56 protein-coding genes, 1 tRNA gene and 2 pseudogenes (2 of these 59 cut by a window edge) are annotated in these 55,294 nt (G+C 61.7%); 32 read left to right on the forward strand and 27 right to left on the reverse strand.

Going from position 1 to position 55,294, the window contains the following annotated elements:
* Nucleotides 1-47 carry the 5' portion of a hypothetical protein gene (locus AC0L3D_RS07315; RefSeq protein WP_128169549.1) on the reverse strand. Its footprint begins 265 nt before the window's first position, so the window shows 47 of its 312 coding nt (coding positions 1-47); it begins with the start codon at nucleotides 45-47; the stop codon falls past the left edge of the window.
* 361 nt (nucleotides 48-408) lie between these two features.
* Here AC0L3D_RS07315 and AC0L3D_RS07320 point away from each other — a divergent pair, with 361 nt between their 5' ends.
* The 5 genes from AC0L3D_RS07320 (at nucleotide 409) to AC0L3D_RS07340 (ending at nucleotide 5,691) form a co-directional block, all read left to right on the forward strand.
* Complete coding sequence (locus tag AC0L3D_RS07320; protein WP_473643651.1) at nucleotides 409-2,127, forward strand: hypothetical protein; 1,719 nt, start codon at nucleotides 409-411, stop codon at nucleotides 2,125-2,127.
* Between the two features lie 567 nt (nucleotides 2,128-2,694).
* Entirely contained in the window at nucleotides 2,695-2,919 is a 225-nt protein-coding gene (locus AC0L3D_RS07325) for a hypothetical protein (protein WP_128169547.1), read from the forward strand.
* Nucleotides 2,920-3,559: 640 nt separating this feature from the next.
* Entirely contained in the window at nucleotides 3,560-3,793 is a 234-nt protein-coding gene (locus tag AC0L3D_RS07330; RefSeq protein ID WP_023801823.1) for a hypothetical protein, read from the forward strand.
* 118 nt (nucleotides 3,794-3,911) lie between these two features.
* Nucleotides 3,912-4,121 (forward strand): hypothetical protein, encoded by a 210-nt coding sequence (locus AC0L3D_RS07335; RefSeq protein WP_023801824.1) that lies wholly within the window; start codon nucleotides 3,912-3,914, stop codon nucleotides 4,119-4,121.
* A gap of 418 nt (nucleotides 4,122-4,539) precedes the next feature.
* A complete protein-coding gene (locus AC0L3D_RS07340; RefSeq protein ID WP_287260015.1) occupies nucleotides 4,540-5,691 on the forward strand; it encodes a hypothetical protein in 1,152 nt (383 codons plus the stop codon).
* Here the strand turns inward: AC0L3D_RS07340 and AC0L3D_RS07345 are convergent.
* The 6 genes from AC0L3D_RS07345 to AC0L3D_RS07370 form a co-directional block, all read right to left on the reverse strand.
* On the reverse strand, nucleotides 5,672-6,232 hold the full coding sequence (locus AC0L3D_RS07345; RefSeq protein ID WP_473643652.1) for a hypothetical protein: 561 nt from the start codon (nucleotides 6,230-6,232) through the stop codon (nucleotides 5,672-5,674). The two genes, AC0L3D_RS07340 and AC0L3D_RS07345, sit on opposite strands and share 20 nt — an antisense overlap.
* Entirely contained in the window at nucleotides 6,208-6,801 is a 594-nt protein-coding gene (locus AC0L3D_RS07350) for a hypothetical protein (protein ID WP_287174818.1), read from the reverse strand. The genes AC0L3D_RS07345 and AC0L3D_RS07350 overlap by 25 nt, the downstream gene beginning before the upstream one ends.
* Nucleotides 6,798-7,379, reverse strand: a complete 582-nt coding sequence (locus AC0L3D_RS07355; protein WP_023801828.1) for a hypothetical protein — start codon at nucleotides 7,377-7,379, stop codon at nucleotides 6,798-6,800. The genes AC0L3D_RS07350 and AC0L3D_RS07355 overlap by 4 nt, the downstream gene beginning before the upstream one ends.
* Before the next feature lie 246 nt (nucleotides 7,380-7,625).
* Nucleotides 7,626-7,982, reverse strand: a complete 357-nt coding sequence (locus AC0L3D_RS07360) for a VOC family protein (RefSeq protein WP_473628855.1) — start codon at nucleotides 7,980-7,982, stop codon at nucleotides 7,626-7,628.
* Nucleotides 7,983-8,011: 29 nt separating this feature from the next.
* On the reverse strand, nucleotides 8,012-8,407 hold the full coding sequence (locus AC0L3D_RS07365; protein ID WP_473643655.1) for an SRPBCC family protein: 396 nt from the start codon (nucleotides 8,405-8,407) through the stop codon (nucleotides 8,012-8,014).
* A gap of 68 nt (nucleotides 8,408-8,475) precedes the next feature.
* Entirely contained in the window at nucleotides 8,476-9,270 is a 795-nt protein-coding gene (locus AC0L3D_RS07370; RefSeq protein WP_473628856.1) for a helix-turn-helix domain-containing protein, read from the reverse strand.
* Nucleotides 9,271-9,586: 316 nt separating this feature from the next.
* Between AC0L3D_RS07370 and AC0L3D_RS07375 the strand changes: the two genes are divergently transcribed.
* Entirely contained in the window at nucleotides 9,587-10,273 is a 687-nt protein-coding gene (locus AC0L3D_RS07375) for a TerC family protein (RefSeq protein ID WP_473643656.1), read from the forward strand.
* 192 nt (nucleotides 10,274-10,465) lie between these two features.
* The gene (rimO, locus tag AC0L3D_RS07380) at nucleotides 10,466-11,779 is read left to right on the forward strand and encodes a 30S ribosomal protein S12 methylthiotransferase RimO (protein WP_473643658.1); all 1,314 of its coding nucleotides are present in this window, start codon (nucleotides 10,466-10,468) and stop codon (nucleotides 11,777-11,779) included.
* Between the two features lie 172 nt (nucleotides 11,780-11,951).
* Here the strand turns inward: rimO and AC0L3D_RS07385 are convergent, their stop codons facing one another.
* From AC0L3D_RS07385 to AC0L3D_RS07420, 8 genes are all read right to left on the reverse strand, one after another.
* Nucleotides 11,952-13,019 (reverse strand): BMP family ABC transporter substrate-binding protein, encoded by a 1,068-nt coding sequence (locus tag AC0L3D_RS07385; protein ID WP_023801834.1) that lies wholly within the window; start codon nucleotides 13,017-13,019, stop codon nucleotides 11,952-11,954.
* 52 nt (nucleotides 13,020-13,071) lie between these two features.
* On the reverse strand, nucleotides 13,072-13,992 hold the full coding sequence (locus AC0L3D_RS07390; protein WP_031255985.1) for an ABC transporter permease: 921 nt from the start codon (nucleotides 13,990-13,992) through the stop codon (nucleotides 13,072-13,074).
* Nucleotides 13,992-15,104: an ABC transporter permease gene (locus AC0L3D_RS07395; protein WP_128169542.1), complete on the reverse strand. Its 1,113-nt coding sequence runs from the start codon at nucleotides 15,102-15,104 to the stop codon at nucleotides 13,992-13,994. Before AC0L3D_RS07395 ends, AC0L3D_RS07390 begins: the two co-directional genes overlap by 1 nt.
* On the reverse strand, nucleotides 15,101-16,678 hold the full coding sequence (locus AC0L3D_RS07400) for an ABC transporter ATP-binding protein (protein WP_473643659.1): 1,578 nt from the start codon (nucleotides 16,676-16,678) through the stop codon (nucleotides 15,101-15,103). The genes AC0L3D_RS07395 and AC0L3D_RS07400 overlap by 4 nt, the downstream gene beginning before the upstream one ends.
* A gap of 229 nt (nucleotides 16,679-16,907) precedes the next feature.
* Entirely contained in the window at nucleotides 16,908-17,885 is a 978-nt protein-coding gene (locus AC0L3D_RS07405; protein ID WP_473643661.1) for a quinone oxidoreductase family protein, read from the reverse strand.
* A 34-nt stretch (nucleotides 17,886-17,919) separates the two neighbouring features.
* Complete coding sequence (gene pcsA, locus AC0L3D_RS07410) at nucleotides 17,920-18,756, reverse strand: phosphatidylcholine synthase (protein WP_287174826.1); 837 nt, start codon at nucleotides 18,754-18,756, stop codon at nucleotides 17,920-17,922.
* Complete coding sequence (locus AC0L3D_RS07415; protein WP_473643663.1) at nucleotides 18,753-19,367, reverse strand: DUF1326 domain-containing protein; 615 nt, start codon at nucleotides 19,365-19,367, stop codon at nucleotides 18,753-18,755. The genes pcsA and AC0L3D_RS07415 overlap by 4 nt, the downstream gene beginning before the upstream one ends.
* A gap of 12 nt (nucleotides 19,368-19,379) precedes the next feature.
* Complete coding sequence (locus AC0L3D_RS07420; protein WP_473643665.1) at nucleotides 19,380-20,318, reverse strand: DUF2182 domain-containing protein; 939 nt, start codon at nucleotides 20,316-20,318, stop codon at nucleotides 19,380-19,382.
* 62 nt (nucleotides 20,319-20,380) lie between these two features.
* Between AC0L3D_RS07420 and AC0L3D_RS07425 the strand changes: the two genes are divergently transcribed.
* On the forward strand, nucleotides 20,381-21,592 hold the full coding sequence (locus tag AC0L3D_RS07425; protein ID WP_473643667.1) for a UbiH/UbiF family hydroxylase: 1,212 nt from the start codon (nucleotides 20,381-20,383) through the stop codon (nucleotides 21,590-21,592).
* 199 nt (nucleotides 21,593-21,791) lie between these two features.
* Nucleotides 21,792-22,115, forward strand: a complete 324-nt coding sequence (gene hspQ, locus AC0L3D_RS07430) for a heat shock protein HspQ (protein WP_023801843.1) — start codon at nucleotides 21,792-21,794, stop codon at nucleotides 22,113-22,115.
* A 137-nt stretch (nucleotides 22,116-22,252) separates the two neighbouring features.
* On the opposite strand, the gene AC0L3D_RS07435 is transcribed toward hspQ, so the two are convergent.
* The gene (locus tag AC0L3D_RS07435) at nucleotides 22,253-22,879 is read right to left on the reverse strand and encodes an invasion associated locus B family protein (protein ID WP_473643669.1); all 627 of its coding nucleotides are present in this window, start codon (nucleotides 22,877-22,879) and stop codon (nucleotides 22,253-22,255) included.
* Nucleotides 22,880-23,111: 232 nt separating this feature from the next.
* On the opposite strand from AC0L3D_RS07435, the gene AC0L3D_RS07440 reads away from it, so the two are divergent.
* The 3 genes from AC0L3D_RS07440 to AC0L3D_RS07450 all read left to right on the forward strand — a co-directional run bounded on the left by AC0L3D_RS07440 (nucleotide 23,112) and on the right by AC0L3D_RS07450 (nucleotide 28,034).
* Nucleotides 23,112-24,926, forward strand: a complete 1,815-nt coding sequence (locus AC0L3D_RS07440) for an extracellular solute-binding protein (RefSeq protein WP_473643671.1) — start codon at nucleotides 23,112-23,114, stop codon at nucleotides 24,924-24,926.
* A gap of 23 nt (nucleotides 24,927-24,949) precedes the next feature.
* Nucleotides 24,950-25,630, forward strand: a complete 681-nt coding sequence (locus tag AC0L3D_RS07445) for a DsbA family oxidoreductase (RefSeq protein WP_473643673.1) — start codon at nucleotides 24,950-24,952, stop codon at nucleotides 25,628-25,630.
* A gap of 499 nt (nucleotides 25,631-26,129) precedes the next feature.
* A complete protein-coding gene (locus AC0L3D_RS07450) occupies nucleotides 26,130-28,034 on the forward strand; it encodes an ABC transporter ATP-binding protein/permease (RefSeq protein WP_473643675.1) in 1,905 nt (634 codons plus the stop codon).
* A gap of 116 nt (nucleotides 28,035-28,150) precedes the next feature.
* Here the strand turns inward: AC0L3D_RS07450 and gor are convergent, their stop codons facing one another.
* The 3 genes from gor to rpiA form a co-directional block, all read right to left on the reverse strand.
* Nucleotides 28,151-29,539: a glutathione-disulfide reductase gene (gene gor / locus AC0L3D_RS07455; protein WP_473643677.1), complete on the reverse strand. Its 1,389-nt coding sequence runs from the start codon at nucleotides 29,537-29,539 to the stop codon at nucleotides 28,151-28,153.
* 144 nt (nucleotides 29,540-29,683) lie between these two features.
* Nucleotides 29,684-30,250 carry a DUF2059 domain-containing protein gene (locus tag AC0L3D_RS07460; protein ID WP_473643679.1) on the reverse strand — a complete coding sequence of 189 codons (567 nt, stop codon included), beginning with the start codon at nucleotides 30,248-30,250 and terminating at the stop codon, nucleotides 29,684-29,686.
* Nucleotides 30,237-30,965 (reverse strand): ribose-5-phosphate isomerase RpiA, encoded by a 729-nt coding sequence (rpiA, locus tag AC0L3D_RS07465; protein ID WP_023801850.1) that lies wholly within the window; start codon nucleotides 30,963-30,965, stop codon nucleotides 30,237-30,239. Before rpiA ends, AC0L3D_RS07460 begins: the two co-directional genes overlap by 14 nt.
* Before the next feature lie 166 nt (nucleotides 30,966-31,131).
* Between rpiA and AC0L3D_RS07470 the strand changes: the two genes are divergently transcribed.
* The 8 genes and pseudogenes from AC0L3D_RS07470 (at nucleotide 31,132) to AC0L3D_RS07505 (ending at nucleotide 38,037) form a co-directional block, all read left to right on the forward strand.
* Nucleotides 31,132-31,815: a phosphoglycolate phosphatase gene (locus AC0L3D_RS07470; protein ID WP_023801851.1), complete on the forward strand. Its 684-nt coding sequence runs from the start codon at nucleotides 31,132-31,134 to the stop codon at nucleotides 31,813-31,815.
* Nucleotides 31,816-31,943: 128 nt separating this feature from the next.
* A tRNA-Val gene (locus AC0L3D_RS07475) sits at nucleotides 31,944-32,018 on the forward strand.
* 446 nt (nucleotides 32,019-32,464) lie between these two features.
* Entirely contained in the window at nucleotides 32,465-33,727 is a 1,263-nt protein-coding gene (locus tag AC0L3D_RS07480) for an ABC transporter substrate-binding protein (RefSeq protein WP_473643681.1), read from the forward strand.
* 68 nt (nucleotides 33,728-33,795) lie between these two features.
* Complete coding sequence (locus tag AC0L3D_RS07485; RefSeq protein WP_473531941.1) at nucleotides 33,796-34,863, forward strand: carbohydrate ABC transporter permease; 1,068 nt, start codon at nucleotides 33,796-33,798, stop codon at nucleotides 34,861-34,863.
* Between the two features lies 1 nt (nucleotide 34,864).
* Nucleotides 34,865-35,740 (forward strand): carbohydrate ABC transporter permease, encoded by an 876-nt coding sequence (locus AC0L3D_RS07490; RefSeq protein ID WP_128169529.1) that lies wholly within the window; start codon nucleotides 34,865-34,867, stop codon nucleotides 35,738-35,740.
* 128 nt (nucleotides 35,741-35,868) lie between these two features.
* Nucleotides 35,869-36,954, forward strand: coding sequence for an ABC transporter ATP-binding protein (locus AC0L3D_RS07495; protein WP_473531940.1), 1,086 nt, complete (start codon nucleotides 35,869-35,871; stop codon nucleotides 36,952-36,954).
* A 114-nt stretch (nucleotides 36,955-37,068) separates the two neighbouring features.
* Nucleotides 37,069-37,326 (forward strand): PepSY domain-containing protein, encoded by a 258-nt coding sequence (locus AC0L3D_RS07500; RefSeq protein WP_473531939.1) that lies wholly within the window; start codon nucleotides 37,069-37,071, stop codon nucleotides 37,324-37,326.
* Nucleotides 37,327-37,561: 235 nt separating this feature from the next.
* Nucleotides 37,562-38,037: pseudogene (locus tag AC0L3D_RS07505) on the forward strand (hypothetical protein).
* Nucleotides 38,038-38,042: 5 nt separating this feature from the next.
* Here AC0L3D_RS07505 and AC0L3D_RS07510 read toward each other — a convergent pair.
* Both AC0L3D_RS07510 and AC0L3D_RS07515 read right to left on the reverse strand, forming a co-directional pair.
* A complete protein-coding gene (locus AC0L3D_RS07510; RefSeq protein WP_473643683.1) occupies nucleotides 38,043-39,935 on the reverse strand; it encodes a L,D-transpeptidase family protein in 1,893 nt (630 codons plus the stop codon).
* 332 nt (nucleotides 39,936-40,267) lie between these two features.
* Complete coding sequence (locus AC0L3D_RS07515; protein ID WP_473643685.1) at nucleotides 40,268-41,179, reverse strand: alpha/beta hydrolase; 912 nt, start codon at nucleotides 41,177-41,179, stop codon at nucleotides 40,268-40,270.
* Between the two features lie 47 nt (nucleotides 41,180-41,226).
* Here AC0L3D_RS07515 and AC0L3D_RS07520 point away from each other — a divergent pair, with 47 nt between their 5' ends.
* The gene (locus AC0L3D_RS07520) at nucleotides 41,227-41,679 is read left to right on the forward strand and encodes a MarR family winged helix-turn-helix transcriptional regulator (RefSeq protein WP_473643687.1); all 453 of its coding nucleotides are present in this window, start codon (nucleotides 41,227-41,229) and stop codon (nucleotides 41,677-41,679) included.
* A gap of 5 nt (nucleotides 41,680-41,684) precedes the next feature.
* On the opposite strand, the gene AC0L3D_RS07525 is transcribed toward AC0L3D_RS07520, so the two are convergent.
* Nucleotides 41,685-42,296 carry a pyridoxamine 5'-phosphate oxidase family protein gene (locus AC0L3D_RS07525; protein ID WP_473643689.1) on the reverse strand — a complete coding sequence of 204 codons (612 nt, stop codon included), beginning with the start codon at nucleotides 42,294-42,296 and terminating at the stop codon, nucleotides 41,685-41,687.
* Nucleotides 42,297-42,360: 64 nt separating this feature from the next.
* Complete coding sequence (locus AC0L3D_RS07530; protein WP_128169523.1) at nucleotides 42,361-42,714, reverse strand: gamma-butyrobetaine hydroxylase family protein; 354 nt, start codon at nucleotides 42,712-42,714, stop codon at nucleotides 42,361-42,363.
* Between the two features lie 304 nt (nucleotides 42,715-43,018).
* Between AC0L3D_RS07530 and moaA the strand changes: the two genes are divergently transcribed.
* From moaA to AC0L3D_RS07580, 10 genes and pseudogenes are all read left to right on the forward strand, one after another.
* Nucleotides 43,019-44,014 (forward strand): GTP 3',8-cyclase MoaA, encoded by a 996-nt coding sequence (moaA, locus tag AC0L3D_RS07535; RefSeq protein WP_473643690.1) that lies wholly within the window; start codon nucleotides 43,019-43,021, stop codon nucleotides 44,012-44,014.
* 147 nt (nucleotides 44,015-44,161) lie between these two features.
* Complete coding sequence (locus AC0L3D_RS07540) at nucleotides 44,162-45,082, forward strand: DMT family transporter (protein ID WP_287241942.1); 921 nt, start codon at nucleotides 44,162-44,164, stop codon at nucleotides 45,080-45,082.
* Nucleotides 45,083-45,143: 61 nt separating this feature from the next.
* Nucleotides 45,144-45,653 carry a molybdopterin-guanine dinucleotide biosynthesis protein B gene (gene mobB / locus AC0L3D_RS07545; RefSeq protein WP_473643692.1) on the forward strand — a complete coding sequence of 170 codons (510 nt, stop codon included), beginning with the start codon at nucleotides 45,144-45,146 and terminating at the stop codon, nucleotides 45,651-45,653.
* A 212-nt stretch (nucleotides 45,654-45,865) separates the two neighbouring features.
* Nucleotides 45,866-46,648, forward strand: a complete 783-nt coding sequence (locus AC0L3D_RS07550) for an ABC transporter substrate-binding protein (RefSeq protein WP_473643694.1) — start codon at nucleotides 45,866-45,868, stop codon at nucleotides 46,646-46,648.
* Between the two features lie 114 nt (nucleotides 46,649-46,762).
* Nucleotides 46,763-47,476, forward strand: coding sequence for an ABC transporter permease (locus tag AC0L3D_RS07555; RefSeq protein WP_473643696.1), 714 nt, complete (start codon nucleotides 46,763-46,765; stop codon nucleotides 47,474-47,476).
* A complete protein-coding gene (locus AC0L3D_RS07560) occupies nucleotides 47,473-48,306 on the forward strand; it encodes an ABC transporter permease (RefSeq protein WP_473643698.1) in 834 nt (277 codons plus the stop codon). Before AC0L3D_RS07555 ends, AC0L3D_RS07560 begins: the two co-directional genes overlap by 4 nt.
* 62 nt (nucleotides 48,307-48,368) lie before the next feature.
* Complete coding sequence (locus tag AC0L3D_RS07565; protein WP_473643743.1) at nucleotides 48,369-49,238, forward strand: NAD(P)-dependent oxidoreductase; 870 nt, start codon at nucleotides 48,369-48,371, stop codon at nucleotides 49,236-49,238.
* Between the two features lie 8 nt (nucleotides 49,239-49,246).
* Nucleotides 49,247-49,946 (forward strand): annotated as a pseudogene (locus AC0L3D_RS07570) (DNA alkylation repair protein).
* On the forward strand, nucleotides 49,909-50,487 hold the full coding sequence (locus AC0L3D_RS07575; RefSeq protein WP_473643700.1) for a GNAT family N-acetyltransferase: 579 nt from the start codon (nucleotides 49,909-49,911) through the stop codon (nucleotides 50,485-50,487). The pseudogene AC0L3D_RS07570 and the gene AC0L3D_RS07575 overlap by 38 nt, the downstream one beginning before the upstream one ends.
* 47 nt (nucleotides 50,488-50,534) lie before the next feature.
* A complete protein-coding gene (locus tag AC0L3D_RS07580) occupies nucleotides 50,535-51,104 on the forward strand; it encodes a DUF3299 domain-containing protein (RefSeq protein WP_473643701.1) in 570 nt (189 codons plus the stop codon).
* Nucleotides 51,105-51,115: 11 nt separating this feature from the next.
* Here AC0L3D_RS07580 and AC0L3D_RS07585 read toward each other — a convergent pair whose 3' ends face one another.
* The 4 genes from AC0L3D_RS07585 to AC0L3D_RS07600 form a co-directional block, all read right to left on the reverse strand.
* Nucleotides 51,116-51,607 carry an Lrp/AsnC family transcriptional regulator gene (locus AC0L3D_RS07585; protein ID WP_006333679.1) on the reverse strand — a complete coding sequence of 164 codons (492 nt, stop codon included), beginning with the start codon at nucleotides 51,605-51,607 and terminating at the stop codon, nucleotides 51,116-51,118.
* A gap of 120 nt (nucleotides 51,608-51,727) precedes the next feature.
* Nucleotides 51,728-52,420, reverse strand: coding sequence for a uracil-DNA glycosylase family protein (locus AC0L3D_RS07590; protein WP_473643745.1), 693 nt, complete (start codon nucleotides 52,418-52,420; stop codon nucleotides 51,728-51,730).
* Nucleotides 52,360-52,971: a glutathione S-transferase gene (locus tag AC0L3D_RS07595; RefSeq protein ID WP_473643703.1), complete on the reverse strand. Its 612-nt coding sequence runs from the start codon at nucleotides 52,969-52,971 to the stop codon at nucleotides 52,360-52,362. Before AC0L3D_RS07595 ends, AC0L3D_RS07590 begins: the two co-directional genes overlap by 61 nt.
* Nucleotides 52,972-53,110: 139 nt before the next feature.
* Nucleotides 53,111-53,734: a thermonuclease family protein gene (locus AC0L3D_RS07600; protein WP_473643705.1), complete on the reverse strand. Its 624-nt coding sequence runs from the start codon at nucleotides 53,732-53,734 to the stop codon at nucleotides 53,111-53,113.
* A 75-nt stretch (nucleotides 53,735-53,809) separates the two neighbouring features.
* On the opposite strand from AC0L3D_RS07600, the gene AC0L3D_RS07605 reads away from it, so the two are divergent.
* Nucleotides 53,810-55,294 carry the 5' portion of a sensor histidine kinase gene (locus AC0L3D_RS07605; RefSeq protein ID WP_473643707.1) on the forward strand. The gene runs 36 nt beyond the window's last position, so the window shows 1,485 of its 1,521 coding nt (coding positions 1-1,485); its start codon is at nucleotides 53,810-53,812; its stop codon lies beyond the right edge, outside the window.

Genomic DNA, 55,294 nt, shown 5'->3' on the forward strand with positions numbered 1-55,294 from the left:
GCCGAGACCGCTCTTTTTTTATCAGCTGGTTCGTCGTCCATCCTCATGGCGCAGATTCGTGTTTTCCCTGGACCACCGTAACCTATCGCATGGAGGCGGCTGTGGAATGTAAGTTACGTGGGCGACAGGGTAATTTCTCAACATCCATAGCGAGCTTGGTCGGCACCAAGCCTGTAAAATCGCAAATTCAAACTGCGCTGCCGGCGAGGCCGCCTAACTCTTTGATCCGTTGTCATCCGCCGGCGCATTGCGCGAACCGTCGCCGTCGTCCCAGCGTTATCCGTTCAGACTACTGGGAGTATTGCAAGAACAGGCTCGCGGATATAAATTGCGCAGCGAGGGTAACCGCCGAAAAATGAAATATAACTGGGAGTGGTCACCCCCAGAACGTCAGGTGAGGGAACCAACGTGATCCGGGCGGAACCAGCCGTAGGGAGGGAGCATAGGCTCGCCCCAGAGGATTGTCGTGCCCAGCTTGCCCGGATCCTCAACAGCGCGGACTTCGATGCAACCGGTCGCGAGCGCCGCTTCCTCAGCCATGTGGTGGAGGAGACGCTGGCGGGTCGCGGTGATCGTATCAAGGCCTATTCGATCGCAGTCGAAGTGTTCGGACGCGATATGTCTTTCGACCCGCAGACGGATCCGATCGTCCGCATCGAGGCTGGCCACCTCCGGCGCGGGCTCGAGCGTTACTACCTGACTGCCGGACAGGACGATCCTATTCTCATCACGATCGCGAAAGGCGGTTACGTTCCAACGTTCTCGGTGCGATCGCCCCTCGAGACCATTGAGCCGGCCTTGCCGCTCAATCGGGCAGAGAAAGTCCCGCCCCCTGCTCGATGGATGAAGGCATCATGGCTGACGGTGGCTCTTGCGGCAATCGTCGCGGCATTGGCTGTTCTGGCATTGGGATTGGCGAGGAGCGACGTTCGCCCGACTTCGCCTGAGATCCCGCGACTGCTGGTCGAGACGTTTGACGACCTTTCAGGAACGGAAGCCTCCAAGGCCATCGCCAGTGGATTGAGGCAGGAAGTCGTCAGCCAGCTTTCCAAGTTCAAGGATATCGTGGTCGTGGAGTCGGCCGCAAAGGGGGAGGATCCATCGATCTCGCCGGCACGATTTGTCCTGGCCGGAAGCGTGAACCTGTCGACCGATGCCTTCCGGCTTCGGGTCCGGCTGCTCAACCGGGCGGACAACTCGGTTCTGTGGGCAGAAAGCTATGATGGCGGGCTGAAAGTGGCGCAGCTTGTGGAGGTCCAGACGGACATCGCGCGTAATGTGTCATCGAGCCTGGCCCAGGCATATGGCGTCATCTTCCAGGCAGACGCCAATCTCCACGTCGTCAATCCGCCCGACGATTGGGCCGCCTACTCTTGCACGCTTTCTTTTTACGCATATCGGGTCGGTGTCGATGCAGAAAGCCGGTCATCGGTACGCGCGTGCCTTGAGACGGCGGTGGACCGCTTTCCGACCTACGCCACCGCTTGGGGTCTTCTCTCGCTGATCTACATAGATGACTACCGATTCGAGTTTTCAGCCGACCCCGCTGAGTCCGCCGCTGCGCTCGATCGCGCCTTGGCGGCGGCAAGGCGATCTGTGGGGCTTGATCCTGTCAACATCCGGGGACGCCAGGCGGAAATGGTTGCGCTCTATTTCCACAAGGAGATCGATGCCGCATTGAAAGTGGGCAAGCAGACTTTGACCATCAACCCGAACGACACCGAGTTTATGGGCGAATATGGAGAGCGCCTGGCGGTTTCTGGAAATTGGCATGACGGATGCCAGTTGATCGCGGAGGCGCGTCAGAAGAACCCGGGGCCAGGCTACTATGACGTGGATCTGGCCCTTTGCTCGTATTTCAGCGGGGATTATCCTCAGGCAGCTATGTGGATCAACAAATCGCCATTTCCGTCGAATCCGATCTATCATTTGCTTGCCGCTGCCGTTTTCGGTGAGGGAGGCTACAAAATCGCGGCTGATCGCGAGGTCGCATGGCTGAACCAAAATCAACCTGATTTGGTGAAGAACATGCGCCAGGTGGTTTCGGCGCGGTTGGCCCGTCCGCAAGATGTCGAGTTGTTCCTCGGCTCGCTAAGAAAAGCGGGCCTTGGCGTCGCAGACGACTAAGAGGTCAGCGGCGCCCGCCCCTCACCTGCCCTGCGTCGAAGCCGGCATCAAAAACAACGAGATCTGGATGGACGGAAGTGTTCGTTCGAATGATGCTATTGCGTTGTCTTGAGCGCAGATTTTGCTCAGCCAGCACAGCGCCTCCTCTTAAGCCCGCTGGTCTTGGCCCGGCGGCCTGCTGACAGTCCCCCAGTAGAGCTGCCGGGCCACTCGAACTTGCTCAATGGAAGGCGCGGACTTCCAGGATTAGAACCAACAAGCACACCAGAGGCATCATCTTTGGTGAGTTGCTGCATCATTGTGCACTTGCCAATGAAGAACGCAAAAAAGCCCCGCCGCTCCATTTGCGAAGCGGCGGGGCCCCCACTCGCCCCCCATCAATGCCCATGCAATTGCGGTGCCAGACATGTTGACCCATTGCGGCGCACCTTATGCCACGACGGCCTGTCGCAGTTGCGAGGGCTGTATCGAGCCGGTCGATGGAGTATCGACTTTTTTGCCGCAAAAGCCTTCCCGCCGGAACGCTTGCTCGTCTGGATGGTTGGTTGGGATGCAGGAGATGCAGGCGTGGCCAAGAAGCTGTCAATCGCGCAAACGTTGCGACGAACCTCCGACCAACTGAAGAGGATCCGCAAACATGTCGCCAATGGCGGTCATGTGGACCAGATGCAAGAGGTCGACGCCCTGGTGGGCCTCGCCAAAGAAGTGGCCGACCGGCAGTTGGCCGGGTTTGAAAGCCCGGCAGATGAAAACGATGGCCCTGTGCAAGACGATGACGATGCAAAGGACTGAGCGTTGTCGACCGGCTCGTGACATTCCGCGATAACGGAATTACTTGATTTGCCAAAATCGATACTATCCAACGGCGGCGGACCCCCAATCCGCCTGGCCGGCGCCGTCGAGCGTTCTTACCCCACGCCCCCCAAGCGGCGCCGGCCGCTCGGCTGCGCACCCTCGTGTCCGGCCCCGAGGGCATGCTTTTGGGCAACATGCATTGGACCAGGAGACGCGCGGGTTTGACGGGTTTTTTCTGCAACTTGCGGCGATCTGTACACGCGCCACGCAATCGGCAGATTTCCATCGCTCTCGGCGGCCTTTAATACCCGATCTGCGATATCGCAGCGGATAATGGGATCGTCTGTTAGATGATCCATTGAATTCTGTGGATTCTGTTTGAAAAACATCTCCGCCCCCGCGCTTGGCGCTGAGAATGCTCAACGGATACCGCTTTGAACAGTCGTCAAATGACGACCACAGACGGATTTATACGCCATCCCACGACGCACGTTGGCGTAATTGCGTGGAGGCGAGATGCGGATCCTGCCGGTGGTCGGTGCAACAGAAGCTTGCAGCCGGGAACAACCACTCGACCGTTCGCGTTTGTGCAAAGGCCCGCTTCTTTTGCACGGGCAGCGAGCCTCGAAGGTTCGCAATGCCGCACCGGCGTTTCAATCGCACCCGCCTCAGCCCTCACGATCTGGCTATTTGTGAACGCGTGTACGATCAGGTTTGCGCAGATGAACACATCGACCCTTTGAGCCGGGATGCCGAAGCCTTGGCGGTGATGATTGTCGCAATCTTCCGAAACATTACGACCAGTGAGCGCGAACTGCTGGAGGAGGTCAGGTCGCTTCGTCGTTCAAAGGGCGCAGAACAGGCGCGCTAGCTTGGCGGCTTTCCCTGACGAATCTTTCCAGTCCCGCTTTGGCACAGCCGGATTGGCATCGTAATTGCCTTTTGAGTCTCGCCACAGCGTAGCCACAGCGCTTGCGAAGGAGATGGAAATGGGTTTGGCCGAAGACCTGTCTGATGTTGCCCTCACATTCGCTTGTCCGGATTGCTCGCATCCGGCGGTAAGGAAGGGCTCTGCGCTGAAAACCATCGCCCACTTCAGATGCGACGGGTGCAACGCCAAGGTGCGGATCACTTATCCGCAGAAACTGGCGATCTTCGAAAAGCACAAGCTATTGACTGCGCACGGGGCATGGCAATAACTCAACGCAGTTAAGAGCCAGGTTCGATTTCCACGTGATTCCAAAGGGTTTTGGCGAATTGATGAATTGATTTGGACGATGACGGGATCCCCGATCGCCCGGAAACAACTTGGCCGAGCATGGCTGCGCCATGAACGGATTTGACGGACGCCAAATGCCATGATTGAACCGCAGCTGCAATCGCCTGCAAGGCGGATGAGGTGAACTTGCGATACCTCCGATCGTATTCAACCCCAGGTGGTTTGAATTTGATCGCAACGGTCTGAAGGCGGACCGTTTGGTGAAACAAAATCCAGGATCGGACTACGAAACCGACGCGATGACCACGGCAATTGAGGACATATATCGGCCGCTTGCTTTAACCGCGAGATTGCTTGTCCAGTGCTGGCCGCAGCTATTGCTTGTCGGCTGCCTGGGTATGATCGCTCGTGGTCTGCTGCTTCAGGGCGCCGTGACGATCGGCCTCCAATTCCCGCTAGGCGGAATGGTCATGCTGTCGCTGGTGGTCCTCGCCAAGCTTACGGTGCTGGTCATGATGTTCGTGGTGCTCCGGCCGCATATGCCGGCGGTGGCGGCACTGAGGCAAAAAGCCAAAAAGGCAGTGGACGAAACAAAGCGCGAGCCGGTCCTGGCGATTACCGCCGCTGCGATCCTGCCGTTCTTCGCCTATTACGCCGCCTGGGGTTTTCTTGGCGATACGGTTCGCGAATATTCGCGCATGGCGCTCGCCCAGGCCGATTTCGGCAAGAGCGTCGACATCTTCGCCATTCTTCAGTCAAGCGGCGTGGCACTGTCGATCGTCATCTGCTGGCTGGTGCGTTTTGCCGCCAAGCGACTGGATGCGCGGGCGTCTCATCCCTACTGGCGGCTGCTGATCGTAGCGACGGACGCAACCTGGGTCTTCATCGGCCTCTACGCGCTCGGCGTATGGAAGGACCAGTTGATCCGCTGGCTTGGCGCAGGCGCCGCGCTGCAACAGCTCAGCCTCGATTTGCTTGCGCCGGTAAGTCAGGCGGTCGCAGCCGGCCAGTTCGTTCCCGTTGAATTCCGGCCGCTTCCCTTCGGCGAGCAGCTTCAGAATCTATTCTTTTTCGCGTTGCTGCCGATTGTCTGGCTGGTGATGGCGGCGATCATCAACGGCTATGAGCTTTCCGCGCCGGCCGCTCCCGGTCCTGCGCCATCCCGAGCGAGCTCCTGGCAGAAGTGGCTGAAGGATTTCGCGTCTCACTTCGTTGGCGGTTACCGCAGCCGCTATTCGCCGGTCTGGACTTGCGTCAAACTGACGCTCAGTGCCGGCCTGGCCACGCTTGTCGCCTTCGTCATCGCCTATCAGGCCATCTCGTGGGCCGGCGCCTGGACATGGTATGGCCTGACCAGGCTGATCGGAGCGCACGATCTCGGGACCTGGCAGATCTTCGCCGATGCCATCAGCCTGTTCATCGGCAGCCCTAGCGACCTCGACGGAGGAATCCTGCTCGATCCGGTCCGGGTCGCGCTGCTTGCAGCCGTGCTCGAGACCGCGGTCGCCATGGCTGGCGAAGCGAATGGCGTCAGGTCCGCGGCTCGCTGACGCTGAGATAACTCGGCAGCCCCGAGTAGAGGGCGATCGACAGCCTGAGGCCGCTCGCCGCAGGTGGGATCGAAAAACTGGCAGCCATCCGTGCCGGTTTGCCGGGCTCCGTCGCGGCGAATGCCATGCCGCCGCACAGGGACCGTTGCTCGTGCTCCGGATACTGTTTCCTGACCACCGGATCGGCAAACAGGGTTGGCCGCCATTCGCGACTGCTGCCATCGGAAAGCCGCACCTCGCAAGGTACCGAGCCGAGCGCTTTCGGGTCAGCAGCGAGAGCTTCGAATTCGGCAAGCACGACGGCGCTGCCCGCGCTGCCTGCCAGTCTGGTGAAGCGTGTCACGGTCCAGCTGGCGCCGGCATAATCGACCGGCTGCCCCAGGCTCGCAGATAGCGGCTGGCGCAGATGTTGGGAGCGCCAGTCCTTGATGCTTCCCCACGTCTGCACGGCCAGCGCGGCAGGCAGTGCGACCACCAGCGCCATCATGCTCAGCCAGCAGCCTCGGCGCGTTGACGTCACCTTTGCGGGAGAACTGTCCATGGCGGCCTTTCTTCGTTGCGGCGGATGGTGATCGCCGGCTCGATGTCTTTGCCCGAAATGTTCGTGGCGATGCGGATCTCGTCGTCGAGCGGCAGCAATTTTGTGGGTGCGACCACGACGGTGCCGTCGGCGACGGCATCCTCCGGCACTTCGAACACCAGAAGGACCCGGCGTGGCAGCCCGGGCTGGTAGACATCGCCCGGCATCATTTCGATCGTCGCCCACAAGCGGTCGGTCAGGACATAACGGATGCCGCTGCGGCTCAGCCACTCGCCCGATGTGAGTCCCAGGGTCTCGAATTTCGCCTCGGCCTCGCCTTCGACCACAACCCATACGCCGGAACTCGTGTAGGTCTTTGACTTGCCGAAGGTCTCGACGTTGAGAACACGCGCCACCCTGGCGCTGTCCAGCGAAAGCGCGAAGGCGCGGGCCTCCACACGCTTGTTCATCCCGCCCGAAGCGACTATCGGCGATGTAATGTCGCTGTACAGCGGGCGCGTGTGCTGCATGCCGTAGAGCACGGCGGCAGCCAACAGCAGCGCCAGCGCCGAACGCAGCATGCGCATCATGGCGCCTTCTCCACCGGCAGGTCGACCGTCGCAACCGGATCACGGTCGAACCACCCGCTTGCGCCGTAGACATTGTCGCGCAGCTTGTAGATCTGGCCGGTGACGGTGATCGTCACCTTGTCGGGCACGGGCACACCGGCCGGCCACTCCCAGGCCATGGTCAGGCGTTCCGGCATGTTGGGATTGAAATATCCCGCCAAATACTTGTCACGATCGAGATAACCCGTTGGCATCGGCAGCTTTTGCGCCGGCGCGCTGAGCGTGACGACGCGATGGAGCACGTTGTTGGGGGTGGCGGAACGGTTCACCACATCCATGTCCACCATCACAAGCTGCACGGGCCGCGATGGGGGAACGCCTGTCGGCGGCACGGTTCCGACACGTGCCGTTCGCAAGGTCACAAACCAGCGACCGGCATCGATTTGCTGGCCTGCCTGCACAACCGGCACCTTTGGCGGATGGGCAGCTTCGTAGAGCGTCATTGAAAACGAGATTGCCGATGCGGCCAGCCCGCCCAGGCCTGCAATCAAAAAAGCATACAGCCTTTGCCGTATTGTCGTTCGTGTCGGTTCCGTCATGCGCCGTGCGGTATGCGATGGTCCTCAGGCCAGCCTTATACGATGCGAGATCAATTTGTTACAACAGCAGCGGCAGGCATCTCCAAGGGGTTCAGCGCAGGGACACCAGCCGCGCAATCGGATCGTTGGTGGCTCGCCCGGTCAGTGTTCAATCCCCGCTCCTGGCGCCGAGCGCGGCCCGCCTAAACCATTCGCCCCCAAACCATTCGAGAGGCACCGGACTCGGCTCGGCGCCCCTCACCTTCTTCACTTGTCCGACCACACGGCCAGCTCGTAGCCGTCCGGATCGGAGAAATGGAAGCGGCGGCCGCCCGGGAAGAAATAGGCGGGCTTGACGATCTTTCCGCCGGCCTCCTCGACATGGCGCTGGGTCTCGTCGAGCTTGTCGGCATAAAGGATCACCAGCGGTCCGCCTGCCGCCTTGCCCTGGCCACCCAGAGCGAAGCCGCCGGTCAGGCGGCCGTCGTTGAACTCGCAATAGCTCGGCCCGTAGTCCTTGAAGGACCAGCCGAACGCCTTTCCATAGAAGTCGCGCGAGCGCGCGATGTCGCCGACGGAAAACTCGACATAATCGATGCGCTTGTCGTTGCTGGATTTGGCCATGATCTTCTCCTTTCGCGGTTTTTGGATGCTCAGCGCTCGAGCATTGCCTTCAGGCTGTTGAGGTCGCGCTGCACGGCCTCGGCGTCGGCAGCGAATATCTCCTCCGTCATGTCCGGCGTCCTCAACAGCACGAACATGACCTCCGCGCCGGTCCCGAGGAACCACGCGCACCGCATTGCGGGTTTCCTTGTCATCGGCAAAGACGATGTGATCGAGGACGCCGTATTCGTTCGGCCGGGAGAAGCGGATGCGGATGGCCCGGCCGTCGGGGTCCTCCGCGGTCCATTCCTCGCCCGATCTTTCGAAGCGCCTGCCGAGGCCTGCCGCCCAGCGCTGGAATTCTCAGGGATGAAGGCGAAGTCATAGACTTCGCGCCAGTCCCGGTCGATGGACACGGTGATGATGCGGGATTTGTAGATCGTCATATCTGCCTCCTTTCAACGAAGGCAGACTAGGCCGCGTTGGCGGTGGCGTATTGAACGAAACGGCCAGCTCAGGCGCCGAGCTGCCGCAGAACCGTCGCCGGCGAGAAGCCCGACAGGCGCCGCACCTCGCGCGTCAGATGCGCCTGGTCGGAATAGCCCGCCTCGAACGCCAGACCGGCCAAACGCGGCTCGGTGGACTGCCGCGCCAGGTTCAGGAACCGCTGGAAGCGGAGGATGCGGTCGAGCGTCTTCGGGCCATAGCCGAAAGCCTCCTGGCAGCGGCGGCGAAGCGTTCGCGGGCTGACGCCGAGCCGGTCGAGGATCACCGCCATGCCCGGACCGGCGGATTCGGTTTTCAGCGCGTTGAACGCAAATCCCGTGTCCGCAGGCGGCGGCTCGACATCCGGCGCAAGCCTGCAGAGTGCCGCTTGCATCGCCCGCATCCGCTCTATCGTCGAGGACGCCTCGCCAATTTTTTCGGCGATTTCGCGCGCAAGCGCTCCCCAGAAGTGGCTGAGCGCCACCCGGCCGCCGACGATTTCCGACATCGGCAGGCCGAGCCATCGGCTTGCCGCACCCGGTCGGAAGCGGGCGCCGATCACCGTAGAGCCAGGTGTCAGAATAGAGAGGGCAACGGCCACGTCGGGGCCCGCCACGACCAGATGGCCGTCGATCCAGGTGATGTCGACGCAGCCGTCGGGGACCACGGCCGACAGGCTCGCCGCGTCCGGGCGCAATGTATTGGACCAGGCACACTGGAAATGCCCTTCGAGTGCGGCCGCAGGATCGAACTCGCGGTACTCCCCGATTGCCCCGGAAAGGATTGGTGCCCGGGAAGGGACGGGTGTGTTGTCGGACGTCACGAGCCTCTCCTGTGAGGAACTTTAGGCATCGTACCCTTCGGTCCCCGAAATCTATTGCGCTGGCGGCGGGCTTCAACCCTGTCCTCTGTGCTCCAACCCTCGTTTGGGGCCTGCACTGTGAGCGGGCGTCTGCGGTGCAATGCGTCTTGACGACCGGGGCGCTGTTCGATTGGCAGCTTTCACCGGCTGCTGGAGATGTCGCCCTCGGTAGGCAGTTTGCCGTCTTTATCGCCATGGAGCCTTGACGCACGGGAACCATACACGTTAGGGCGTCCGGGCACGAACGATTGGCGACCAAGCAAGGAAATTCCAGCTGATGGAAATTTTTACCGCCGCCGGCCTCGCGGCCCTGCTCCAGGTCATTGCCATCGACCTTGTGCTTGCCGGCGACAATGCCATCGTCATCGGCCTTGCTGCGGCGGGCCTGCCGTCGGATCAGCGCAAGAAGGCGATTCTCGTCGGCATTGCGGCGGCCACCGTGCTTCGCATCTTCTTCGCTCTGATCACCCAGTGGCTTCTCACCATCGGCCCCATTCTCCTCATAGCCGGCGGCCTGCTGCTGCTTTGGGTGTGCTGGAAGATGTGGCGCGAGTTGCGTGTCAGCTACGAGCAGGAACATGACGCGACGGAAGCGTTGTCGAATGTCGATTATGACAAAAGCGGGTCGATTGGCGGCAAGGGGCCGCGCAAGACCTTCGCTCAGGCAGCCTGGCAGATCGTCATTGCCGACGTTTCGATGTCTCTCGACAACGTCCTTGCAGTCGCCGGCGCGGCGATGGACCATCCGACGGTCCTGATCATCGGCTTGGCGCTGTCGATTGCGCTGATGGGCTTCGCCGCTTCGTTTGTCGCTCGCCTCCTGCATAAGTACCGCTGGATCGCCTATATCGGCCTGGTGATCATTTTCTATGTCGCCGTGAAGATGCTTCTGGATGGTGCTGTGCAGCAGTGGCCCGAACAGTTTGCGTTCCTGGCGCCCTGGTTCGGGCCGGGCGGTCATTGAAACCTGAGCAGTGCCGGTCTTAGCGTGCAGGCCCGCCCGAGGCGCCAAGCCATTCCTCGGTTTGCCTGATTGCGGAACTATGCTATTGCGCCGTGCGAATTGAGCTTCTGCGAAAGTTCAAAAGATCAACATGCATCGAGACTTCCGGGCCGGGCCTAAGGGTTTCCGGCCCGCGTCCATTGGAAACCGCAAATGTCTGCCCCTCGCGTCAGTTTCGTCAGCCTTGGATGCCCCAAAGCCCTCGTGGACTCGGAGCGCATCATCACGCGCCTGCGCGCCGAGGGCTATGAGATCGCGCGCAAGCATGACGGCGCCGATCTGGTCGTCGTCAACACCTGCGGCTTTCTCGATTCGGCTCGCGATGAATCGCTCAATGCCATCGGCTCCGCCCTTTCGGAGAACGGCAGGGTCATCGTCACCGGCTGTCTCGGCGCCGAACCGGACGTCATCCGCGAAAAACATCCCAACGTTCTCGCCATCACCGGTCCGCAGGCCTACGAGAGCGTGATGGCTGCGGTGCATGAGGCCGCGCCCCCGAGCCACGATCCCTATGTCGACCTTTTGCCGCCGCAAGGCGTCAAGCTCACGCCGCGCCACTATGCCTATCTCAAGATTTCGGAGGGCTGCAACAACCGCTGCACGTTCTGCATCATCCCGGCGTTGCGCGGCGATCTCGTTTCGCGGCCGGCGGCCGACGTGCTGAGCGAGGCCGAGAAACTGGCCAAGGCCGGCGTCAAGGAAATCCTGGTGATCTCGCAGGACACCAGCGCCTACGGCATCGACATCAAATACCAGACCAGCATGTTCGGCGATCGCGAAGTGCGGGCCAAATTCCTCGATCTGTCGGAGGAACTCGGCAAGCTCGGCGTCTGGGTACGCATGCACTACGTCTATCCCTACCCGCATGTCGCCGATGTCATCCCGCTGATGGCCGAAGGAACGATCCTTCCCTACCTCGACATTCCTTTCCAGCACGCCTCGCCGCGAGTGCTGAAGAACATGAGTCGGCCCGCCCATGGCGAAAAGACGCTCGACCGCATTCGCGGCTGGCGCGAAATCTGTCCGGATCTGGCGATCCGCTCCACCTTCATCGTCGGCTTCCCCGGCGAGACGGACGACGATTTCGAGATGCTGCTCGACTGGCTGGACGAAGCCAGGATCGACCGCGCCGGCTGCTTCAAATACGAGCCGGTCAGGGGCGCCCGCTCCAACGACCTCGGCCTCGAACAGGTACCGCAGGAGATCAAGGACGCGCGCTGGCACCGTTTCATGCAGCGCCAGCAGAAGATCTCGGCAACGCAACTCGCCAGGAAGGTCGGCAAGCGTCTGCCAGTGCTGATCGACGAGGCGCATGGCACCTCGGCGAAGGGCCGCACCAGATACGACGCACCCGAAATCGACGGCTCGGTGCATATCCAGTCGCGGCGTCCGTTGCGCGCCGGCGATGTCGTCACCGTCAAGATCGACCGTGCCGACGCCTACGATCTTTACGGCTCAGCGGTCTGACCGCATCTCGCCCTACGGCGCCGCGTCCTTTCGGGCGACAAAGGACGCCGCATAACATAGCACCTGATTTTGCGCATGTCCCTTCCCGAAATCGATCCCTATTTCGGGCTCTTGCTAAACGAAAGGGCGCCGCGCGGCGCCCTTCCTGTCAAGACTTTGGCCCATCTTGCGCTTACTGCGGCAGCTTGTCGTCGACGCCCTTGACGTAGAAGTTCATGCCGAGCAGCGTCGGGTCGTCGGCGACTTCGCCTTCCTTCAGCCACGGCGTGCCGTCCTGCTTGGCGATCGGGCCGGTGAACGGGTTCCATCCTTCGACGATCTTCTTCTCGGTGGCTTCCGCCATCGCCTTCACGTCGTCGGGCATGTTGGTGTAAGGGGCCATTTTAACGGCGCCGTCCTTGATGCCCAGCCAGACATTGCCGGGTTTCCATGTGCCGTCGAGCGCGGCCTTCACCCGGCCGATATAGTACGGGCCCCAATCGTCGACGATCGAGGTCAACTGCGCCTTGGGGGCGAACTTGATCATGTCCGAAGACTGGCCGAAACCCTGCAGTCCGCGCTCTTCGGCGACTTGCAGGGCAGCGGTCGAGTCGGTGTGCTGGACGATGATGTCGGCGCCCTGGTCGAACAGAGCCTTGGCGGCATCGGCTTCCTTGCCCGGATCGAACCATGAATTGATCCAGACGATCTTCGCCTTGAAATCCGGCTTGATCGACTGGGCGCCGAGCATGAAGGAATTGATACCCATCACCACTTCGGGAATCGGGAACGAAACGATGTAGCCGGCGACGCCCGACTTCGATTGCTTGGCGGCAATCTGGCCGAGGATGTAGCGGCCTTCGTAGAAGCGTGCGTTGTAGATGCCGAGATTTTCTGATGTCTTATAGCCGGTCGCGTGTTCGAACATCACGTCGGGGAATTTCTTGGCGACCTTCACTTCGGGGTCCATGAAGCCGAAGGACGTACCGAAAATGATCTTGCATCCTTCGCGCGCCAGGCGCTCGAAGGCACGATCGGCATCGGGACCCTCGGAGACGTTCTCCAGATAAGCGGTCTCGACCTTGTCGCCGAGCGCCTTCTCCACGTCCAGGCGGCCCTGGTCATGCTGGTACGAATAGCCGAAATCACCGATCGGGCCGGTATAGACCCAACAGGCTTTCAGCTTTTCCTGCGCTTCGGCGGTCGCCGCCAGCGACAATGCCGCCGCCGCGGTCATCAGCGCAATAAGCAGTTTTTTCATCGTGTTACCTCTCTGAGTTAAGCCTTGGAGCTTCCCGTTTGTCTTTTTATCGTCAGCGATCCGGAACGAATGGCTGCCCCAAGGAAGCCGGTGTGTTCATCATCGTCAACCGCTTGTTGCGCGAGATTAGAACGAGAACCACGATGGTTGCCAGATAAGGCAACGAAGAAAGCAGTTGCGAGGGAACCGGAATGCCGAAAGCCTGTGCATGAAGCTGGCCGATCCAGACCGCGCCGAAGATATAGGCGCCCGCCAGCACCCGCCATGGCCGCCATGATGCGAACACGACCAGCGCCAGCGCAATCCAGCCGCGCCCGGCGGTCATGTTCTCCACCCATTGCGGCGTATAGACCAGCGACAGGTGGCCCCCGGCAAGGCCCGCACAGGCGCCGCCGAAGATCACTGCCAGATAGCGGTAGCGGATGACCTTGATGCCAAGTGCATGGGCCGATGTGTGGCTGTCGCCGATCGAGCGCAGCGTCAGTCCGGTGCGGGTCTTGAACAGGAACCACATGACGGCGGCGGTCAATGCAATCGAGATGTAGAAGATCGGGTCCTGGCCGAACAGCAACCTGCCGACGACGGGCATCGCTGTCAGGCCGGGAATGTCGAGGTTTGGCAGCCTCGCGCCGGGCTGGCCGACAAAGCTGGTGCCCATCATGCCGGAAAGCCCCAGGCCGAGCAGTGTCAGCGACAGGCCGGTCGCAACCTGGTTGGTGGCCAGCGACAAGGTCATGACGGCGAACAGCAGTGAAAACACCGCCCCCAGGGCGATCGCCGCCAACAACCCGATCCATGGCGATCCGGTGAGATAGCCGGCGCCGAAACCGCCGACCGCCCCCATGATCATCATGCCTTCGACGCCGAGATTGAGCACGCCGGAACGTTCGACCACCAGCTCGCCGATCGCCGCGATCAGCAAAGGCGTCGCCGCGGTTGCGATGGTCAAAAGAATGTTGACGGTGATGTCCATCAGCGGGCCTCCTCCAGCTTCGGCGCGGCTTCAAGCGTCGGCGCAGCCAGGCCGATCAGACGAATGCGGTAGTGAATGAGCGTGTCGCAGCCGAGCACGAAGAACAGGAGCATGCCCTGGAACACGCGCGCCACCTTGTCGGAGATGCCGAGCGCGCTTTGCACCGCCTCGCCGCCAAGATAGGTCAGCGCCAGCACCAGGCCCGCCGCGACAATGCCTAATGGATTGAGCCGGCCGAGGAACGCCACGATGATGGCGGCAAAGCCGTAGCCGGGCGAAATCACCGGCTGCAGCTGGCCGATGGCGCCGGAGACTTCCGAGATGCCGGCAAGTCCGGCCAGTGCCCCCGACAGCATGAAGGCGAAGAACACCATCCGGTGGATGCCGAAGCCGGCGAAGCGCCCTGCCCTGGGGCTTGAGCCGAGCACGCGGACCTCAAAGCCTTTCAGCATGCGGCTCATCAGGATCCAGACCAGCACCGCCGCGACCAGCGCGAACACGAAACCCCAATTGGCGCGGCCGGAGGCCGGCATCAGTTCCGGCAATATCGCCGAGTCGTTGAACTGTATCGTCTGCGGGAAATTGAAACCCTTCGGATCGCGCCACGGCCCGCGCACCAGCCAGTCGAGGAACAGCTGCGCGACATAGACCAGCATCAGGCTGGTCAGGATCTCGTTGGTGTTGAAGCGCGCCTTGAGCAGGGCGGGAATGGCGGCGTAGGCGGCACCGCCGACCATGCCGAACAGCAGCATCAGCGGCAGCACCAGCGGCCCTTCAAACTGCGGAAACAGCACCGGAATGCTCGATCCGACGATGCCGCCCAGGATGAACTGGCCTTCCGCGCCGATGTTCCAGATGTTGGCTCTGTAGCAAACCGACAGGCCGACCCCGATCAGGATGAGCGGTGCCGCCTTGATCGCCAGCTCATGCAGCTGCCAGACCTGACTGACAGGCTCGAGGAAGTAGATTTGGAACGCCTTCAAGGGATTGACGCCAAGCAGCGCGAACAGGATGGCGCCGGCAATGATCGTCAGCACGAATGCAATGAAGGGCGACAGCGCCGAGAACAGCATCGAGCGCTGCGGCCGTTTGACGAGTTCGAGGCGCATCATGACGTCTCCAGAGCGTGTTCGGCGTGGCCCGGCTCGGCCCCGCCCATCAGCAGTCCGATCTTTTCGAACGTCGCCTCGGCGATCGGCAAAGGCTTCGACAACTCGCCATTGTGCATCACCGCGATCGCGTCGGATATCTCGAACAATTCGTCGAGATCCTGGCTGATGACCAGCACTGCCGAGCCGCTGCGCGCCAATTCGATAAGCGTCTGCCTGATATGGGCGGCCGCACCGGCGTCGACGCCCCAGGTCGGCTGATTGACGACCATGACGCTTGGCCTGCGGTCGAGTTCGCGGCCGACGATGAATTTCTGCAGGTTGCCGCCTGAAAGCGCTGCCGCCTCCGGGTCCGCAGCGCTCTTGCGCACATCCATCGCCTTGATGATGCGTTGGGCAGCTGCATAGATCGCATCGCTTTTGACCATTCCGCCGGCGCCGACAAAAACCTTGCCGTCGCTGGCATGGCGCGACAGCAGCAGGTTTTCCGAAAGCTTCATGCGCGGTGCTGCACCGTGGCCGAGCCGCTCTTCCGGCACGAAGGCAGCGCCCATCAGCCGTCTGCCGGTGATGCTGAGGCGGCCGGCGTCCTTGCCGCGGATACGCACCGAGGCGGCATCCTGCTGCGGCACCTCACCGGAAACGGATTCGAAGAACTCGCCCTGGCCGTTGCCGGCGACGCCTGCAATGCCGATCACTTCGCCGGCGCGTACGGCCAGGTTGATGTTTCTGAGCGGGATCGAGAACGGCGTTGCGGGCTTGCGGCTGAGCGCGCGGATTTCAAGCAGCGGCTGCGCAGTCTCGATACCCTGGGCCGGCGCGCGCACCACGGCCTGCACGTCGTTGCCGACCATCATGCGCGCCAGCGATGCCGCGGTTTCCTTGCGCGGATTGCAATGGCCAACGACCTTGCCGTGGCGCAGCACGGTAGCGCGGTCGCAGATACGCTTGACCTCTTCCAGCCGGTGCGAAATGTAGAGGATGGACTTTCCTTCCGAGCGCAGCCGTTCGAGCGTCTCGAACAGCTTGTCGGCTTCCTGCGGCGTCAGCACCGAGGTCGGCTCGTCGAGGATGATGAGTTGTGGCGTCTGCAGCAGACAGCGGATGATCTCGATACGCTGGCGCTCACCGACCGAGAGGTCGCCGACCAGCGATTGCGGATCGAGCGGCAGGCCGTAGCTATAGGAAAGCGCCCTCGCCTTCGCGGCAATCGTGCTGATCGGCGAACCGTCGTCCAGCGACAGCGCGATGTTCTCGGCCGCCGTCAGTGCCTCGAACAGCGAAAAATGCTGGAACACCATGCCGATGCCAAGCTTCTTCGCAAAGCCGGGATTGGTGATCGTGACCGCCTTGCCGTTCCAGAAAATCTCGCCCGAATTGGGCTCCAGCGTTCCGAACAGCATTTTGACGAGCGTCGACTTGCCGGCGCCGTTCTCGCCGAGCAACGCATGGATTTCGCCCTTTGCGACGATGAGATCGATATGGTCGCACGCTGTCAGTGTGCCGAACGTCTTGGTAAGGCCACGAACCTCAAGCAGGTTGGCGTCGTCCTGATTTGCACTCACAGTGCCTCCCATCTGGTTTGCCAGATATGTTCTGTGTTCCCGCAGGCATGGTATGCGTGGCCTGCTGTCGTCGCAAAGCGGCACCCGTCTTGAAAGAGCTTCAAGAATTTCAGCGGAAACCTAACGCATCGGCCCGAAAATCGAAATCGATTTTCGGAAAGCACGATGCGCAGATTCAAAATGTCAGAGCGTGCTTTTGTGCGTCCAAGTGGACGCAGGTCGCTCCAAGCGATGGCAAGGCTCAGGGGACAAAAATGGTTGTCCCGGTCGTCCTGCGGCCTTCGAGGTCGGAATGCGCCCTGCCGGCGTCCTGGAGCGCGTAGCGCTGATTGATCTTGATCTTGACCGCGCCGCTGAGCACGATTTCGAACAACGCGGCGGCGGACGCCTCCAGGTCTTCGCGCCTGGCGGTGTAGACGAACAATGTTGGACGGGTTGCAAACAGCGAACCTTTCTGCGCCAGCAAGGACATGCTGAACGGCGGGACCGGTCCCGACGATTGGCCGAAGCTGGCGAACATGCCGAGCGGCTTCAGGCAGTCGAGCGAAGCCGGAAAGGTGTCGTTGCCGACCGAATCATAGACGACGTCGCACTTCTTGCCGCCGGTGATGGCGAGGACGCCGGCGACGAAGTCCTGCTCGCGGTAGTTGATGACGTGGTCGAAGCCATGCGCCTTGGCGAGCTCGATCTTGTCGGCGGAGCTGGCGGTGCCGATCACGGTTGCGCCGAGATGCTTGGCCCATTGGCCGAGGATCAGCCCGACGCCGCCGGCCGCCGCGTGAAACAGGATCGTGTCGCCCGCCTTCACCTCGAAGGTACGGCGCAGCAGATATTCCGCCGTCATCCCTTTCAGCATCATGGCGGCCGCCTGTTCGTCGCTGATGCCGTCCGGCACCTTGACGACGCGATTGGCGGCGATCACGCGTTGTTCGGCGTAGGCGCCAGTCGTCACGGCGTAGGCGATGCGATCGCCCGGCTTCAGCCAGTCGACGTCCGCGCCCACTTCCACCACCACCCCGGCCGCCTCGCCGCCGGGTATCAGCGGGAAACCGCCTGGCGGCGGGTAAAGGCCGGAGCGATGATAGACGTCGATGAAATTGAGGCCGATCGCCGTGTGCCTGACCAGGATTTGCCCCGAGCCGGGTTGGCCCGGATCGGCGTCCTCATAGGTCAGGACCTCCGGACCGCCATGGGCGTGGATGCGTATTGCTTTGGACATTGATGAGGCTCTCTTGGGACCAGACTCTATGGGATCAGGTTTTCTTGGCGCCGAGCGTTGGAAAGAGCTGCATGATACCGCCGATGCATGCGAGGTAAAGTCCGGTGACCGTGATGCCGATCTTGGTGAAGACACTCACCTGCTCGCCCAGGACGCCGATCTGGTCGTAGAAGGCGGCAAGAGCTGCCTGCGCCAGCGCCAGCGCTCCGAAAGCGCACCATAGCAGCGTCATGCCAAGGTTGATCGGCCGCAGCCGCGCCACCCGCACCGGGTGGATGAAATTGATCGGCACAAAGGTCAGGATGCCGGCCACCACGACCACGGCGAAGGAAACCCATTGTCCCGGCTCGATGACGAACAGCGTGAACACCACCATGTTCCAGACCACGGGAAACCCCTTGAAGAAGTTCTCCTTGGTCTTCATCCCGGTGTCGGCATAGTAGATCGCGCTCGACACGACGATGATCGCCGCCGACAGGAACGACAGGCCCTCGCCCATGAAGCCGCGCTGGTAAAGCGCGAAGGCCGGTATCAGCACATAGGTGACGTAATCGATGATGTTGTCGAGGAGTTCGCCCGACCACGTCGGCAGGATTTCCTTGACCTCGAGCTTCCTTGCGATAGGCCCGTCGATGCCGTCGACGAACAGCGCCAGCCCCAGCCACCAGAACATCGCCGTCCAGCGCTGCTCGCTCGCCGCCACCAGCGACAGGAACGCCAGGAACGAGCCTGATGCGGTCAGCAGATGCACCGAAAACGCGCGCGCCTGCGGCCATGTGACTTTCTTCTTCGGCCTCGGAATCTTGTCGGCGATTTTCCTGGCCGTGATTTTTCCGGCCGTGATTTTTCTGGCCGTTGCTTTTTTGCTCACGGGCCCCGCCAGTCCAGCTTGCAGATTTCGGCCGAGCGGCCGGCAAAATTCCAGTTGCGGCCGAAGGCCCGCATCTTGCTCTTGTCGGACCTGGCGACGATGATTTCCGGTGCGATCCAGTACTCCGAATTGCTGATCACCGTATCCTTGTCGCGGTCCTTGCCGGAAATCGGCGTTACGGCTCCATCGATGATCTTCGGGATCTGGAAGATTCGGGTCCTGTCGCGCGTCTCATAGGTGATCGGCGCCTGCTCGACGCCGAGGAACTTTCCGACCAGGATGGAGAGCAGCGAGGTGGTCCCGCCAGCCTTGCCGGTGAAAATCCTGGTCAGCGCCTTTACCGCGTAGACGGAGGCGCGCTTGTCGATGAACAGTCCGGCGGTCCAGTTGCCGCGGCTCATATAGCCGGGGATTTCCATGACCAGCCCAAGATTGAGGCCGGAAAGCTCGACCTCGCCGAAATGGCCGGCATCGATGCGGAACCCCGCCCAGGTCTGACAACAGCCCTCGGTCGGCGGATGACTGCCGAGAGAGAGCACGCAAGGACAAAAAACCGTGCAATTGCAGGAGAGCACCAACTCTCCTTTCATTGCCCAGCCTTGATCCGCCATAGAATTCTCTCCCTATGCCGAGACTACTAGCAGGGCGGTTGCCCAGACAAGCAGTATCGCACCGGCGACCCGGGTTGGCAGCCTGCCCGCCGTCTGTTTTTCGATCAAGGTGAACAGGCCGATCAACGCCAACCAGAATACGTTCATCACACCGACGGCGAACATCACCAGCATCAGCGCCCAGCAGCAGCCGAGGCACCAGACGCCCTGCTCCATGCCGAGCCGGAAAATGCGGCCGGGCCTCGCGCTCCAGTTCGAAAACAGGATCGAGAACGGGCTTTTGCATTTTGTCAGGCAGGCTTCCTTCAGGCCGCTGAACTGATAGAGGCCAGCAACCAGAAGCGCAGCCGCTCCTGTCGCTCCGACCACCGGATCGAGCATCTGCACAGATGAGGCGAAGGCGTGAACGATGAGCGTCAGCGCCGCAAACACTGCCGACGCAGCCAACCACACGCTGAGGTAACCGGCGACCAGGATCAGCGGATGGACGACCGCTTCGCCCTTGATCCGAGCGGTATCGGCAATCTCGCAATAGGTGCGGATCATCGGCGCCGCCGAAGGCAGCATGGTGGCGACCGCCATCAGGAACCACATGACGATGAGCGCTCCGGCCTGCGCGCCGACGCCGCCGTCGAGCGGCGCAGGTGCAAGACAAAGGCTGAAGAAGCGCTCGAGAAAATCCGGCAGCGGCAGCCCCGGCAGATACCTGAGCATCGTGTCGCCGGGTGCATCGATGCCCGGAACCCGGCTTTCGGCGCCACGTATGGCCATGGCGCCAAGCAGCAGCCATGCCAGGACGACGGCTGCGCCCAAAACGATGTTCACCGCCAGTCGAGGATTGCGCGAGACGCTCGCCGCTGCGCGGCCGAAACGGTCGAGATGACTGAAATCATGGTCTTCGGCGGTCATGGCAGTCGAATGGGCCGAATCGCCGCGTTGATCAAGCCGCATGATCTGATCTATATGCTCCTCAGGTCGGACCGACCGCCTCGCATCGCAACCGGGAAGCCGAATTGGACCGTCGGGAAACAGCACGGATACTGGTGGCCGGCAGTGGCCCGGCAGGGCTGATTGCAGCGCTTGGTTTCGCAGACGCCGGCTTTCCCGTGACGCTCGTCGGACCCGAGGCAAATGGCCAGGACGGCCGCACGACGGCCCTGATGAACCCGGCCCTGAAGATCCTCGAGTGGTTGGGCGTCCTCGATGCGGTGAGGTCCCAGGCCGCACCGCTGAGGGTGATGCGCATAGTCGATGCAACCAGCCGGCTGATCCGCAGCCCGGTGGTCATTTTCCGCGCCAGCGAAATCGGCGAGCAGCAGTTCGGGCTGAATTTACCCAATAGTGCGCTCAACCCCGCACTTGCCCGTGTTGTTGCCGCCCATTCCGGCATCGAATGGCGAAAAGCGATGGTGGAGACCTGGCGCCTGGACGGCGACCATGCGCATGCGATCCTGCCTGACGGCAGCGAGATCACGGCATCGCTGGCCGTCGCTGCCGATGGCCGTTTGTCGCCGGCCCGCGAGGCTGCCGGCATCTCGACGTCGGCGCGGTCCTATCCGCAGGCGGCATTGGTTCTCAATTTCGGCCACCGCAGCGACCACTCTTTCACGTCGACCGAGTTCCACACCGAGACCGGCCCGTTCACCCAGGTTCCCCTGCCCGGCAACCGGTCCAGCCTTGTCTGGGTGGTAGAGCCGGAAACGGCGAAGGAACTCGCCGCACTGGACGACGCGGCGCTTTCGATGCGCGTCGAACAGCGGATGCAATCGATGCTGGGCCGGGTTTCCGTCGAACCCGGCCGGCAGATCTACCAGCTTTCCGGCGTGACGCCGCGGTGCTTCGCGCGCAACCGGGTCGCACTTGTCGGCGAAGCCGCCCATGTGTTTCCGCCGATCGGCGCACAAGGTCTCAACCTTGGTATCAGGGATATCGATGATCTGATTGGAATTGCTTGCAAAAACAGGGATGACCCGGGCGCCGTCAAGGCCCTCGCAGCCTATGATTTCAAGCGCCGGCTCGACATCCTGGCGCGCAGCAATGCGGTCAACCTGCTCAACAAATCGCTGCTCTCGCAGATGCTGCCGGCACAGATGGCGCGCAGTGCTGGCCTTGGCGTGCTCGGCGGATTCGCGCCGCTCCGCGCCTTTTTCATGCGCGAGGGGCTGCGGCCCGGCAGTGGTTTTGCAGCGCTCGCCGGCGGCTTAAGGAAACAGATCCGGCGCTAGCACAGGGCGGGCTGGCCCGTAGCTTGGCGGGGCGTCAAGCGTTCGGCATTGAAATCATGCGGCGTCTGCGTCAAATAGGTCAGGTATCAGCCATAAGTCGGGCTCGATTTTTTGAAGCGTAACGCGTAAATTCAAGGTCTTAGGGAGTCTTTGCGCATTCCAAGGCGCGGCACTCTAGGACTTAGTGGTGAGTTCCATGATGAAAACAGCCAAATTCTCGATCGGACAGGTGGTCCGCCACCGGCTGTTTCCGTTCCGCGGCATCATTTTCGATGTCGACCCGCAATTCGCCAACACCGACGAATGGTACGAGGCGATCCCGGCGGATGTGCGGCCGCGCAAGGACCAGCCCTTCTACCACTTGCTCGCCGAGAATTCGGAAACGGAATACATCGCCTACGTGTCTGAGCAGAACCTGCTCGAGGATCGGTCTGGCGAACCGGTGCGGCATCCAGAGATCGGCGAGATGTTCGACAAGAGGCCGGACGGACGCTACGAGCCTAGACGCCAGTCAAGACATTGAGCTGACGAAAAGCGCGGGGACCTGACGCGATTGCGGGCCTCGTGGGATCGGATCAAGAAATGGCCGGACGGAACAAAAAAGCGGGGCATGACCCCGCTTTTTGTTGGCTTGAGAAATTGTCTTGTTTGCCTCAGGAATCAGTTGGCGGTCTTCGCCTTGTCCTGTTCTTCCTTGAGCTTCTTGGCGAAGTCCTGGTTGTTCTTGGCAACGAAATCCTGAAGCTTCTTCTGCCGATCCTCGATGTCCGACTGCTGCAGCGGCGGCCCGTCGAAGGCGCCGCTGAAGCCGGTCAGAGCGACCTTGATCGGGTTCGGCTGGTTCTGGAAATTGACTGAGGTCAGCGTCAGGTTCGAACCCTTCTTGAAGGAACTGATGAGCTGATCGGTCAGCGGCACTTCCGCCACGCAGCGGTCGGGGAAGCAGATCACATAGTCGAGCTTCTGCGCCTTCGCGGTGTCGATCTGGAGGCCAATGCCGGGAGGAATCAGGCGACCGCTCGGAACCGTCACCTGGAACACCTTGCGGTTTACCTTGCCCTTCAATTCGATCAGGCTGACGCCGGTGACGAGCTGGCCGTTGCCGGCGGTGGTGATGTTCTGGACATTGCAGATGTCGACGTCTTCCTGCTTGGTGCAGGCTTTGAACCAGCCCTGCGGAATCTGCTGTTGCTGCGCAAGAGCAGCGGGAAGCTGTGCGCCCAAAAAGCCGACCACTCCAGCGGCCATGACCGACAGGCGGTACGCGTTGCTGTTCAGGCTCGTCATATCGTGCACTTCCTCTCAAATGATCCCGGGACCGGCTTCTTCGCGCCGTGTGGTCCAGCTAACTGTTGCCGAAATGAGGCAACAGAATGACTTCGAACGGCGTGTTACACTGCAAGCGGTGCCAAATCCAGCCCGATACCCGCAATTCTTGAGCTCGCGATTAGCCGGGAGGCGGTCGGCTCATGTTAGGGTGCGCTCCGAATCATCAAGCCGACCCGGTAAGGAGACGGTCATGGGCCGCGTTCTTGTTTGGCTGATCGCCGCGATTATCACCCTTTCGCCCCAGCCGGCCTTGTCGGAGCCGAAACACGCGATCGCCATGCAGGGCGAGCCGGCGCTGCCGGCCGACTATGCGCATTTCAACTACGTCAATCCCGATGCGCCGAAGGGCGGCAGCATCACCTATTGCGTCGTTGGCAGCTTCGACAATCTCAACCCGTTCATCCTGAAGAGCCTGCGCACGACGGCACGCGGCATGATCGACAGGATTTTCGGCAATCTCGTCTTCGAGCCGTTGATGCAGCGCAACGACGATGAGGCCTTCAGTCTTTACGGCCTGCTTGCCGACACTGCCGACATGAATCCGGAGCGCAAGAGCATCGAATTCCACCTCGATCCGAGGGCCAAATGGTCTGATGGTCAACCGGTGACTGCGGAAGACGTGCTGTTCACCTACGACGTTTTTACCGAGAAAGGCCGGCCACCCTACAGCGCCCGCATGAGCATGGTCGCCAAACTGGAAAAGACCGGCGACCGCAGCGTGCGCTTTACATTCAACGACAAGGCTAATCGCGAGACTCCGTTGGTTATCGCGATGACGCCGATCGTGCCGAAGCACGCTTTCGACAAGGCGACCTTCGACAGGACCACGCTGAAACCGGTGATCGGCAGCGGCCCCTACACCGTGGCGCATGTGGCGCCTGGCCAGCGCATCGTGTTCAAGCGCAACCCGAATTATTGGGGCAAGGACATCCCCGCCAAGCGCGGTTTCGACAATTACGACCAGATCACCATCGAATATTTCCTCAACGCCAACGCCAAGCTGGAAGCTTTCAAGAAAGGCATCTGCGCCATCGCTGACGACAGCGATCCGGTCAAGCGCGAGCGCGATCTCGACTTCCCGGCCTTCCACAAGGGCGACGTGATCGCCGAAACGTTCGACACCGGCATCCCGCCAGTGGTGACGGGGTTCCTGTTCAACACGCGGCTGCAGAAGTTTTCCAATCCGGTGGTTCGACGCGCGCTCGGCATGCTCTACGACTTCGAATGGGCCAACAAGAACTTGTTTGGCGGCAAGTACATGCGCACCATGAGCTATTGGCAGAATTCCGAGTTGTCGGCACTCGGCCATCCGGCCGACGACAGGGAAAAGGCGCTCCTGGCGCCCTACCCGGGTCGTGTGCCAGCCGATGTCATGGACGGCACCTGGCGGCCACCTGTCACCGACGGCTCGGGCCAGGACCGCAAGGTGCTGAAAGCCGCCTTCGACATATTCAAAGGCGCGGGCTATGCCTTGCAGGATGGAGTGATGCTCGATCCCGAGGAGAAACCCTTCGGCTTCGAGATCCTGACCGCCTCCCAGAACGAGGAGCGCCTTGCCGCCATCTACCAGCGCACGCTTGCGAAGATCGGCATCGATGTCACCATCCGCAGCCTTGACGGCGACCAGATCCAGTCACGTAAGCAACGTTTCAATTTCGAGGTGCTGATCGGCGCCAGCGGCTTCGAGAACTCGCTGTCGCCGGGCATCGAGCAGTTCGGGCGCTGGGGATCGGCTGCCGCCAATGCCGAAGGGTCGTTCAACCTTGCTGGCGTCGCCGATCCGGCGATTGATGCAGCACTTGAGGCGATTGTCGACGCCCGCAGCCGCGAAGATTATGTTGCCGCCGTCCGGGTCCTCGACAGGTTGTTGATCTCCGGCCACTACATGGTTCCGATGCAGCACAACACGCAGCAATGGCTCGCCTACTGGAGCTATCTGGAACATCCGCGAAAGACCCCCATATCCGGTTATCGACTGCCGACATGGTGGCGCAAGCCGAAGTGACCTCTTCGGAACAGGAGATCAAGATGAGCGACGCGAAGTCGATTACCGTCGATGTGGTCTCCGACGTCGTCTGCCCCTGGTGCTTCATCGGCCAGAAGCGGCTCGACAAGGCGATCGCCGCGGCAAACGAGGTCGAGGTGCATATTCGCTGGCGGCCGTTCCAGCTCGACCCAACCATCCCGCCCGAAGGCAAGGATCGCCGCGAATACATGATGGCCAAATTCGGCAGTGACGAACGCGTCAGCGAGATCCACGCCCGCATCGAGCCATTGGGCGAAGCCGAGGGCATCAATTTCGCCTTGGCCGCCATAAAGGTTGCGCCCAACACGCTGGACGCGCACCGCCTCATCCGTTGGGCTGGTGCCGCCGGCGAGGTCATGCAGAACCGGCTGGTTCGACGTCTGTTCCAGTTGAATTTCGAGGAAGGCGCCAATCTCGGCGACCATGTCGTGCTGATCAACGCCGCCCGCGAGGCCGGTATGGATGCGTCCGTCGTCGAGACGCTTTTGCCGACGGACGCAGATGTCGAGGCGGTGCGCACCGAAATCGCCACCGCATCGAGCATGGGCATCACGGGCGTGCCGTGCTTTCTGCTTGAGGGCAAGTATGCGGTGATGGGCGCGCAAGACGTTGACACGCTCACCGACGCCATTCGCCAGGTAGCGGCGGCGAAGGCGCGGGGCGAGTTGAAGAAAGCGAACTGATAGACGTCCTTCCATAGACGCGTTTGGCGACATCGCCACAGCAGCCAACGCCCTCCGGTCACTTTCCGGCTGCCGCCAGGTCGATATGGCAACAAAGATGACGGCGCGCTTTGCGTCGATTCGTCTTCCGCAGCATAAAAATCGGCCGATCGATCACGCTCTTCCCATAACAAAACTGTGCAAAAGCTTTCCCTTGGGGAAGATGCTGACGCATGCACACGTGAATCAGCAACTCATTGATATTAGACGGATAATCTGCGTCGAGGGCGACCTCGCAAGGCGTTGCCGCTGTTGCTTAATGGCAACGGCCAGGGGTTCAATCCTCGACAGCCCGAGAAAAGATAATGGAAAATGATCAATTGGTGTTACTGTCTGTAACAAAACTAAAAGAGGGTTGGGCGGGATTGTGATTCGGGTCGGTAGACCAGGGCGACATTCAATATCGGAAAAATGGCTCCGCGGTGCCGCAAGGTCGCCGCTCCTGACACCGGTTTCCTCGATGCGCAGCTTCTGGGGACTGATGCGGGCCTACTGGTTCTCGGATCGCTGGGTGGAGGCCTGGACGCTGACGCTGGTCATCGCCCTGTTTACCGCGCTCTCCAGCAAGGCTGGCGTCTGGTTCGCCGAAGCATCCGGGGAACTGGTCAACTCGATCGCCTTCTACCACGACGCCGCGAACACCACGCCGCTCGCGTCGCTGCTCACCAATGCCGGCGTGCTCATCCTTCTGGTCGTGCTCAAAGACGCGGGCTTTACCGGCATCCGCACTTTTGTTTCCGCGACGCTGCATCGCAAATGGCGCGCTTGGCTGGACAGCCGCTTCAACGCAGCGCTTCTCGACACCAATCACACGCATTTCCATGCTCAGCACGGTTCCTCCGGCGCTGCTGCCCCCGACAACATCGACCAGCGTGTCCAGGAATCGATCAAGGACATGACCGGCGGAGCCATCGGCCTCGCCATCGGGGTGATGGCTGTCGCCACATCGCTTTATTTCGTCGGCCGGAAACTGCTTGAAACCTCGGCAGAGGTGAAAGGGCTGGAGTTCCTCGGCAGCTATGGCAGCGCGGTCCTGGCTTTCCTGGCGGTCGCCATTTACGTGCCGCTGAACACCTGGATCGCGGTGAAGCTCGGCAGGTTGCTGGAACGGATCAACATCCGGATGCAGCAATCCGAAGGCAGTTATCGCGGCGAGCTGACCACGTTCCTGCGCCGCAGTTTCCATGTCGCCGCCTCCCAGGGCGAGAATGTGCAAAAGACGATGCACGAACGGCTTTATGTCGACATCGACCGCACCTGGGCAAGGCTGAACATCGTCAACACCAGCTATCGTTCTTTCGAGCTGGTCTACACTTTCATCGGCGCCCGCATTGTCGCCTACGCGCCGGGCCTGGTGCCCTATATCCACAACCGTTTCGACCTCAAGGGCTACATAACGGGCTCCGAGATGGTCAACTCACTCATCAATCAATGTTCGTGGTTCATCCATGTCATGCCTTCCATTGCGGCGCTGCGCGCCAACAGCCTACGCGTGACCGAACTCGCCAACGCGATCGAAAACGTCCAACACCCGCAGGAATTCTATAGTCTCACCGGCTGTTCCGATTTCCGCTACGACCGTCAGAACCCGGTTTTCGGCCTGACCATCCAGAAACTCGAGCTGACCCATCAGGGCGAGGACGCCACGCCCTTCCTGAGTGCCGCGAATTTGCGCTTCCGGCGTGGCGAGTGGACGTTCCTGAAGGGCGAATCCGGCTGCGGCAAGACATCGCTGATCAAGGCGATCAACGGCCTGTGGCCCTATGGCCGCGGCTCCATCGTCTTCCCGGAAGGGGTCGAAAGTTTCTATGCCGCCCAGGAGGTCAAGCTGCAGCAGGTCTCGCTGAAGCAACTGGTCTGCCTGCCCGGTTCAGAGCGCGATCACACCGACACGCAGGTTGCATCGGCTCTGCACAAAGCCGGCCTTGGCGATATCATCGAACACATGGCCGATGAAAGCCGTGACGGAATGAGCTGGGACCAGGTGCTTTCGGGCGGCCAGAAACAGAAGCTGGTTGTCGCTCGTATCGTGCTGCAGCAGCCGGGGCTGCTGTTCCTCGACGAAGCGACCGGGGCGCTCGATCCGGAAGGGAAGATTGCCTTCCATCAAGCGATCAAGGACAATTGTCCAGATGTCATGGTGATCTCGATCATGCACGAGGCCGTGCCGCCAAGGTCGCTTTCAGGCGCCGAATTCTACCACAGCATCGTTGCCATCGCGGACGGCGTCGCGACCAAAAAGCCGCTGGCGCCGAGCCTGCCGGTCGAGCTCACCACCATCCTCGCGCACCCCAGGCCAGTCGAGGAAACAAGGCCGGTCGAGGAAAGATGGCTGCGCTTCCCTCGCCGCATCAGGCAGAAATAGCGGCGAACAGAATATCGTTGCACAGTGTCGCATCGGATTGGTGATCTGCGGTCGAGTGGCGCTGCACCATTGCCTTGGTGCATAGATGCACCATTGGTGACGATACGGGCAAAACGTCAGGCGCGCTCGCCGTCCCTCACCCGGTAGGTCGGCTTGTACATGGTGACGAGTTCTTCCGCCGCGGTTGGGTGCACGGCCATCGTGCGATCGAAGTTATCCTTGGTCAGCCCGGCCTTCAGCGGAATGCCGAGAAGCTGCGCCATCTCGCCGGCATCAGGCCCGAGGATATGGGCGCCGAGCACCTTTTTCGAGGCGCCGTCGACCACCAGCTTCATCAGCATCTTTTCGTCGCGGCCCGACAGAGTGTTGCGCATCGGCCGGAAGGTGGCGCGGTAGACCTCGACGTCGGAAAAACGCTTTATGGCCTCGTCTTCCGACAGGCCGACCGTGCCGATCTCGGGCTGCGAGAACACCGCTGTGGCGATCGTTTCATGGTCGGGCGCGGTCAGGTTGCCCTTGAAGGCGGTCTCGACGAAACACATCGCCTCATGGATCGCCACCGGCGTCAGTTGCACGCGGTTGGTGACGTCGCCGATCGCCCAGATGTTGTCGATGCTGGTGCGCGAATATTGGTCCACATGGATAGCGCCGGTCCTGGTCATCTCGATGCCGACCCCCTCAAGCCCCATGTTTTCGGTGTTGGGCAGACGCCCGATGGCGAGCATGACCTGATCCACCGTCAGCACCTTGCCGCCGGTGACGACAGCGTCGAGGCGCCCGTCGGGACGCTTCCTGACCCATTCGGACACGGCATGGCAGAGGATTTTTATCCCCTTCTTTTCCATCGTCTCGTGCAGCATGCGCCTGAGATCCATGTCGAAGCGGGAGAGAATCTCCTTGCCGCGATAGACCAGCGTTGTGTCGACGCCGAGGCCGTGAAAGATGTTGGCGAACTCGACGGCAATATAGCCGCCGCCCTCGATCATGATCGCGTCAGGCAATTCCTTGAGATCGAAGGCTTCGTTGGAAAAGATACAATGCTCATGGCCGGGCAGAGCCGGGTGCGGTGCCGGGCGGCCGCCGGTGGCGATGAGAATCTGGTCGGCGGTGACGGTGCGGTCCTCGCCGAGAAGATGCACCGCATGCGGATCGACCAGCATGGCGCGTGACTGAAACGTCTCGCCGCCGGCGCCTTGGACATTTTTCCTGTAGATAGCTTCCAGCCGGCTGATCTCGCGATCCTTGTTGGCAACCAGTGTCTGCCAGTCGAAGCTCGCCTGCGGCACGGTCCAGCCGTAACCGGCGGCGTCGGCAAAGTGCTCGGGAAATTGCGAGGCATAGACATAGAGCTTTTTCGGCACGCAGCCGCGGATGACGCAGGTGCCGCCATAGCGGTATTCCTCGGCGATGCCGACGCGCTTGCCGAGCGCCGCCGCCACGCGCGCCGCCCTCACCCCGCCGGAGCCGCCGCCGATGACGAAAAGATCGTAGTCATAGACGGCCATGGCGCGGCTCCTTGCCCTTCAAAATGTCTGAGACAGGTAGGCTGCAAACCGCCAAAAGAAAAGCCCGGACGCCGCGCATCCTGTCGGACGCGCAACGGAGGCGGGCTTTCCGGTCCAGCAGCGATGACGCCGCCGGAAACAGGCTCAGTTCTTCGGTGCTTCCGGCTGCGTGCCATCAGCAGGAGCCGCGGCATTTGACGGTGCTGAGGCCTTTGCCGCCGCGGCCAGCGTTTCGCCGACCTGCTGGGCGAGGTCGCGAGCGAGGCCGTTCTGCCATATCTCGGCGGCCTTGAGCAGCTCACGCGTCACGGCCTGGCCGCTGTCGAGCAGTTTCTTGCCGGTATCGGAATTGTAGAAAGCGGCGATTTCGGTAAGCTCTTTTTCGGAAAATACCTTGGCATAGGCCAGGGCCGCTTCCTTCTCGAGATCGGCGCGCCGCGAGGCCAGCGCCAGAGCCTTTTCGCTAACCGTTCTGCCGATCAGCTCCTGCATGTCCGGGTTCTTTTGGATAAGCTGCTGCTGAAGCGCGGCGGCGGCCTGCGGCAGGATGTTGTCGAACGGGTCCGTCGCGTTGATCGCCGCGACTGCGGCGCGGGCTGCCTTAAGATGCCCTTCGCTGACGTCCTGCGAGAACGCCGGCGATGAAAACGCAAAGACGGCTGAAGCTGCCAGAATTGCAGAAAAACGGCGAACCCGGTTATGCGACATCATGATCGATAGAACTCCCTGGTTTTCGGGCGGCATGGACGGTTTGGACGCCGTCGCCGGCTATGATGGCCGCTGATGCCAGCCCGATGAAAAGACCATGCTCGACCACCCCCGGAATGGCATGGAGAGCATTCGAAAGCGCTCTTGTATCCGGAATGCGGCCAAAAGATGCATCGAGGATAAAATGGCCGCCGTCTGTAACAAAAGGCTGGCTTCCCGTCATCCTCAATGTGACGGGGCCGGAAAGGCCGAGCCTTCCGGCTGCCGCGGCGACGGCGATTTCCGTGGCACGCAGGCCGAACGGGTTGACCTCGATCGGCAGTGGAAAACGGCCGAGCGTCTCGACCATCTTCGAACGGTCGGCGATGACGATCATGCGGGCGGAAGCCGCCGCCACGATCTTTTCGCGAAGCAGCGCACCGCCGCCGCCCTTGATCAATGTCAGCTCCGGATCGATCTCGTCGGCGCCGTCGATGGTAAGGTCGAGCTCGGGCGTTTCTTCCAGCGTCGACAGTGGCACGCCAAGCTCGCCGCAGAGGATAGCGGTGCGCTCCGAGGTCGGCACGCCGATAATGGTAAGGCCGGTGGCGACCTTTTCGGCGAGCAGCCGCACGAACTCGTCGGCCGTCGAGCCGGTGCCGATGCCAAGCCGCATGCCATCGCTGACATGGGCAAGTGCCGCCCGCGCGGCCTCGACCTTCAGTTGCCTCGCATCCATGCTTTGCCCCGGATTTCGCTTGTTTCGGCGCTCCTAGCATCTTTGCCCGTCCGGTCAAAGACTTTGCCCTGTGGATTGACGCCCTGTGGATTGAGTTGGCACGGCTTGCCTGGATGGGCTGCAGCGGCTATCGCCTGCCGGCAGCGCAATCGTCACAGGACATGTCATGACCCGACCGATCATCGTGTTCGACCTCGACGGGACGCTGGTCGACACAGCGCCGGACCTGCTCGACAGCCTCAACCACAGCCTTGCCGCCAGCGAACTCGCAGCCGTCGACGAGGCCGGCTTCAAGCGCTTCGTCGGCCATGGCGGCCGGGTGATGATCGAGCGCGCGCACGCCGCGCAGCAGAGATCGCTAGTGGTAGAGGAACACGACCGATTGCTAAAGCTGTTCCTCGATCACTACACCGACAACATCCCGGGCAAATCGCTCCCCTACCCCGGCGTCGTCGAGACGATCGCGCGATTCGAGGCGGCTGGCTATCTCCTGGCCGTCTGCACGAACAAATACGAAGCCAACTCGGTGGCGCTGATCGAGGCGCTCGGCCTGGCGAAGCATTTCGCGGCGATTTGCGGTCAGGACACGTTTGCGTTCCGCAAGCCCGACCCGCGCCATCTGACCGAAACCATCGTGCTCGCCGGCGGCGATCCGCACCGCGCGCTGATGGTCGGTGATTCGCAGACCGACATCGATACGGCGAAGGCGGCCGGCATTCCCGTGGTGGCGGTGGATTTCGGCTACACCGACCGCCATGTGCGCGAATTCGAACCGTCGGCGGTGATCTCGCATTTCGATGCGCTGACGCTTGGTCTGGCCGAACGCCTGATTGCCGCTGCCGGGCACTGAGCGCGACGGCGACCGGACCGCTCCCGGCGTGGTTGCATTCGGTCTTCGTCGGAACGCCAGCACATCGCCTTGACTTCCCCGGCCGGCCTCCCTTATATCGCGGCGCGCTTGGCCTTCGGGCAACGAGCGGGCGATTAGCTCAGCGGGAGAGCACACCCTTCACACGGGTGGGGTCGCAGGTTCAATCCCTGCATCGCCCACCAATACCCGCTTCCGGTACAAAGCTACCATCCGCTTCGGAGCCGCCTACGCTTCGAACTTCCGCCTCATCGCCAGGTTTGCCATGACTTGGTCATACGACTCGCCAGGCAGCCGGGGACACATCACAAGGCGCTCGTTACCCTTGGAATCGCTCAAGCTGCACATTGAACGCGGCCGGGAGAAAGTTGACGGACGATAAAATCGTCCTAGGTGAACTGCTATCTCAGTGGCCCGGAACTGACGAGGGGAAATCGCCGTCGACCTGCTGCTCCGACCAGGTGAAACTGCGCAATTGCAAATGCGTCCGGCTTCCGCGAACATTGCTGGACCCCATCAAGGGCCCGTAGCGGCCGACCCGAAACTGAGCGCTGGCTTCCCGGCCCGCTGTCCTGGCGGCCTCGCCTTGGATCCAGCCAGCGTCCTTAAAGTCAAAAGGGAGGAATATCAGATGAAACTGACAAAACACCTTGCCGGTGTGGTGATCGCGTCGACCTGTCTGTGTGCGCCCGCGCTGGCGCAGACCAAGTTGACCATGTGGTATCACGGCGCCGGCAATGAGGTGGAGTCGCGAATCCTCAACCAGATTATTTCCGACTTCAACACCAGCCAGTCCGACTGGACGGTGACCATCGAGAGCTTCCCCGAGAAGAGCTACAATGATTCCGTCGCGGCGGCGGCCCTGGCGGGCAACCTGCCCGACATTCTGGATGTGGACGGGCCCGTCATGCCCAATTGGGCCTGGGCCGGCTATCTGCAGCCGCTGCCGATCGACGAGAGCGAGTTCGCCGACTTCCTGCCCGGCACCAAAGGCGTGTGGGATGGCAAGCTCTATTCGGTCGGTCTGTGGGACGCGGCGGTGGCGCTTTTTGCACGCCAATCGACGCTGGGCGAGCTGGGCTTGCGCACCCCGACCCTCGACAAGCCGTGGTCGAGAGAGGAATTCATGGCCGCGCTCGATGCCGCCAAGGCCTCCGGCAAGTTTGAATTCGCCCTTGATCTCGGCATGAACGACCAGGCCGAGTGGTATTCCTACGCCTTCTCGCCGTTCCTGCAGAGCTTCGGCGGCGACATTGTCGACCGTTCGACCTACAAGACGGCGGAAGGCGCGCTGAACGGCGAGGCTGCGCAGGCGTTTGGCAAGTGGTGGCAAGCGCTGTTTACCGGAGGCTATGCGCCTGGCACCAGCGAGGACCCGGCCGATCAGCAGACCGGTTTCATCGGCGGCAAGTTCGCCTTCCAGTGGAACGGCAACTGGCGCGCGGTGGCAACGATGGAAGCCGTGGATGACGTTGTCTTCCTTCCAGCCCCCGATTTCGGCGCCGGCAACAAGATCGGCGCGGGATCTTGGCAATTCGGCGTGTCGGCCAAGTCAAAACATCCGGAAGGCGCTGCCGAGTTCATCAAGTTCGCCGCGCAGGACAAATACCTGGCCGCCTTCTCCGACGGCATCGGCCTGATCCCGCCGACGCCCTCGGCGGCGCAGATGACGAAGTACTACAAGGATGGCGGCCCGCTCGCGGTGTTCTTCGACCTCTCCAAGGCACAAGCCCTGGTGCGCCCGGTCACCCCGGGCTACGTGGTCCAGGCCAAGGTCTTCACCAAGGCACTGGCCGATATCGCCAATGGCGCCGACGTGGCCGACACGCTTGACGCGGCGGTCGACGAGATCGACGCCGACATCGAAAGCAATGGTGGCTACGGTCACCGCTAGTCTGTCGCGCCGGGGTCCTCGCCAGCCGCGGACTCCACCCTCTCTGGCTTGCTGGGCGGATACCGCAAATGGCGTCGAAGCTAACCCTGTCGAACCGGGCGGGCTGGACATTCGTCCTGCCGGGCTTCGCACTTATCTTCACATTCATCGTGCTGCCGTTTTTCTTCGCGATCGGTCTGTCATTGACAAATCAGCGGCTGCTGTCACCGAACCCGACCCAGTTCGTCGGGTTGGAAAACTATCAGCAGCTCCTGGGCCTTGCTGTGGTGACCCTCAAGCCAGAGCGCGACGATGCTGGCGAAGTGGTCCGAAACGAGGCCGGCGAAATCCAGTATCCCCGCCTGCGTGAGATCACCCGTAGCGACGACTATCCTCAGTATCGCGGCATGCGCGAGTGGTTTCGCTGGCAGTCCGGCGAAAACGTCATGATCGTCATCGCCAGCGACGTTGTGTTCATGAAGGCGCTGGTAAACACCTTCCTGTTCGTCCTGGTCGTGGCGCCGGTACAGGGCAGCCTCGCGCTGATGCTTGCTTTGCTGATCAACCACAAGGTCAGGGGCATCAACCTGTTCCGGACCATCTACTTCATGCCGGTGGTGGTCTCCATCGTCGTGGTCTCGCTCCTCTGGCGGTTCATCTATGACGGCCAGAACGGGCTGTTGAACAGCATCCTCCAGGCCCTCACCTTCGGCCTCTTTCAGCCCGTCGACTGGCTCGGCAATCCCTCGACGGCGCTGCCCGCAGTCATGGCCATGTCGATCTGGCAGGCCGTCGGCTTCCACATGGTCATCTGGCTGGCGGGGTTGCAGACGATCAGCCCCACGCTCTACGAGGCCGCCGCCATCGAGGGGGCTTCGAGATGGCAGACCTTCCGCTATGTCACCTGGCCGGGCCTGCGCAACACCGCCGTGCTTGTCCTTGTCGTGATCACCATGCAGGGCTTCGCGCTTTTCGCCCAGATCGACGTGATGACCAATGGCGGTCCGCTCGACAGCACCCAGACCCTCGTCTTCCAGGCGGTCGAGCGCGGCTACGGCAAGCAGGACATCTCCGGCGGCTCGACCATCTCGGTCATCCTGTTCGCGATCGTGCTGGCGATTTCACTCATCCAGCGCTGGCTGACACGGGAGCGTTAGGATGGCCTTCGATCCCGACAATTACGGCCTCAGGCTGTTCGTCCGCTATCTGGTGCTGTGCCTGATCGCGCTGATCTTCGTCTTTCCGCTCGTGTTCATGATCAACTCGAGCTTCAAGCCGGACAGTCAGCTTCTCGCGGACACTTCCAGCCTGCGTGCATTCCTGCCCGTCGGGGACATCAGCCTCAACAACTATTTCGGTGCGTTCCGGCGGGCGCCTGTCGGCCTGTTCGTCCTAAACTCGGTTCTGGTCACCGGGGTGACCGTCCTTCTCTCGCTGCTGATCTGTTCGCTGGCCGCGTTCTCCTTTGCTTTCCTGCGGTGGAAGGGGCGCGATGTCCTGCTCACGATCGTGATCGCGACGCTGATCATCCCTTTCGAGACCATCGCTATCCCGCTCCTGCTCCTGGTCTCGAAACTGCCCTGGATCGGGCTTGATGGGCTGCATTGGGGCTGGCTCAATACCTACCGGGTGCAGATCATTCCGTGGATCGCCGACGGACTGACGATCTTCCTGTTCGTGCAGTATTTCAAAGGGCTGCCGGGCGAACTGATCGAGGCAAGCCGGGTGGAGGGCGCGAATTGGTGGCAGGTCTACTATCGCGTCGTCATGCCGCTTTCAGGGCCGGTACTGGCGACTGCCGCCATCCTGAAATTCCTCGTCATGTACAACCAATATCTCTGGCCGCTCATCGTCGTGCAGCAGGAAGGCTATCGCCCGGTCATGGTCGGCCTCGGCTACTTCTTTCAACTCAACGTCGCCTGGGGCGAAGTCATGGCTTATCTCACCCTTATCACCGTCCCGGTGCTGGTCTTCTACCTGTTGCTGCAGCGCGCCTTCATCGCGTCGATCGCCTCGACCGGCGTGAAGGGCTGACTGCATGGCTCTCGCGCTCAAACGCCAGTGGATCTGGGACGGCCGGTCAGCCCCATTCCTCAAGGCCGACCAATCGATCGGAGGCCCCGAATTGCCGCACATGAATCAGGAAACGGGAGCCATCGCTCATGGCTGAGGTCTCACTCAAGGGCGTCAAGAAATCCTTCGGTCGCGTCGAAATCATCAAAGGCGTCGATATCCACATCAACGACGGCGAGTTCGTCGTCTTTGTTGGACCGTCGGGCTGCGGGAAGTCCACGTTGCTGCGCATGATCGCCGGACTCGAGGACATAACCGAAGGCACCCTCGAGATCGGAGGCCGGGTGGTCAACCAGCTGCAGCCCAAGCAACGCGGTGTTGCGATGGTGTTCCAGAGCTATGCCATCTTTCCGCACATGACCGTGCGCGAGAACATCGCGTTCGGCCTTACGATCGCGGGCGCTTCCAGGCAGGAAAAGCAGCAGAAGGTGGCCGAGGCCGCACGCATCCTGCAAATGGAACATTTGCTCGACCGCCGGCCAAGTCAGCTTTCGGGCGGCCAGCGCCAGCGCGTCGCCATCGGGCGCGCAATCACCCGGAAACCGGCCGTATTCCTGTTTGACGAGCCGCTCTCCAACCTCGACGCCGCACTGCGCATGGACATGCGCATGGAAATCGGTCGGCTGCGCAGGCAACTGGGCACAACGATGATCTATGTAACCCACGACCAGGTCGAGGCGATGACGCTGGCTGACAGGATCGTCGTCCTCAAGGACGGTCAAGTCATGCAGATCGGAGCGCCGATGGAGCTCTATCACGAGCCGGCCAACAGGTTCGTTGCCGGCTTTCTGGGAGCCCCGTCGATGAATTTCCTGGACGTCGACGTCCTCGACCTCGATGGCGAAGCGGCAATGGTTGGCAACCAATCCCTGGAGCCGATCAGGGTAGCGACCAGAGGGCGCCCCTTCCGGAAAGACGGCAAGGCCATCCTGGGTGTCCGTCCGCAGTACCTGCGGCCGGTGCAATCTGGAAAAGGCTTGCTGCATGGCATCGTGGCACATGCCGAGCGCTTGGGCAGCGAGACGGTCGTCGACCTGACACTTCGCGATAACAGCGAACTCATTGCGGCCTTCAATGAAGACAAGGTCTTTCAACCGGGTGACGCTCTGGAGCTCACGTTCGACACGGCCTTGGCCCACCTCTTCCCCGACGAAGGTGAGTTGCAGACGCATTAGCACGAGCAACGAGAACAAGGTGCGTCGGCGCAAATTCGCGGGTGTCCATTCCGGAACCCGGAACAAACCTGCATGGCCACGAGTTTCTACTTTTGCGAGAAGTGAGGGAAAGCCATGTTCAGACTTGTTTTGGCGACAGGCGTCGCAGTTCTCTTTTTCGGTGAACCGGCCCTTGCCGCAGACGGAAGTCCGTTGCCGCCGCAGAATGCCAGGAAACTGTCGGAGATAATCGCCAAGGTCGAGCAGCGCGACGACTTTCGCTATGTCGACGAGGTCGCCTGGGACAGCGGCGCCTACACCGTTACGTATTACACAACCGACAAGGCGAAGGTCGAAATCACCTACGATCCGGTGACAGCCGAGCCCAAATAGATCGCGGCCATCTTCCCCCAGCCGATACGTGCGGCCGGCTTATCTCAAAGGAACCGGGAATAATTCCGGCAACCAGGTTACAGCGCAGCCTGGGGACGATCCCTCGGAAGCGGGCGGCGGCGTAGCTTCACCATGACTGGGGCGACGGTTCCCGCGCGCTTTTCGGCATCCCCTTGCGCCGATGCGCCTTTGATGGCTGACTGCGGCGTGATCATTGAGCCGCACGGGGGTGGGCATGGCGACGGCAAAGCATGTGGCGAAACGCGTTCTGATGATGCTCGCCGGCTATTTCGTTGCGGTGCTGGTCGGACTGATTGCCGTGGCCACGATCTATGGTGCATTGAGTTCGCTGCCTGATGCACCGGCGTATTTCGATCTCATGGGGGTCTCCCCCATCGCGGCGCTGGTCGTGCCGCCCCTCGGCATGTTGATCTATTTCCTGACGATCATGCTGACGGGTCTGCAGACGCTGATCTTCGCGCTGATCGCCGAATTGTTTTCGCTGCGCAGTTTTTGGCTGCATAGGTCTTCGGCGCCGCAGCAGCGGCTGCCGGCTTCGTCTTGATCTGGCCGAGCGCGCCGGAGGACCTGAGCCCCGAGCGCTGGGCCGATATCGGCATCATCGCCGCCGCTGGCCTGGTCGCCGGTCTGGTCTACTGGCTGATTGCCGGGCGCGAGGCCGGCTTCCGGCGCCCGCTCTCCCTACGTTAGAATCCTCAGCTTGCCGGCGAGCGCACCGCTTCCGTGCTGTCGAGTGCCTGCTGCAGCCGCGTGTCGCGGTCATAGACGTCGCTGAAATATTCGACTTTGCCGGACATGTCCGGCCAGGCGGTGAAATAGGCGACATAGACCGGGATCGTGCGCGCCACCTTTTCGGTCGAATGTCCGTGCTTCAGCTTCTCCGCAATGTAGTCGACCGAGGTGCCGAGCACGGCCGCCGCCATGCCGCGCGGATCCTGCAGACGAACGCAGCCATGGCTGAGCGCGCGCGTGTCACGCTGGAAAAACGTCTTTTGCGGCGTGTCGTGCATGTAGATGGCGTGCTTGTTGGGGAACAGGATCTTCAGTTCGCCCAGCGCATTGGCCTCGCTCGGCAGCTGGCGCACGCCATAAGGTATCTTCGCGCCATAGGCGCCCCAATTGACCGAGGAGGAGGGAATGCGTTTGCCGCGCGCGTTGACCACTTCGTAGCCGGCGCGGTCGAGATAGCCGGGATCCCTGCGCAGCCGCGGCAGCATCTCGTTGACGAGGATCGACTGCGGCACGCCCCAATAGGGATGGAAATCGACCTGCTCAAGCTGGTCGTAAAAGAAGGAAGTCTGGTTGGTGGTCTTGCCGATGACGACTCGGGTCTTCAGCTTCTCCTCGCCATTCTCGATGTAGCTCGCGGTAAAGGCCGGCTGGTTGATGAAGACACGCGGGCTGCCGAGATCGGATGGCAGCCAGCGCAACTCTTCCAGCGCGACATGCACCTTTTGAATCTTGTCGGCCGTGGACGTCCCGACCAGCGCCGCGACGGTGCGCGGACCGATGACGCCGTCGCCCTTCATGCCAGCCTTTTTCTGCACCGCCTTGATGACCGGCACCAGTTCCGGGGCATAGACCTCGCTGGTGGCGAGCTGGGCCAATATCTCGCCATAGGCGCCGCCCATCTCGTCGTCGAGATTGCGGGCTATCTTCGTCAGAAGCTTCGGCAGTTCGGGGCTGGTCTCCCCCGGCTTCAGCAACAGCTTGGGATCGACGACGATCTCGTCGTCGACGCTGGCCTGAAGTGATTCCAGTTCGACGCGCAGCGCCTGATATTCGGCGTTCTGCGGATGCCGCGATTCGAGATAGGTGCGCACTTGCTGGGTGCGTGTCAGCGTTTTCAGCACGCCTTCCATGTCGAGCGGCTTGACCGGGAAATCATAGTAGCCGGTGATGCGATTGGGATCGACGCGGCCGCTTTGCGCGTCGTGGACATAGCGCAAGACGCGCGCTGACAGCGCCATCTCGAAGCGGACGAGTTCCTTCAGCCGCGCATCGGCGCTGCCGGTCGATGCGCCGGCGGCAGGCACTTCAACCGTATAGTCGGCCGGCGTGAGGCCATAGCTCGTCGCCTCGCCAAGCACCCGCACCGCATCTTGCGCGCGGCTGTTGGCATTGGCTCCCGTCACCCAGATGAAATCCGGATTGGCCGCGTAATAGGCGACGAGCGCCTTGGCGATGTCTTTCTCGGCGTAGAGCTCGTAATCGTTCAGTCCGGCAATCGCTTCGCGGAAGGCCGCGCCGGTGGCGAAAGAAGGCTGGAATGCGGCGTCTTGTGGCATTGCCGGCTCCGGCGCTGCCGTCAGCGTCGAGAAGTCGACGCGCACGAGCGGATCGCTCTTGTAGGTGTAATAGGACGGGCCGCGGATCCGAGAGGCAGCGGGCGCTGCTGCATATGGCTTGTATTTCGGCCTCTGCCTTGATGGCGGCAGGGGGAAATCAGCTCGCGGCGAATGCCTGACACCACCGCCGAAGAGCCTCTCGAAAAACCCTTGCGCGTCTGCCTGCGGCACGCCGAAGGCCAGCATTGCCGCGACCGCCGCAAGCGGCATCACGGTTGCTTTGTTTCCGAGGAATTTCATGGGATCACCCGCTCCGGCTGCAACCGGCTCCGTTCCGCATCGCTTGACGGTCTCGCCCACCGCATCATGGATGTAGGGCGCGACTACACCGATTCATACTGATTTCGTTAAGCTTTCATAAATTTCAGGAGGTCTGTTGCAGAACAGTTTCACAACGGTGGCAACCGAAGCGAATTGGGTCCGCTCCGGTTCCAGCAAATAGCGCTCAGGTCGGGCGATGGCGCCGCGGCGATGGGAGCCAGCTCAACCAGCCTCTAAGCAGCATTCGGCTGCAAGGAAGCGCTCTTCCTCGAAGCGGTCGATCTCTACACGCAGGTCGAAGCCGTCGCTGTTTAATGCAGCGATACCGGCTCCCGGTGTTCGGCAACGAAGCCGACCGCACGCTCGACCACGCCCTTGTCGGCGAGGATGCGGCGGTGGCCGAGCCCGTCGGCCCAGTAAAGCCGCACATGGTCGCCGGCGCCGGCATAGAGCCTTGCATGGTCGGCGGACACTTCGCGGTCGTTCGGCGCATGGACGACCAGCGTTGGCACCGGCGTGCCGGCAAGCTGGCGGTCGCCGGTGAATTCGTGCAGCGGCCGGCCGGCGATGCGTTCGACCCGGTCGGCCATGGCGGCCTGGGAGCGTGGGCCGACACTGAGCATGCGGCTGAAATCGTTGAAGATCGCCGGCAGCGAGCTCGGTGCCGCGATCAGCACCAGCCGCTCGGCCGCCAGCGGCGGAACGTCCTTGACCGAACCGACGACGGCATTGGCGGCCACGGCACCGCCGAAGGAATGGCCGACGACCGCCACGAACGGGCCGAACCATTCGCCAGCGAGTCGGGCGGCCTCTACAGCGCTGACCAATGTGAGCCGGCGGCCCTCCGACTGGCCGTGGCCCGGCAGGTCGAGCGAGACAACCTTGTAGCCGGCGTCTCGATAGGCTTCGATCAGCGTGCGCATATATTCGGTGCGCGAACGCCAGCCATGGATGACGAGCACCGTGCCGGCGGCCCGCCTGCCCGGCTCTGGCCTGAATTCATGCACCATGACGCAGCCGTTTTTGGTCTTCAGCCGATGATGGCGCGCCTCGGCCATGAAGCCGGCGGCGCGGTCGACGGCGCGCCGCTCGCCGTCGCTGAGGATTTTGGCGTTCGGCGTGCGGCAGAACAGTTCGAATGCCGCGCGACCGGTCAGGCGGGGAGCCACATGTTCGGCGGCGGCAAACACGCCCCGGATGACCTTCAATCCAAATGATGCCATAGTGGCAATCCATCCATTCGTTCAAGCATGAACATAATAGTTCAAACATGAACATTAAACAAGAGCTGCCCTGGGACAACCCGCGTTTTCGCAACTGGGTCGCGGTGGCGCGCGCCTGCCATGCGCTGGAACGCACGCTGGCAGTGAAGCTAGCGCCGCTGGACCTGAAGCCGGCGCAGCTCGACGTGCTGATGAACCTTTACCGCCATCCCGGCATGTCGCAGCACGATCTCGCCCGCCGGCTGCTGGTCGGCCGCTCCAACATCACCATGCTGCTGCCGCAACTCGAGACACGCGGCCTGCTGCGCCGCGAAGGCGATCAGAAGGACAAGCGCGTGCTGCGCCTGACCCTGACCGAAGCCGGCACGGAACTGCTGATGCAGGCCCTGAAGGTCCATATGGCGCTGATCGAGAAAGCGATGAGCCAGTCGACGCCGGAGCAATGCGACATGATCGGCGAGCAGATGCGCAAGATTGCCGACGTGCTTAGGGAAGCGTGACCCGCTCACCACATCGACTTTTTCGCGCGCTCCGGCCATTCCCTGTCGTAAGCCTCGCCGTCGATGCCTTTCCGGCTGGTGATTTCCAGGATCTTTCCGGGTGTCGGCAGCGACTTCGGGTCGACATGCCTCGCCGGGTTCCACAGTTCCGACCGATGGACGGCGCGAGCGCACTGGAAATAGACCGAATTGACATCGATGCCCATGACCGAACGCGCCGGTCGGCCGTCGACGCTGAACGAGGCACACAGCGCGGCATCCGTGGTGATGTGGGCGCGGCCGTTGACGCGCAGCGTGGTGCCGCAGCCTGGGACCAGGAACAACAGGCCGACGCGCGGATCGCGAATGATGTTTTTTAGCGAATCGGCACGGTTGTTGCCGCGCCGGTCCGGCATCATCAGGGTTTTCGGATCATGGATGCGGACGAAGCCGGCGAGATCGCCGCGCGGCGAGCAATCCAGCCCTTCCGGCCCGCTGGTCGCGAGCGCGGCAAAAGGCGAGGCCTCGATGAAGGCGGCGTATTCGGGAATGACATGGTCGAGTTCCTTGACCAGCGATGTCTCGCCGGGCAGCCCATAGAGCGCTTCGAGCTGTTCGACCGTGGTGATGACGGACATTTTTTCGCCTCCGAGCATCCGCAGCCGCTACTCCAATCGGTGACGCTTTGACGACGGGCCGGAGCTACCGATCGCGGCTTAGCCCCTTCTCTTCCAGCTCGGCGAGATAGGCGGCCCAGCGTGCGTCCTTCTCATGACCCAGCGTATGCAGGTAGTTCCAGGTGAAGATGCCGGTATCGTGGAAATCGTCGAAGGTGATGCGGACGGCATAGTTGCCGACCGGTTCGATCTTCAGGATCGCAACCTTGCGCTTGCCGGGAACGGTCACGCGCTGTTCGGGCGAATGGCCCTGCACTTCGGCCGATGGCGAGGCCACCCGCAGCAGCTCCGCCGGCAGCTCGAACGGCTGATGGCCAGGGAACGTCACGGTTAGCAGCCTGCGGTCCTTCGAGACCCTGAGTTCCTTCGGCGCCGTCATGGTGATAGGTTCCGCATCATCTGTCCTTTCCTTACGCCGCTTCGCGCAGCGGGAAAAGGCCGCTTCGAAACTTCCGACACGATCTGTCGGCGGCGCGATGTTGCCTAATGCATGTCGCGCAAAATTGTGCAGCGGTTTTTGCGATAACGACATGCATAAACAACAACCTAAAGCGCGTCGTATGAGGGCCGGTCGAACGCGACGCGCTTTAGGAATCGAAACTTCTTGACTTGAATGGCAGGTTGGATCGTATCACATAGCCATATATAACGATGCCGTTCGCAACCACGGGAAACGCACCAGCATGGACATGATCGATCCTTTTGGTCGCACGATCAGCTATCTGCGCGTTTCGGTCACCGACCGCTGCGACTTCCGCTGCACCTATTGCATGGCCGAGGACATGGCGTTCCTTCCCAAGAAGGATTTGCTGTCGCTGGAAGAACTCGACCGGCTATGCACGGTTTTCATCCAAAAGGGCGTCAGGAAACTGCGTCTTACCGGCGGCGAGCCGCTGGTGCGCAAGAACATCATGCATCTTGTGCGTCAGATTTCGCGTCATCTCGAAAGCGGCGCTCTGGAAGAATTGACGCTGACCACCAACGGCTCGCAGCTTTCGCGCTTTGCCGCTGAACTCGCCGATTGCGGGGTCAAGCGCATCAACGTCTCGCTGGACACGCTGGACCCGGAAAAATTCCGCCAGATTACCCGCTGGGGCAATCTCGACAAGGTCATGGACGGCATCGACGCCGCGCAGGCAGCGGGACTGAAGGTGAAGCTCAATGCGGTGGCGCTGAAGGATTTCAATGACGCCGAACTGCCCGAGATGCTGCGCTGGGCGCACGGCCGCGGCATGGAGTTGACTGTCATCGAAACCATGCCGATGGGCGAGATCGACGCCGACCGCACCGACCAGTATCTGCCGCTGTCGCTGCTGCGCGCAGCACTCGAGCGGCAGTTCACGCTGACCGACATCCCCTACAAGACCGGTGGCCCGGCCCGCTACGTCCACGTCGCCGAGACCGGTGGCAGGCTCGGCTTCATCACGCCGATGACGCATAATTTTTGCGAAAGCTGCAACCGCGTCCGGCTGACCTGCACCGGCACGCTCTATATGTGCCTCGGCCAGGAAGATGCCGCCGACCTGCGCGCACCGTTGCGTGCATCCGAAGGCAACGAACTGGTCGCCGACGCCATCGACGAAGCCATTGGCCGCAAGCCGAAGGGCCATGATTTCATCATCGACCGCCGCACCAACCGTCCGTCGGTATCGCGGCACATGAGCGTCACCGGCGGCTGATGTTCCTGGTCGCACCGCCGAAATAGATCCTGCCGCTGTTGCGAGGAGGTTGCAGCGAGCCGCCGAAGGCCGTGGACCAGCCCTTTGACGTTGCTGTCTTGCCGCCGGCTGGTAGAGGCTTGATGCAGGACCACAGTGGTAACGCCTTTGCTTTTTTCCCCAAATCTTCGCGGTGCACTGTTCATGGTGGTGGCCATGAGTGGTTTCACCCTCAACGACGCGATCACCAAAGTCGCGTCGGAATCCATGAACATGGCGCAGGTCATGCTGATCCGCGGCGCCTTCGCTTCGCTTTTCGTGGGCCTGCTTGCCTGGCAACGCGGTGCGCTTGCCCTGCCCGGCTCGATGCTGCAGCCGATGGTGGCGATACGCGTGATCGGCGAAGCCGGCGCTACCGCGTCGTTTCTCATCGCCCTTGCCCATCTGCCGATTGCCAATGTCTCGGCCGTGCTGCAGGCGCTGCCGCTGGCGGTGACGATGGGCGCAGCACTTGTGTTCAAGGAAGGCGTCGGCTGGCGGCGCTGGCTGGCCATCGCCATCGGTTTTGCCGGCGTGCTGATCATCGTGCGGCCCGGCTTCGAGGGGTTCAGCATCTATTCGCTGCTGGCGCTGGCCTGTGTCGCCTGTTGTGCGGTGCGTGACCTCGCCACCAAGCGGATACCGCAAGCCATTCCGACATTGCTGGTGTCGACCACCACGGCAGTCGCCATGACCGTGCTCGGCGCGGCGCTGCTTTTGCCAATGGGCGGATGGACACCGATGACGGGGGAAAGCACGGCGTTCCTGGCATTGGCGGCAGTGCTCGTGGTCATCGGTTACCAGTTCATCATCATGGCGATGCGGGTGGGCGACATCTCGTTCATCGCGCCGTTCCGCTACACGGCCCTGCTCTGGTCGATCCTGCTTGGCCTGTTCATCTTCGGCGACGTTCCCGACCTGCCGATGATCCTCGGCGCCAGCATCATCGTCTGCTCCGGCCTCTACGCACTTTACCGCGAACGGATCGTCGGCCGGCGCAAGACAGCCGCCGAAAGCGCTGGACCTGATATGGCGCCGGACGGCATATAGGCTTGCCGTTCGCCACGAGTGACCTTGTCCGCGTCGAGGGTCTGTTGCAGAGCATGAAGCCATGATGAGACGCGTCTTCGGTATCACCGGCTGGAAGAATTCCGGCAAGACGACACTGACCGAAAAGCTGGTCGCCGAGCTCGTCCGGCGTGGCTGGAAAGTCTCGACGGTAAAACACGCCCATCATGCCTTCGACATCGACAAACCGGGGGCGGACAGTTTTCGCCACCGGCAGGCCGGGGCCACTGAAGTCGCCATCGTGTCGGACAGGCGCTGGGCGCTGATGCACGAATTGCGCGGCGAGGACGAGCCGACGCTGGATGTGATCCTGTCGCGGCTCGGCGCCGCCGACATCGTGCTGGTCGAAGGCTACAAGCGCGAGGCGCACAGCAAGATCGAGACGCGGCGGATGGAGGCCAAGGACCGGGCGCCGCTTTCGGCAAATGATCCGCATATCGTCGCCGTCGCCGCCGACTTCGCCGTAGCCGACGAAAGCCTGCCCGTCTTCGATCTCGACGACACCAGATCGATAGCCGACTTCATCGAGCGGTCGACAGGTTTGACGCGCTGAGGGACTGCCGAAGAAGCATCGGCCGCCCCTTTTTCGTCGTTGCTATGCCTGCCGCAGCGTCAGCATTGTCCGGCAATGCGAAACCCGCAAGCACCGGTTTTACAGTTGCTTTTTCTTGGGAAAGAATGGGAGTATCGCGCCAGCCGGCGGTCAACAGAACCGCCCACAGAGCCGTTCGGAACGACGGCCGGGAACATACAGAGAGGACTATCATGCGTACTGCACTGCGTATCGCGCTCGCCGCATCGGCGGCGCTGCTGACATTGGGCGTTGCCCAGGCTCAGGAGAAAACCTTGAGGATCGGTACGGAGGGAGCCTATCCGCCGTTCAACAACCTGACCGCTGACGGTCAGCTCGTGGGTTTCGACATCGATATCGCCAAGGCGCTTTGCGACGAGATGAAGGTGACGTGCACTTTCGTCGCGCAGGATTGGGACGGCATCATCCCGGCGCTTCAGGCCGGCAAGTTCGACGCCATCGTCGCCTCGATGTCGATCACGCCGGAGCGTGCCGAGAAGGTCGACTTCACCAACAAATACTACAACACGCCGCCGGCCATCGCCGCGCCCAAGGACAGCGATATCAAAGGCGTGACCAAGGAGGATCTGGCCGGCAAGACGATCGGCGTGCAGGCGGCCACCACCCACTTCAATTATTCAACCAAGACTTATGCCGACAGTACAATCAAGCCATACCCCACCGCGCAGGAATACCAGCTCGATCTCGCCAATGGCCGCGTTGATGCGGTCAACGACGACATCACCGTCATCGAAGGCTGGCTTGCCACGCCGGACGGCGCCTGCTGCAAGCTGATCGGCGCAATCACGCCCGACATCGAGATACATGGTCCGGGCGCCGGCATCGCGGTACGCAAGGGCGATACCGCGTTGGTCGACCAGTTCAACAAGGCGATCGACGCCATCCGCGCCAACGGAAAGTACAAGGAAATCAACGACAAGTACTTCAAGTACGACGTCTACGGCGGCGAGTCCTGATCCTTCCGGGTTGACGGCGAACGGCGGGACATCCCCGCCGTTTGCGCAAGGCGCGGCGCGCCAGGGCTGACGCCGCGCTCTCAAAAAAAGCCATAGAGGAGAACAGGCAGGCGGATGCAAAGCGTTTGGACGCTGCTCAGTTGGGGACCCGAAGGCTGGCTCGACGACATCGCCTATGGTGTTTTCATCACCGTTTCGCTTGCAGCCGCGACCCTGCCTCTCGGTCTGGTGATCGGCTTTCTGGTTGCGCTGGCCAAGCAATCCAACGAGCCGTCGCTGCGGCTGGCCGGCAATATCTACACCACGATCTTTCGTGGATTGCCTGAGTTGCTGACCCTGTTCATCATCTTTTACGGCGCGCAAATCGGCATTCAGCAATTGATGCGCCTGTATGACCCGACCGCCGCGGTCGAAGTGAATGCTTTTGTTTCCGGCATGATCGCGCTCGGCGTCGTCTTCTCGTCCTACGCCAGCGAGGTCTTCCTCTCGGCATTCCGCGCCATCCCGAAGGGACAGTATGAGGGCGGCTATTCGGTTGGCCTGTCTGGCTGGCACACGATGCGCCTTGTGGTGCTGCCGCAGCTTGTCCGTATCGCACTGCCGGGTCTTGCCAATCTGTGGCTCATCCTTCTCAAGGATACCGCCCTGGTTTCCGCCATCGGTCTTACCGACATATTGCGGCAAGCGGGCGTCGCCGCCCGTGTCACCAAGCACGCCTTCCTGTTTTTCGGTGTTGCCGCGCTTATTTATCTGCTCCTCGCCATCATATCGTCCTTCGGCATCAATGCGATCGAACGAGCGGTCGGCCGCCAGCAGGTGCAGCGATGAGTGCGGCAGCAGCCGACGTGGCGAGGAAGGTCGAAAAACCGCCAGCAATCCCGCACGGCTGGCCGCGCCAACGTATTCTCGGCTACGCGCTGGTCTGTATGTGGATAGCTCTTCTCGCCGGGATTGCTGTGTACCTCTTTGTCGCCTGGAACGGCGAGCTTTTCTCGAAATATGCGCCATCCTATGTGACAGGGCTAGGTGTGACGCTTTTGCTGGTCGCCATCTCGATCGTGCTTGGCGCGGTCCTGTCGGTGCCGATCGCCTATGCCCGCATGTCGAAAAACCGATTTCTTTCAGATCTTGCCTACGCCTATGTCTATTTCTTCCGCGGCACGCCGCTGCTGGCCCAGACCTTCCTTGTCTATTACGGCGTAGGCTCGTTCCGGCCGCAGCTCGATATGATTGGCCTCTGGGGTTTTTTCCGGGAGGCGTTCAACTGCGCAATCTTCGCCTTCTCGCTCAATACTGCCGCCTATCAGGCTGAAATCCTGCGCGGCGCGATCGAGAGCGTGCCCAGAGGCCAGTGGGAGGGCGCCGCCTCGCTCGGCTTGCACAAATTGCAGACGATGTGGAAGATCATCCTGCCGCAGGCACTGATCGTGGCGCTGCGTCCCTACGGCAACGAGATCATCCTGATGATCAAGGGCTCGGCGATCGTAGCCATCATCACCGTATATGATCTGATGGGCATCACGAAGCTCACCTATTCGCGCACTTTCGACTTCCAGTCCTATGTCTGGGCGGCGATCATCTATCTGATCATTGTCGAGATACTCCGCCACGCGGTCGAGTGGATAGAACGGCGCATTACCATACATCTGCACCGCTGACTCCCATAGCTTTGCCTGATCCGCTAAGAAGGCCGGAAACAGGATTGAAGGGATTCGAAAACATGGCATCGGTGGCATTTCTCGGTCTTGGCGTCATGGGCTATCCAATGGCCGGACATCTCCGGAACAAGGGCGGCCACGACGTCACCGTCTACAACCGCACCAAGGCAAAGGCCGAGCAATGGGTTGCCCAGCATGGCGGCAGTGTTGCCGACACGCCGGCTGAGGCCGCCGACGGCAAGGACTTTGTCTTTTGCTGCGTTGGCAATGACGATGATTTGCGCGCGGTGACGATTGGAGCCGAGGGTGCGTTCCAGTTGATGAAGAACGGAGCTATCTTCATCGACAACACCACGGCCTCGGCTGAAGTCGCGCGCGAACTGGCGGAGAAGGCGCAAGTTCGCGGTTTCTCGTTCCTCGACGCACCGGTCTCCGGCGGTCAGGCCGGCGCCGAAAACGGCATCCTGACCGTCATGGTCGGCGGCGAACAGAAAGCCTTCGAGCAGGCGAAGCCTGTCATCGATGCCTATGCCCGCATGGTCGGGCTGATGGGCCCGGCCGGCTCGGGCCAACTTACCAAGATGATCAACCAGATCTGCATCGCCGGCCTTGTCCAAGGGCTGGCCGAAGGTATTCATTTCGGAAAGAAGGCTGGGCTCGACATCGAAAAGGTCATCGAGGTGATCTCCAAGGGCGCGGCCGGCTCATGGCAGATGGAGAACCGCCACAAGACGATGAATGCCGGCAAATATGATTTCGGCTTCGCCGTCGACTGGATGCGCAAGGATCTCGGCATCTGCCTGGCGGAGGCCGACCGCAACGGCGCCAAGCTGCCGGTGACGGCACTTGTCGACCAGTTCTACAAGGATGTGCAGGGCATGGGCGGCAAACGCTGGGACACGTCTTCGCTGCTGGCGCGATTGGAGAAGTAGGTTTTGTCGTGGCCGAGCTTTCGCCTCACTCCAGCGCCGAGGAGATTGTCGCCCATCTGCGCTCGATCGGCTCGCAGGAGAACCGCCTTGGCATGCTGCGCTACGGCATCAAGATCGAACGTGCGCTCGGGATCCCGCATGGCGTGCAGCGGCAGATTGCCAAGAAATCAAGCGCACCATGAGCGTGCCTTCGAACTATGGCAGTCGGGCATCATGGAAGCGCAGTTCATCGCTTCCGTCACAGCCGATCCGAAGCGGTTTTCTGCTGCGGATGCAAGACGATGGGCGGCGACTTTCGACTCGTGGGATATCGTCGACGGCGTCTCCGATCTCTTTGTCGATACGGATTGCTGGAAGGAACTGATAGAAGAGTTCGCGGCCGACGAACGCGAGTTCGTTCGACGCACGGCTTTTGCCATGATGGCCTGGTCGGTCGTCCACCGGAAGAAGGAGCCAGAGGCGACCTTCCTCGACTTCCTGCCGATCATCGAAGCGCACGCCGGCGATGGCCGTAATTTTGTGAAGAAGGCGGTGAACTGGGCGCTTCGCTCTATCGGCAAGCGATCGGTGAATTTGCACGGCGCTGCCCTTGCCTTGGCACAGAAGCTTGCCGGTTCGACCGACAAGACGGCGCGCTGGATCGGCAAGGACGCTGTAAGGGAGCTTTCCGATGCCAAAACGCTCGAGCGGCTCGCCAGAAAAGGCTGACCGGAGCCAAATCCGTTTTACCGAGGTGACGCGATCGACGCGCGCCGATTTCGAGAGCCTGTTCGAGCAGCCTGGCGGCCCGAAATATTGCTGGTGCATGGCCTGGCGCCACCTCGAAAACCGCGAGCATGCGTCCAACGATGAGAGGAGACGGGCCATGATGGCGCTCATCGACGCCGGCACGCCGGTCGGCATCGTCGCCCATGCCGAAGGCAACACCGTCGGCTGGTGCTCCGTGGCGCCGCGCGAGACCTATCGCAAGCTGTCGCAGGCGCAGGACGACAGCGAGGCAGGCGTCTGGTCGATCGTTTGCTTCTATGTGCCGAGGGCGTCGCGCGGCCGTGGACTGGCAAGCGAGCTGCTCGACGCGGCCATCGATCACGCCTTCGCCAAAGGCGCCAGGACGATCGAGGCCTATCCGGTCGATCAGGCATCACCGAGTTACCGTTTCATGGGCTTTCGAGAGATGTTCGTGGCCCGCGGATTTCACGAGATCGGCATGGCCGGCTCGCGCCGGCATGTGATGCGGCTCGAACGTTGACGCTGTCGGCGACGGCAGCTTTACTCCTGTCAAATGGAGAGCACACGGTGAGCAATCGTTTCAAATCGACAGCGGCGCTGGCGGCCGTGCTGAGTTCCATAGTGGCGGGCAGCGCTTCCGCCGAAACCGCGCGCATATTCTGGAAGGACCTGCGCCCGGCGACCCAGCCCGCTGCCGAAAGTGTCGGATTGCCGATGGTCGCGGCAAAAATCCCTGACCGTGGCGAGACGCTGTCCCTCAATTTGCGAGACAAGGCCGTCCAACTGGCGGGATATGCGCTGCCGCTCGATCGGGACGGCGATCTCGTCTATCAGTTCCTGCTGGTGCCGTGGACAGGGGCGTGCAGCCACATGCCGACGCCGCCGCCCAATCAGATCGTCCTCGTCACGCCCGCCCGCCCCTACAGGATGTCGCAAGCCTATCAGCCGGTTGCCGTGACCGGCGCGCTGGAGCCGGGCATGGAGAAAAGTCAGCTGTTCATCCTCGACGGTGTCAGCGTGATCCAGTCGGGTTACACCGTGCGCAAGGCGGAGGTGACGGATGTCGATCGCGTGCCAGACACGATCACGCTACCGGCAACCTCGCCGTGGAGTTTCCTCAACAAAAAGAAGAACTAAGCAAAAACTCTTCAGGCCGCGTTGGCGCCCGATTCCTTGTCCAGGACCATGTAGTCGAGCGGCATTTCGGTCGTGTATTTGATCTGCTCCATGGCAAACGACGACGAGACGTCGCGGATCTCGATCTTGGCGATCAGCCGCTTGTAGAAGGCGTCGTAAGCAGCGATGTCGGGCACCACCACGCGCAAGAGATAGTCGACGTCGCCGCTCATCCGGTAGAACTCGACCACTTCCGGAAATTCCTGGATGACCTCCGAAAAGCGGCGCAGCCACTCATGGCTGTGCGAATTGGTGCGGATCGACACGAACACGGTGACGCGCACATTGACCTTTTCATGATCGAGGATGGCGACGCGCCGCTTGATGACGCCTTCCTCCTCGAGCTTCTGGATGCGCCGCCAGCAGGGCGTGGTCGACAGTCCGACTTTCTTGGCGACATCGGCGACCGCGAGCGTCGCGTCCTCCTGCAAGAGGCGGAGGATTTTTCTGTCAAGGCGGTCCATTTGGGTGCTCCCACGGGGATAGATCAGGAATAGATTGGCTATAGTCCTTCTTATTTGGGCCATTCACAAGAAAGAAATTCTGTCAGATGGCGCAAAAGCGAGTGATTTCTTGCTTACGCGTCAGCCGAGGCGATAGCGGATTTCCGATCTCAGAAACGGCAGCAAATCCATTTCAAACCACGGATTGCGCTTCAGCCAGCCGGTGTTGCGCCACGACGGATGCGGTAGCGGCAGCACTTTCGGGATGGTGGGCGCATCCCAGATGGTGCGCCAATCCATCACCGTCTCCGTCAGCGAGGGCCGGCGCGCGGCGCCCATGTGCCAGGATTGCGCATAGAGGCCGATCGTCAGCACCAGGTCGATATGCGGCATCAGCGCCATCAGCGGCGCACGCCAGGCCGCTGCACATTCGCGGCGCGGCGGCAGGTCGCCGCCCTTGGCATCCTGGCCGGGAAAGCAAAAGCCCATCGGCACGATGGCGAATTTTGTCGTGTCGTAGAATTCTTCGCTGCTGACGCCCAGCCAGTCCCGCAACCGATCGCCGGAGGCGTCGGTGAACGGCGTGCCTGACATATGCACCTTGGTGCCCGGTGCCTGGCTGGCAATCAGGATACGGGCGCTCGACGACGGCCTGAGCACAGGGCGCGGCTCATGCGGCAGCGGCTGGCCGACCGGGTTTTCGACGCAGATTCGGCAGGCGCGCACCCTCGCCGCGAAGTTTTCCAGCTCTCGCTCATGCCTGGGGCTCATCCTCAGGCGGCGGCGCTCGGCCGGCTGGAGATCGCCTGATGCCAGCGCAGCACGTTGGCACAGTCTTCCGGCACCTTGATGCGCGCCGGCTTCATGAAGTCGATGGCAATCAGCCCGGTGATGTCGGCGATCGAATAGGCGTCGCCGGCAACGAATTCGCGGTTCGCCAACTCGTCGTCGAGGAGTTTCAGGAATTCAACGGCTTTCAGCTTGTTGGCCTCGCCCCATTCGGGGATTTGCGGAATTTCCCATCCCTTCATCGCCGGATGGACGTGGCGGAACGCGGCGCTGACGCAGTTGAGCAAGTTGAGCTCCATCCGTCTCTGCCACATCTCGACCAGCGCTTTGCCGAGCGCGCCGCGGCCGAACAATGCCGGTTCCGGGTGCAGTTCCTCGAAATAGCGGCAGATGGCGACGGATTCGGTGATGACGGTGCCGTCGTCGAGTTCGAGCACCGGCAGGCGCTGCAGCGGGTTGCGCGAACTGACCGGCTGCTCCTTGTGCTGCATCGCGCCCATGTCGACGGGCACCAGCGGAACCTCAAGCCGCTTTTCGGCGAGGAAGACGCGAACCCGCCGTGGATTGGGCGCCCGGCCGCCGTCAAAGAGTTTCATCCCATCCTCCTTTCGCCTCGGCCCGACGACCGGAATCGATTGCCGGAAAGCACGACGCGAAGTTAAAAAAATCTCAGCGCATGGCTTGTGCGTCCGACTGGACGCACGTCGCTCTGTTGCAACACTATAGGATTGACCATCACCAGAAGCGAAAAATTTCTCGTAAGCCATCGCCGATCGAAGCCAAGCGACCGTGCTTTCTTTCGACCACTTCGTGATCGCGGTTCTCGCGCCAATCGTGCGGCTCGTCGAAAGTGCCGGCCCAGATACCAGCCTTGCCCGATCGGGCAGCGGCCTCCTCGGTTTCAAAATCGCCATAGGCAACTGCCCAGCCGGCCTCGACCTGGGCGCGGTTGAGATCCTTGCCGCCGGCGTTGCAATCGCCGAGCAGCCGGCGGTATCGATCGCGCTGCCAGCCGGTGCAGGAGACGGGTTTGCCTGATATCAGACGTACCAGCGACTGCCGCGCCAGCTTGCCGCAGGGATAGTCGGCGCCGTCCTTGCGGCAGATCTGCGAATATTCTGGCGCATCAATGCCGCGCATGCGGATGCGCTCGGTACCGAGCGTGATCGTATCGCCGTCATTGACGACGGCGGCACCCTCAGCCTTGCGCGTCTCGATCCGATCAAGGCGCGCCGCCAGAAGGATCAGCAGACCGAGGACAATCACGGCCAGTGCATAGTCCACCAGCCGGCGCCAAAGGCTTCGCGGCTGCGGCGGGACGTATCGCAGTCCCGGCCGCCGCGACCACGAACGGCTCATATGGCAAACCGTTGGTTAATCATTCGAACGTAGCTTAACAATTTGAAAGCGCTGCCCGCATAAATTGAAGTCTCCATGCCCTCGCAACGTTCGACCACAGCGGACAAGTTTATTGTGGACCGCCGGAAACCCCATCGCAACAGCGATGTGGCGCGCGCGGTGCGCAAGACGCGCGACCGTCTTTCGCAGCAGGCCGGAAATCCTGATTTCGACCGCGAGCTGTTGAAACTGCACGCCCGTGCGATGATAGGCGGCGCGATCATAGTTCCGCTTCTCGTCCTGGCGACCGCCGCGACCGGTCTGTTCTCTGGCGTCGGAAAGGCAATTGGCGTCTGGGCGCTTCTTATACTCATCTGCTACGCCATCGTCGTGTTCATGGCGAGGCGCGTCGACCGAACGGAAGCTGCCGAACTCAACCCGCTGCAAACGCACCGTGATTTCCTGATAGGCCATTTCCTTTGCGGCCTGGGCTGGGCCTGGTTTGCCTGGCTCGGTTGCGACGCTTGCCAGGTCGACCAGTTCCAGTTGATCAAGGCGGTGGTGCTGCTGCTTGCCATGGCGGCGACGGCGATCACAGCGTCATCGTTGCGCGGTGCGTTGCTGGCGACTTTCGCCGTTCCGGTGGCCGCCTATGCCTATGCCGGCGCCAGGCAGTGGATGCCGGTCGAGTTGATCATGGCCGGGTTGCTGATTGTCTCGCTGCCCTTCTTCGCCTATGTGGCGCGCCGCCTCAATCGCTCGTCCTTGATGCTGCTCTCGTTCCGCTCCGAAAAGGACGCGCTGATTGCCGAATTGGACACGGCGAAATCGATGTCGGACGAAGCGCGCCGACGGGCGGAGGACGCCAACCTGGCAAAGTCGCGGTTTTTGGCCTCGATGAGTCATGAGTTGCGGACGCCGCTCAACGCCATTCTCGGTTTCTCCGAGGTGATGGCGAACGAAGTGCTCGGACCGATGAGCAATCCGACCTATCGGGACTATGCTCGCGACGTCCATGACTCTGGCCAGCACCTGCTCGACCTGATCAACGAAATCCTCGACCTGTCGCGCATCGAAGCGGGCCGCTACCAGCTCAACGAAGAGCCGATGATGCTGCTTTCCGTCGTCGAGGATTGCTGTCACATGATGGAGCTGAAGGCGCGCAACAAGGACATCCGCATCGTCCAGGATTTCGAAAACGCCTTGCCGCGCCTGTTCGCCGACGAACGCGCGGTGCGCCAGATCGCGCTCAATCTTTTGTCGAACGCCATCAAGTTCACCGGAACCGGCGGCGAGATCCGCGTGCGCGTCGGCTGGACGGCGGGCGGCGGCCAATACCTCTCCGTCAAAGACAATGGGCCCGGCATTCCGGAAGACGAGATTCCGGTCGTGCTGTCCGCCTTCGGCCAGGGCTCCATCGCCATCAAGAGCGCCGAGCAAGGCACCGGGCTTGGCCTGCCGATCGTCCAAAGCCTGCTCGCCATGCATGGCGGCGAGTTCGAACTCCAATCCAAACTGCGCGAAGGCACCGAGGCGATAGCCATCTTTCCGTTGAGCCGGGTGATGGAGGAATTGCCGGCG

The sequence above is a fragment of the Mesorhizobium sp. WSM4837 genome (assembly GCF_055811435.1).

Coding starts and splice junctions, on each gene's coding strand:
- AC0L3D_RS07415 (WP_473643663.1), bottom strand. CDS start 19,367: ATGGCGGATCAAGGCTGGGCAATGAAAGGAGAGTTGGTGCTCTCCTGC.
- AC0L3D_RS07500 (WP_473531939.1), top strand. CDS start 37,069: ATGTTCAGACTTGTTTTGGCGACAGGCGTCGCAGTTCTCTTTTTCGGT.
- AC0L3D_RS07460 (WP_473643679.1), bottom strand. CDS start 30,250: ATGATGTCGCATAACCGGGTTCGCCGTTTTTCTGCAATTCTGGCAGCT.
- gor (WP_473643677.1), bottom strand. CDS start 29,539: ATGGCCGTCTATGACTACGATCTTTTCGTCATCGGCGGCGGCTCCGGC.
- AC0L3D_RS07440 (WP_473643671.1), top strand. CDS start 23,112: ATGGGCCGCGTTCTTGTTTGGCTGATCGCCGCGATTATCACCCTTTCG.
- AC0L3D_RS07385 (WP_023801834.1), bottom strand. CDS start 13,019: ATGAAAAAACTGCTTATTGCGCTGATGACCGCGGCGGCGGCATTGTCG.
- AC0L3D_RS07345 (WP_473643652.1), bottom strand. CDS start 6,232: ATGGACAGTTCTCCCGCAAAGGTGACGTCAACGCGCCGAGGCTGCTGG.
- AC0L3D_RS07335 (WP_023801824.1), top strand. CDS start 3,912: ATGGGTTTGGCCGAAGACCTGTCTGATGTTGCCCTCACATTCGCTTGT.
- AC0L3D_RS07360 (WP_473628855.1), bottom strand. CDS start 7,982: ATGGCCAAATCCAGCAACGACAAGCGCATCGATTATGTCGAGTTTTCC.
- AC0L3D_RS07510 (WP_473643683.1), bottom strand. CDS start 39,935: ATGAAATTCCTCGGAAACAAAGCAACCGTGATGCCGCTTGCGGCGGTC.
- AC0L3D_RS07550 (WP_473643694.1), top strand. CDS start 45,866: ATGCGTACTGCACTGCGTATCGCGCTCGCCGCATCGGCGGCGCTGCTG.
- AC0L3D_RS07565 (WP_473643743.1), top strand. CDS start 48,369: ATGGCATCGGTGGCATTTCTCGGTCTTGGCGTCATGGGCTATCCAATG.
- AC0L3D_RS07560 (WP_473643698.1), top strand. CDS start 47,473: ATGAGTGCGGCAGCAGCCGACGTGGCGAGGAAGGTCGAAAAACCGCCA.
- AC0L3D_RS07435 (WP_473643669.1), bottom strand. CDS start 22,879: ATGACGAGCCTGAACAGCAACGCGTACCGCCTGTCGGTCATGGCCGCT.
- AC0L3D_RS07340 (WP_287260015.1), top strand. CDS start 4,540: ATGATCGCTCGTGGTCTGCTGCTTCAGGGCGCCGTGACGATCGGCCTC.
- mobB (WP_473643692.1), top strand. CDS start 45,144: ATGATGAGACGCGTCTTCGGTATCACCGGCTGGAAGAATTCCGGCAAG.
- AC0L3D_RS07330 (WP_023801823.1), top strand. CDS start 3,560: ATGCCGCACCGGCGTTTCAATCGCACCCGCCTCAGCCCTCACGATCTG.
- AC0L3D_RS07530 (WP_128169523.1), bottom strand. CDS start 42,714: ATGACGGCGCCGAAGGAACTCAGGGTCTCGAAGGACCGCAGGCTGCTA.
- AC0L3D_RS07555 (WP_473643696.1), top strand. CDS start 46,763: ATGCAAAGCGTTTGGACGCTGCTCAGTTGGGGACCCGAAGGCTGGCTC.
- AC0L3D_RS07495 (WP_473531940.1), top strand. CDS start 35,869: ATGGCTGAGGTCTCACTCAAGGGCGTCAAGAAATCCTTCGGTCGCGTC.
- AC0L3D_RS07445 (WP_473643673.1), top strand. CDS start 24,950: ATGAGCGACGCGAAGTCGATTACCGTCGATGTGGTCTCCGACGTCGTC.
- rpiA (WP_023801850.1), bottom strand. CDS start 30,965: ATGGATGCGAGGCAACTGAAGGTCGAGGCCGCGCGGGCGGCACTTGCC.
- AC0L3D_RS07575 (WP_473643700.1), top strand. CDS start 49,909: ATGCCAAAACGCTCGAGCGGCTCGCCAGAAAAGGCTGACCGGAGCCAA.
- AC0L3D_RS07395 (WP_128169542.1), bottom strand. CDS start 15,104: ATGATGCGCCTCGAACTCGTCAAACGGCCGCAGCGCTCGATGCTGTTC.
- AC0L3D_RS07420 (WP_473643665.1), bottom strand. CDS start 20,318: ATGCGGCTTGATCAACGCGGCGATTCGGCCCATTCGACTGCCATGACC.
- AC0L3D_RS07515 (WP_473643685.1), bottom strand. CDS start 41,179: ATGGCATCATTTGGATTGAAGGTCATCCGGGGCGTGTTTGCCGCCGCC.
- AC0L3D_RS07595 (WP_473643703.1), bottom strand. CDS start 52,971: ATGAAACTCTTTGACGGCGGCCGGGCGCCCAATCCACGGCGGGTTCGC.
- AC0L3D_RS07490 (WP_128169529.1), top strand. CDS start 34,865: ATGGCCTTCGATCCCGACAATTACGGCCTCAGGCTGTTCGTCCGCTAT.
- AC0L3D_RS07485 (WP_473531941.1), top strand. CDS start 33,796: ATGGCGTCGAAGCTAACCCTGTCGAACCGGGCGGGCTGGACATTCGTC.
- AC0L3D_RS07350 (WP_287174818.1), bottom strand. CDS start 6,801: ATGATGCGCATGCTGCGTTCGGCGCTGGCGCTGCTGTTGGCTGCCGCC.
- AC0L3D_RS07520 (WP_473643687.1), top strand. CDS start 41,227: ATGAACATTAAACAAGAGCTGCCCTGGGACAACCCGCGTTTTCGCAAC.
- AC0L3D_RS07355 (WP_023801828.1), bottom strand. CDS start 7,379: ATGACGGAACCGACACGAACGACAATACGGCAAAGGCTGTATGCTTTT.
- AC0L3D_RS07470 (WP_023801851.1), top strand. CDS start 31,132: ATGACCCGACCGATCATCGTGTTCGACCTCGACGGGACGCTGGTCGAC.
- rimO (WP_473643658.1), top strand. CDS start 10,466: ATGTCTGCCCCTCGCGTCAGTTTCGTCAGCCTTGGATGCCCCAAAGCC.
- AC0L3D_RS07400 (WP_473643659.1), bottom strand. CDS start 16,678: ATGGGAGGCACTGTGAGTGCAAATCAGGACGACGCCAACCTGCTTGAG.
- moaA (WP_473643690.1), top strand. CDS start 43,019: ATGGACATGATCGATCCTTTTGGTCGCACGATCAGCTATCTGCGCGTT.
- AC0L3D_RS07480 (WP_473643681.1), top strand. CDS start 32,465: ATGAAACTGACAAAACACCTTGCCGGTGTGGTGATCGCGTCGACCTGT.
- AC0L3D_RS07390 (WP_031255985.1), bottom strand. CDS start 13,992: ATGGACATCACCGTCAACATTCTTTTGACCATCGCAACCGCGGCGACG.
- AC0L3D_RS07375 (WP_473643656.1), top strand. CDS start 9,587: ATGGAAATTTTTACCGCCGCCGGCCTCGCGGCCCTGCTCCAGGTCATT.
- AC0L3D_RS07405 (WP_473643661.1), bottom strand. CDS start 17,885: ATGTCCAAAGCAATACGCATCCACGCCCATGGCGGTCCGGAGGTCCTG.
- AC0L3D_RS07450 (WP_473643675.1), top strand. CDS start 26,130: ATGCGCAGCTTCTGGGGACTGATGCGGGCCTACTGGTTCTCGGATCGC.
- hspQ (WP_023801843.1), top strand. CDS start 21,792: ATGAAAACAGCCAAATTCTCGATCGGACAGGTGGTCCGCCACCGGCTG.
- AC0L3D_RS07600 (WP_473643705.1), bottom strand. CDS start 53,734: ATGAGCCGTTCGTGGTCGCGGCGGCCGGGACTGCGATACGTCCCGCCG.
- AC0L3D_RS07585 (WP_006333679.1), bottom strand. CDS start 51,607: ATGGACCGCCTTGACAGAAAAATCCTCCGCCTCTTGCAGGAGGACGCG.
- AC0L3D_RS07525 (WP_473643689.1), bottom strand. CDS start 42,296: ATGTCCGTCATCACCACGGTCGAACAGCTCGAAGCGCTCTATGGGCTG.
- AC0L3D_RS07365 (WP_473643655.1), bottom strand. CDS start 8,407: ATGACGATCTACAAATCCCGCATCATCACCGTGTCCATCGACCGGGAC.